Origin of the sequence: Rhodanobacter sp. DHG33 (genome assembly GCF_014843005.1) — a bacterium.
In the GTDB taxonomy this organism is placed as follows: Bacteria; Pseudomonadota; Gammaproteobacteria; order Xanthomonadales; family Rhodanobacteraceae; genus Rhodanobacter_A.
Genome location: NZ_JACYXM010000004.1, coordinates 512,120 through 569,281, shown reverse-complemented (window position 1 = coordinate 569,281; position 57,162 = coordinate 512,120). Strand labels below are relative to the sequence as shown.

50 protein-coding genes (2 of these 50 only partly in view) are annotated in these 57,162 nt (G+C 67.4%); 35 read left to right on the top strand and 15 right to left on the bottom strand.

Translation table 11 applies throughout. The features are described from left to right. Both IHE46_RS10455 and IHE46_RS10450 read left to right on the top strand, forming a co-directional pair. Positions 1 to 106: the end of a disulfide bond formation protein B gene (locus tag IHE46_RS10455; RefSeq protein ID WP_192164563.1), read on the top strand. 416 nt of this gene lie to the left of the window's left edge; only the last 106 of its 522 coding nucleotides appear in the window; its start codon lies off the left edge, out of view; it ends in the stop codon at positions 104 to 106. Next, complete coding sequence (locus tag IHE46_RS10450; protein ID WP_192164562.1) at positions 103 to 1,464, top strand: 3-deoxy-7-phosphoheptulonate synthase class II; 1,362 nt, start codon at positions 103 to 105, stop codon at positions 1,462 to 1,464. The genes IHE46_RS10455 and IHE46_RS10450 overlap by 4 nt, the downstream gene beginning before the upstream one ends. Before the next feature lie 21 nt (positions 1,465 to 1,485). On the opposite strand, the gene IHE46_RS10445 is transcribed toward IHE46_RS10450, so the two are convergent. Together IHE46_RS10445 and IHE46_RS10440 are read right to left on the bottom strand one after the other, a co-directional pair. Then, positions 1,486 to 1,764, bottom strand: coding sequence for a hypothetical protein (locus tag IHE46_RS10445; protein WP_192164561.1), 279 nt, complete (start codon positions 1,762 to 1,764; stop codon positions 1,486 to 1,488). Between the two features lie 19 nt (positions 1,765 to 1,783). Further along, positions 1,784 to 3,388 carry an amidase gene (locus IHE46_RS10440; RefSeq protein ID WP_192164560.1) on the bottom strand — a complete coding sequence of 535 codons (1,605 nt, stop codon included), beginning with the start codon at positions 3,386 to 3,388 and terminating at the stop codon, positions 1,784 to 1,786. Between the two features lie 96 nt (positions 3,389 to 3,484). Here IHE46_RS10440 and IHE46_RS10435 point away from each other — a divergent pair, with 96 nt between their 5' ends. Both IHE46_RS10435 and IHE46_RS10430 read left to right on the top strand, forming a co-directional pair. After that, positions 3,485 to 4,252 carry a c-type cytochrome gene (locus tag IHE46_RS10435; protein WP_192164559.1) on the top strand — a complete coding sequence of 256 codons (768 nt, stop codon included), beginning with the start codon at positions 3,485 to 3,487 and terminating at the stop codon, positions 4,250 to 4,252. Beyond that, complete coding sequence (locus tag IHE46_RS10430; RefSeq protein WP_225562943.1) at positions 4,249 to 5,541, top strand: cytochrome c; 1,293 nt, start codon at positions 4,249 to 4,251, stop codon at positions 5,539 to 5,541. Before IHE46_RS10435 ends, IHE46_RS10430 begins: the two co-directional genes overlap by 4 nt. Here IHE46_RS10430 and IHE46_RS10425 read toward each other — a convergent pair. The 8 genes from IHE46_RS10425 to IHE46_RS10390 form a co-directional block, all read right to left on the bottom strand. Continuing rightward, on the bottom strand, positions 5,538 to 6,869 hold the full coding sequence (locus tag IHE46_RS10425) for a glycoside hydrolase family 2 (RefSeq protein WP_192164558.1): 1,332 nt from the start codon (positions 6,867 to 6,869) through the stop codon (positions 5,538 to 5,540). The genes IHE46_RS10430 and IHE46_RS10425 overlap by 4 nt on opposite strands. A gap of 162 nt (positions 6,870 to 7,031) precedes the next feature. Continuing rightward, the gene (locus IHE46_RS10420; RefSeq protein WP_192164618.1) at positions 7,032 to 10,067 is read right to left on the bottom strand and encodes an efflux RND transporter permease subunit; all 3,036 of its coding nucleotides are present in this window, start codon (positions 10,065 to 10,067) and stop codon (positions 7,032 to 7,034) included. A gap of 29 nt (positions 10,068 to 10,096) precedes the next feature. Then, a complete protein-coding gene (locus IHE46_RS10415; protein ID WP_192164557.1) occupies positions 10,097 to 11,200 on the bottom strand; it encodes an efflux RND transporter periplasmic adaptor subunit in 1,104 nt (367 codons plus the stop codon). Then, positions 11,197 to 12,582, bottom strand: a complete 1,386-nt coding sequence (locus IHE46_RS10410) for a TolC family protein (RefSeq protein WP_192164556.1) — start codon at positions 12,580 to 12,582, stop codon at positions 11,197 to 11,199. The genes IHE46_RS10415 and IHE46_RS10410 overlap by 4 nt, the downstream gene beginning before the upstream one ends. 149 nt (positions 12,583 to 12,731) lie before the next feature. Beyond that, positions 12,732 to 13,256 carry a mismatch-specific DNA-glycosylase gene (locus IHE46_RS10405; protein WP_192164555.1) on the bottom strand — a complete coding sequence of 175 codons (525 nt, stop codon included), beginning with the start codon at positions 13,254 to 13,256 and terminating at the stop codon, positions 12,732 to 12,734. Continuing rightward, a complete protein-coding gene (locus IHE46_RS10400) occupies positions 13,240 to 13,938 on the bottom strand; it encodes an ATP-binding protein (protein WP_192164554.1) in 699 nt (232 codons plus the stop codon). Before IHE46_RS10400 ends, IHE46_RS10405 begins: the two co-directional genes overlap by 17 nt. Beyond that, positions 13,935 to 15,305 (bottom strand): HAMP domain-containing sensor histidine kinase, encoded by a 1,371-nt coding sequence (locus IHE46_RS10395; RefSeq protein ID WP_192164553.1) that lies wholly within the window; start codon positions 15,303 to 15,305, stop codon positions 13,935 to 13,937. Before IHE46_RS10395 ends, IHE46_RS10400 begins: the two co-directional genes overlap by 4 nt. Next, the gene (locus IHE46_RS10390) at positions 15,302 to 15,967 is read right to left on the bottom strand and encodes a response regulator transcription factor (RefSeq protein WP_192164552.1); all 666 of its coding nucleotides are present in this window, start codon (positions 15,965 to 15,967) and stop codon (positions 15,302 to 15,304) included. The genes IHE46_RS10395 and IHE46_RS10390 overlap by 4 nt, the downstream gene beginning before the upstream one ends. 147 nt (positions 15,968 to 16,114) lie before the next feature. On the opposite strand from IHE46_RS10390, the gene rng reads away from it, so the two are divergent. The 3 genes from rng to tldD all read left to right on the top strand — a co-directional run bounded on the left by rng (position 16,115) and on the right by tldD (position 23,062). After that, positions 16,115 to 17,593, top strand: a complete 1,479-nt coding sequence (rng, locus tag IHE46_RS10385) for a ribonuclease G (RefSeq protein WP_192164551.1) — start codon at positions 16,115 to 16,117, stop codon at positions 17,591 to 17,593. A 30-nt stretch (positions 17,594 to 17,623) separates the two neighbouring features. Beyond that, positions 17,624 to 21,556, top strand: a complete 3,933-nt coding sequence (locus tag IHE46_RS10380) for a YhdP family protein (RefSeq protein WP_225562942.1) — start codon at positions 17,624 to 17,626, stop codon at positions 21,554 to 21,556. A 66-nt stretch (positions 21,557 to 21,622) separates the two neighbouring features. Then, positions 21,623 to 23,062 (top strand): metalloprotease TldD, encoded by a 1,440-nt coding sequence (tldD, locus tag IHE46_RS10375; protein ID WP_192164549.1) that lies wholly within the window; start codon positions 21,623 to 21,625, stop codon positions 23,060 to 23,062. Positions 23,063 to 23,099: 37 nt separating this feature from the next. Here the strand turns inward: tldD and IHE46_RS10370 are convergent, their stop codons facing one another. Together IHE46_RS10370 and IHE46_RS10365 are read right to left on the bottom strand one after the other, a co-directional pair. After that, entirely contained in the window at positions 23,100 to 23,786 is a 687-nt protein-coding gene (locus tag IHE46_RS10370; RefSeq protein ID WP_192164548.1) for a type 1 glutamine amidotransferase domain-containing protein, read from the bottom strand. An 81-nt stretch (positions 23,787 to 23,867) separates the two neighbouring features. Beyond that, the gene (locus IHE46_RS10365; RefSeq protein WP_192164547.1) at positions 23,868 to 24,341 is read right to left on the bottom strand and encodes a thioredoxin family protein; all 474 of its coding nucleotides are present in this window, start codon (positions 24,339 to 24,341) and stop codon (positions 23,868 to 23,870) included. A 269-nt stretch (positions 24,342 to 24,610) separates the two neighbouring features. Between IHE46_RS10365 and ribE the strand changes: the two genes are divergently transcribed. Genes ribE through IHE46_RS10350 form a run of 3 tightly spaced genes read left to right on the top strand, consistent with a single transcriptional unit; the run spans position 24,611 to position 26,060 of the window. Then, complete coding sequence (gene ribE / locus IHE46_RS10360) at positions 24,611 to 25,072, top strand: 6,7-dimethyl-8-ribityllumazine synthase (RefSeq protein ID WP_192164546.1); 462 nt, start codon at positions 24,611 to 24,613, stop codon at positions 25,070 to 25,072. Further along, a complete protein-coding gene (gene nusB, locus IHE46_RS10355; protein ID WP_192164545.1) occupies positions 25,072 to 25,518 on the top strand; it encodes a transcription antitermination factor NusB in 447 nt (148 codons plus the stop codon). Before ribE ends, nusB begins: the two co-directional genes overlap by 1 nt. After that, entirely contained in the window at positions 25,515 to 26,060 is a 546-nt protein-coding gene (locus IHE46_RS10350) for a GNAT family N-acetyltransferase (RefSeq protein WP_225562941.1), read from the top strand. The genes nusB and IHE46_RS10350 overlap by 4 nt, the downstream gene beginning before the upstream one ends. Positions 26,061 to 26,069: 9 nt before the next feature. On the opposite strand, the gene IHE46_RS10345 is transcribed toward IHE46_RS10350, so the two are convergent. After that, positions 26,070 to 26,531, bottom strand: coding sequence for a nuclear transport factor 2 family protein (locus IHE46_RS10345; protein WP_192164544.1), 462 nt, complete (start codon positions 26,529 to 26,531; stop codon positions 26,070 to 26,072). Positions 26,532 to 26,666: 135 nt separating this feature from the next. Here IHE46_RS10345 and thiL point away from each other — a divergent pair, with 135 nt between their 5' ends. Together thiL and IHE46_RS10335 are read left to right on the top strand one after the other, a co-directional pair. Next, entirely contained in the window at positions 26,667 to 27,629 is a 963-nt protein-coding gene (gene thiL / locus IHE46_RS10340) for a thiamine-phosphate kinase (RefSeq protein ID WP_192164543.1), read from the top strand. Beyond that, entirely contained in the window at positions 27,626 to 28,135 is a 510-nt protein-coding gene (locus IHE46_RS10335) for a phosphatidylglycerophosphatase A (protein WP_192164542.1), read from the top strand. The genes thiL and IHE46_RS10335 overlap by 4 nt, the downstream gene beginning before the upstream one ends. A gap of 6 nt (positions 28,136 to 28,141) precedes the next feature. Here the strand turns inward: IHE46_RS10335 and IHE46_RS10330 are convergent, their stop codons facing one another. Then, positions 28,142 to 29,086 carry an NAD(P)H-binding protein gene (locus IHE46_RS10330; protein ID WP_192164541.1) on the bottom strand — a complete coding sequence of 315 codons (945 nt, stop codon included), beginning with the start codon at positions 29,084 to 29,086 and terminating at the stop codon, positions 28,142 to 28,144. Between the two features lie 90 nt (positions 29,087 to 29,176). Here IHE46_RS10330 and IHE46_RS10325 point away from each other — a divergent pair, with 90 nt between their 5' ends. Continuing rightward, positions 29,177 to 30,082: a LysR family transcriptional regulator gene (locus IHE46_RS10325; RefSeq protein WP_192164540.1), complete on the top strand. Its 906-nt coding sequence runs from the start codon at positions 29,177 to 29,179 to the stop codon at positions 30,080 to 30,082. Positions 30,083 to 30,089: 7 nt separating this feature from the next. Here IHE46_RS10325 and IHE46_RS10320 read toward each other — a convergent pair whose 3' ends face one another. Continuing rightward, positions 30,090 to 31,580 (bottom strand): alpha-L-fucosidase, encoded by a 1,491-nt coding sequence (locus tag IHE46_RS10320; protein WP_192164539.1) that lies wholly within the window; start codon positions 31,578 to 31,580, stop codon positions 30,090 to 30,092. 226 nt (positions 31,581 to 31,806) lie between these two features. Between IHE46_RS10320 and IHE46_RS10315 the strand changes: the two genes are divergently transcribed. The 22 genes from IHE46_RS10315 to IHE46_RS10210 all read left to right on the top strand — a co-directional run. Next, complete coding sequence (locus tag IHE46_RS10315) at positions 31,807 to 32,775, top strand: aldo/keto reductase (RefSeq protein WP_192164538.1); 969 nt, start codon at positions 31,807 to 31,809, stop codon at positions 32,773 to 32,775. A 118-nt stretch (positions 32,776 to 32,893) separates the two neighbouring features. Then, positions 32,894 to 33,796 (top strand): subclass B3 metallo-beta-lactamase, encoded by a 903-nt coding sequence (gene bla / locus IHE46_RS10310; protein WP_192164537.1) that lies wholly within the window; start codon positions 32,894 to 32,896, stop codon positions 33,794 to 33,796. 144 nt (positions 33,797 to 33,940) lie between these two features. Beyond that, positions 33,941 to 34,165: a hemin uptake protein HemP gene (locus IHE46_RS10305; protein ID WP_225562940.1), complete on the top strand. Its 225-nt coding sequence runs from the start codon at positions 33,941 to 33,943 to the stop codon at positions 34,163 to 34,165. An 85-nt stretch (positions 34,166 to 34,250) separates the two neighbouring features. Further along, a complete protein-coding gene (locus IHE46_RS10300; protein ID WP_192164536.1) occupies positions 34,251 to 34,811 on the top strand; it encodes a hypothetical protein in 561 nt (186 codons plus the stop codon). A gap of 170 nt (positions 34,812 to 34,981) precedes the next feature. Beyond that, positions 34,982 to 36,253: an efflux RND transporter periplasmic adaptor subunit gene (locus IHE46_RS10295; RefSeq protein WP_192164535.1), complete on the top strand. Its 1,272-nt coding sequence runs from the start codon at positions 34,982 to 34,984 to the stop codon at positions 36,251 to 36,253. Positions 36,254 to 36,408: 155 nt separating this feature from the next. Next, a complete protein-coding gene (locus IHE46_RS10290) occupies positions 36,409 to 37,134 on the top strand; it encodes an ABC transporter ATP-binding protein (RefSeq protein ID WP_192164534.1) in 726 nt (241 codons plus the stop codon). Positions 37,135 to 37,178: 44 nt separating this feature from the next. After that, entirely contained in the window at positions 37,179 to 38,522 is a 1,344-nt protein-coding gene (locus IHE46_RS10285; protein WP_192164533.1) for a TolC family outer membrane protein, read from the top strand. Positions 38,523 to 38,606: 84 nt separating this feature from the next. Further along, positions 38,607 to 39,920, top strand: a complete 1,314-nt coding sequence (locus IHE46_RS10280; protein WP_192164532.1) for an ABC transporter permease — start codon at positions 38,607 to 38,609, stop codon at positions 39,918 to 39,920. A gap of 10 nt (positions 39,921 to 39,930) precedes the next feature. Further along, a complete protein-coding gene (locus IHE46_RS10275) occupies positions 39,931 to 41,169 on the top strand; it encodes an FtsX-like permease family protein (RefSeq protein ID WP_192164531.1) in 1,239 nt (412 codons plus the stop codon). 156 nt (positions 41,170 to 41,325) lie between these two features. Further along, positions 41,326 to 42,651, top strand: coding sequence for an ABC transporter permease (locus IHE46_RS10270; RefSeq protein ID WP_192164530.1), 1,326 nt, complete (start codon positions 41,326 to 41,328; stop codon positions 42,649 to 42,651). 10 nt (positions 42,652 to 42,661) lie between these two features. After that, positions 42,662 to 43,915 (top strand): ABC transporter permease, encoded by a 1,254-nt coding sequence (locus IHE46_RS10265; RefSeq protein ID WP_192164529.1) that lies wholly within the window; start codon positions 42,662 to 42,664, stop codon positions 43,913 to 43,915. A 60-nt stretch (positions 43,916 to 43,975) separates the two neighbouring features. Continuing rightward, on the top strand, positions 43,976 to 45,280 hold the full coding sequence (locus IHE46_RS10260; protein WP_192164528.1) for an ABC transporter permease: 1,305 nt from the start codon (positions 43,976 to 43,978) through the stop codon (positions 45,278 to 45,280). Between the two features lie 13 nt (positions 45,281 to 45,293). Next, entirely contained in the window at positions 45,294 to 46,493 is a 1,200-nt protein-coding gene (locus IHE46_RS10255; RefSeq protein WP_192164527.1) for an FtsX-like permease family protein, read from the top strand. A gap of 47 nt (positions 46,494 to 46,540) precedes the next feature. Continuing rightward, positions 46,541 to 47,848 (top strand): ABC transporter permease, encoded by a 1,308-nt coding sequence (locus IHE46_RS10250; protein WP_192164526.1) that lies wholly within the window; start codon positions 46,541 to 46,543, stop codon positions 47,846 to 47,848. A 10-nt stretch (positions 47,849 to 47,858) separates the two neighbouring features. Further along, positions 47,859 to 49,091: an FtsX-like permease family protein gene (locus IHE46_RS10245; protein WP_192164615.1), complete on the top strand. Its 1,233-nt coding sequence runs from the start codon at positions 47,859 to 47,861 to the stop codon at positions 49,089 to 49,091. 51 nt (positions 49,092 to 49,142) lie between these two features. Next, positions 49,143 to 50,447 (top strand): ABC transporter permease, encoded by a 1,305-nt coding sequence (locus tag IHE46_RS10240; RefSeq protein WP_192164525.1) that lies wholly within the window; start codon positions 49,143 to 49,145, stop codon positions 50,445 to 50,447. A gap of 10 nt (positions 50,448 to 50,457) precedes the next feature. Continuing rightward, positions 50,458 to 51,663: an FtsX-like permease family protein gene (locus IHE46_RS10235; RefSeq protein ID WP_192164524.1), complete on the top strand. Its 1,206-nt coding sequence runs from the start codon at positions 50,458 to 50,460 to the stop codon at positions 51,661 to 51,663. 51 nt (positions 51,664 to 51,714) lie between these two features. Then, positions 51,715 to 53,022 (top strand): ABC transporter permease, encoded by a 1,308-nt coding sequence (locus IHE46_RS10230; RefSeq protein WP_192164523.1) that lies wholly within the window; start codon positions 51,715 to 51,717, stop codon positions 53,020 to 53,022. Positions 53,023 to 53,032: 10 nt separating this feature from the next. After that, entirely contained in the window at positions 53,033 to 54,262 is a 1,230-nt protein-coding gene (locus IHE46_RS10225) for an FtsX-like permease family protein (protein ID WP_192164522.1), read from the top strand. A gap of 52 nt (positions 54,263 to 54,314) precedes the next feature. After that, positions 54,315 to 55,631 carry an ABC transporter permease gene (locus IHE46_RS10220; protein WP_192164521.1) on the top strand — a complete coding sequence of 439 codons (1,317 nt, stop codon included), beginning with the start codon at positions 54,315 to 54,317 and terminating at the stop codon, positions 55,629 to 55,631. A gap of 10 nt (positions 55,632 to 55,641) precedes the next feature. Continuing rightward, a complete protein-coding gene (locus IHE46_RS10215) occupies positions 55,642 to 56,856 on the top strand; it encodes an FtsX-like permease family protein (RefSeq protein ID WP_192164520.1) in 1,215 nt (404 codons plus the stop codon). A 55-nt stretch (positions 56,857 to 56,911) separates the two neighbouring features. Further along, positions 56,912 to 57,162, top strand: the 5' portion of a protein-coding gene (locus tag IHE46_RS10210) for an alpha/beta hydrolase (RefSeq protein ID WP_192164519.1). The gene runs 910 nt beyond the window's last position; only the first 251 of its 1,161 coding nucleotides appear in the window; it begins with the start codon at positions 56,912 to 56,914; its stop codon lies beyond the right edge, outside the window.

Below are 57,162 nucleotides of genomic sequence, written 5' to 3'. Positions count from 1 at the left end.
CATCCTGGGCCTGTCGATGCCGTGGTGGTCGCTGATCTGGTTCGTGCTGCTCGCGGTGTGGTCGGTACTGGCCGGTGCGCGTGGCACGAAGGGGCGGGTGCGATGAGCGGCACGGTATCGAACATCAACTGGACGCCATCGTCCTGGCAGCAGCGCGAGGCGTTGCAACAGCCGCAGTACGAGGATGCCGCCGAACTGGCGCAGGCCACTTCGCAGCTCGCGCAGCAGCCGCCGCTGGTGACTTCCTGGGAAGTGCTGGCGCTGAAGCAGGCGCTGGCCGAGGCGCAGGAAGGCAAGCGCTTCCTGCTGCAGGGCGGCGATTGCGCGGAGAGCTTCGCCGACTGCAGCAGTCCGATCATCTCGAACCGGCTCAAGGTGCTGCTGCAGATGAGCCTGGTGCTGGTGCACGGGTTGAAGCAGCCGGTGCTGCGCGTGGGGCGCTTCGCGGGCCAATACGCCAAGCCGCGTTCGGCCGACACCGAGACGCGCGACGGCGTGACCTTGCCCAGTTTTCGCGGCGACGTGGTCAACGGCCCCGAATTCACCGCCGCGGCGCGTCGTCCCGACCCGCAGCGGCTGATCAGCGCGCATGCGCACTCCGCGCTGACGATGAACTTCGTGCGTGCGCTGATCGACGGCGGCTTCGCCGACCTGCACCATCCGGAATACTGGGACCTGGCCTGGGTCGAGCATTCGCCGCTGGCCGCCGAATACCGCCACATGGTGGCGGGCATCGGCGATTCGCTGCGCTTCATGGAGACCCTGGCCGGACCGATCGCCGGTTTCACCAAGGTGGATTTCTTCACCTCGCACGAGGCGCTGCTGCTGCATTACGAACAGGCCCTCACGCGGCAGGTGCCGCGGCACCCGGGCTGGTTCAACCTGTCCACGCATTTTCCGTGGATCGGCATGCGTACCGCGGCACTGGATGGCGCACACGTGGAGTACTTCCGCGGCATCCGCAACCCGATCGCGGTGAAGGTCGGCCCTTCGGTGACGCCGGATCAGCTGTTGCCGCTGGTGGATGCGCTGAACCCGCAGAACGAACCGGGCCGGCTCACGCTCATCCATCGCATGGGCCACGCGAAGATCGCCGAGGCATTGCCGCCGTTGTTGCAGGCGATGAAGCGCGAGGGCCGCCGCGTGCTGTGGGTGGCCGATCCCATGCACGGCAATACCGAGAGCACTTCGAACGGCTACAAGACGCGCCGTTTCGACAACATCCGCGGCGAACTCGACCAGGCCTTCGATATTCATGCAGCGGCCGGTACGCGTCTCGGCGGCGTGCACCTGGAGCTCACCGGCGAGGACGTCACCGAGTGCACCGGCGGTGCGCGCGGGCTTTCCGATGTCGACCTGCAGCGCGCCTACAAGTCGATGGTCGATCCGCGCCTCAACTACGAGCAGTCGCTGGAGCTCGCGATGCTGATCGTGCGCAAGTCGTCGGGTGGGCAGACGGACTGATCGTTGCGGGAGGCGGTGGATTCAGCCCACCGTCTCCAGCGCTTCCTTGCTTTCCCGGGCGTCGCCATCTTCGGGTGGCGGGAAGTGGTACCAGGCCTCGTGCGGCGAAACCTGCCTGCACGACAGACACTGCGTCATCGCCCAGTAATGCCCGCAGCCGGGGCAGCAACCGGCCGTCCAGAACGTGTTCCATAACGTGCCGCAGCCGGAGCCGGGTTCGCGCGACGTGCACTTCCAGCGGCTGTCGGGGCGCGGCTCCCATGCGCAGAGCGGGCAGTGGATGTGCGGCTGGCGTTCCATGTCGGCTATCCGCTACCCGTTATTTCGACGATGCCATCACCGGCTTGCCGTCCACCGTGTCCAGGAATTTCGGCGGCTGCCATGCATGCGTGTGCTGCTCGAAGCCGTAGGCGATCGAAATGAGCGTCGGTTCGCTCCACTTCGCGCCGAACAGCACGATGCCCACCGGCAATCCGTGCGCCCAGCCGGCGGGCAGCGTGATCGAGGGATAGCCGGCCACCGCGGCAGGCTGCGAGGGGCCGCCGATGTTGGGATCGCCGCTGACCACATGGTCGCCCAGCACGAGATCGGTGGTGAAGGCCGGCCCCCATGACGGCGCCAGCAGCGCATCGAGGTGCTGCGATTGCAGCGCCGCGTCGATGCCTTCGGGGCCGGAGAACCGCTTCGCCTTCGCGAGCGCGTCGCGGTAGGCCTGGTCAGTGAGCGGGCCGCGCGCCTGGGATTGTTCGAAGATCTCCTGCCCGAACCACGGCATCTCTTCGGCGGCATGCGCGTTGTCGAACGCGATCAGGTCGGCCAGCGTGTGCACCTTCAGCCCGGTACGCGTGGCGAGGTAGGCATTGATGTCGTGCTTGAAGTCGTACTGCATCACGGTGGACTCGGCGTCGCTGAGTTCGTTGATGTGCGGCACCTGCACCGGGTCGACGATGATCGCGCCCTGCGCCTTCATCGCGGCGATGGCGTCGTCGAGCACGCGGTCGGCGTTCGGCTCGATGCCGCCCAGCGCGCGCACCACGCCGATGCGCTTGCCGCGCAAGCCGTTCGGGTCGAGGAACTTCGTGTAGTCGGTGGCATGCTGACCGGCGTCGGCGGTGGCCGGGTCGCGCGGATCGCTGCCGGCGATCACCGAAAGCAGGGCGGCGGCATCGGCCACGTCGCGTGCTATCGGGCCGGCGGTGTCCTGGTTGGCGCTGATCGGTACGATGCCGGCGCGGCTCACCAGACCCAGCGTGGGCTTGATGCCGACCAGGTCGGTCATCGAGGAGGGGCAGATGATGGACCCGTCGGTCTCGGTGCCGATGGCCACCGTCGCCAGCCCGGCAGCCACCGCCGCGGCGGAGCCTGCGCTGGAGCCGCAGGGGTTGCGGTCCAGCGCGTAGGGGTTCCTGGTCTGGCCGCCCACGCCGCTCCAGCCGCTGGAGGCGTGGTTGGAGCGGTAGTCGGCCCACTCGCTGAGGTTGGTCTTGCCGAGGATCAGCGCGCCGGCCGCGCGCAGCTTGGCGGTCACGGTGGCGTCGTGCGGCGCCGGTGCGCCCGCCAGCGCCAGCGAGCCGGCGGTGGTCTGCTCGCGGTCGCCGGTATCGATGTTGTCCTTCAGCAGCACCGGGATGCCGTACAGCGGTCCGTGCTGCTTGGTGCGCTTCGCATCGAGCGCGGCCGCGATCTTCAACGCATCCGGATTGGTCTGCAGCACCGAACGCAGGGCGGGGCCGTTCCGGTCGATGCGCTGGATGCGCGCGAGGAAGTCCCGCGTCAGCGCCTTGCTGTCCAGGCTGCCGTCGTCCATCCGCTGCTGCAGCTGGGCGATGGAGGCGTAGTCGTCGTCGTGCTGCTGCGCAGCCAGCGGCATGCTGGCGAGCAGGGCGGCGGCGAGCAGCGAGCAGGCGAACGGTCGGCGCGTCATGACATCCCCCGAGGGTTGCGACAAGGTGTCGCGATGCGCGCAGCATACCCGGTCGCGCCGCCCGATCTGCCTATACTTCGGCGCATGAAGCCAGCCATGCCTCGTCTGACGCGTGCCCGCACCACATGCCTCGTGCGATGCCTGCTGGTGTTTGCTTTGCTGTCGATGTCCCCCGCCTTTGCCGACACCCCGGTCGCGGCATCGAGCGCCGCCGCGCCCGCGGTGCCCGACACTTTGCAGCAGCGCATGGCCGCCTGTGTCGCATGCCATGGTGCGCATGGCGAAGGTTCGCCCGGCAGCGGCTTTTTCCCTAGGCTTGCCGGAAAGCCGGCGGGCTACCTTGTCCGGCAGCTCGCGGATTTCCAGAGCGGCCTGCGCAAATACGCACCGATGGAATACACCGTGCGCGGCCTGAGCCCGGACTACCTGCGCGAGATCGCTGGGTACTTCGCGGCGCAGCAGGTGCCGTATGCGCGTTCGCCCTTGCCGGCATGGCCGGCGCAAACATTGGAGCGCGGCGAGCAGCTCGTCGCGCAGGGCGATGCCTCGCGCGGCATTCCTGCCTGCTCGCGTTGCCACGGCAGCCAGCTCACCGGCGTGCAGCCGGACATTCCCGGCCTGGTCGGCCTGCCTTACGACTACATCAGCGCCCAGCTCGGCGCATGGCGAACGCACACGCGCGCCACGGTGGCGCCGGATTGCATGGCCGAAGTGGCTGGGCGCCTGAGCGAGTCCGACATCACGGCCGTGGCGGCATGGCTGTCCAGCCATGAGCTGCCTGCCGACATGCACGCGCAACCCGCCGGCAGCGTGCAGCCGCCGCTGCACTGCGGCGTGCTGTCCGGCAACGGAGCGGGCACATGATGCGGTTGCGGCGCGTTTTGCCCGTCGCGATCCTGCTGGCGCTGGTGTTGCTGGCAGGATGGCTGCTGTGTCCGCAGGGGAAGGCGAGCGTGCCGCGTGGCGCCAGCACGGTGAGCGACGCCAGCCTGCGCGATCCGGCGCTGATCGCGCGCGGTGCGGCGCTGGCCGCAGCCGGCGATTGCGCTGCCTGCCACACCGAGCAGGGTGGTGTGCCTTATGCCGGCGGCCGTCTGTTGCCCACGCCGTTCGGCGCCATCGCCACTTCCAACCTCACGCCCGACCGCACCACCGGACTTGGCGACTGGAGCTTCGAGGATTTCTGGCAGGCGTTGCATGCCGGTATCGGGCGGCAGCGCGAGCCGCTGTATCCGGCGTTTCCCTACACCTCGTACACCAGGCTCATGCGCGACGATGCGCTGGCGATCTACGTCTACCTGCAATCGCTGCCACCGGTGCATCGCGCGAACGTGCCGAACGAGCTGGCGTTTCCGTACAGCGTGCGCCGCCTGCTGGTGGCATGGCGTGCGCTGTATTTCCGGGAGGGGACGTACCAACCCGATGCGAAACGGACGGCTACCTGGAATCGTGGCGCCTATCTCGTGCAGGGCCTGGCCCATTGCAACGAATGCCATGCACCACGCAATGCGCGGGGCGCGGTCGTGCCCGAGCGCTTCCTCGCCGGTGGCGAAATTCCCGCGCAGCACTGGTACGCACCCGATCTCGGCATGCAGGCGAATGGCGGTCTCGCGGGCTGGAGTGCGCAGGACCTCGTCGATCTGCTCAGGACCGGCCAATCCGCGCGCGGCGCTGCCTTCGGCCCGATGGCCGACGTGGTGCGCCAAAGCACGCAGCACATGAGCGATGCGGATCTGCGCGCCATGGCCGACTACCTGGGCACGCTGCCTGCGCGTCCCGTGCCGGCCGCAGCGCCCGATCTGCCGGATGCCGACCATCTGGTGCAGAAAGGCGCGGAGGTTTACCGGCAGCGGTGTTCGGATTGCCACGGTGCCGACGGCCGCGGCGTGTCCGGCGTCTATCCGCCGCTGGATGGCAACGCCTCCGTCGTGGAGCCCACCGGCATCAACGCCATCCGCGTGGTGTTGCTGGGCGGATTCGCCCCCAGTACGGCCGCCAATCCACGGCCTTACTCCATGCCGCCGTATGCGCAGCAACTCGACGACGCCGAGGTCGCCGCCGTGGTCAGCTACATCCGCCGCGCATGGAGCAACCATGCGGGTGCGGTGGGTCCGCAGGACGTCGGCAGATATCGGCACACGCCCGAGGATTAGGGAGTGGTCGCTGTGTCGCCGGCAGGCGTCTCTTCGTACAGGGTCCGTACGACCAGGAAAGCCATCAGCACGATGAGGATCGCGTAGACGTACTGCGTCCGTGCCACGCCGATGCCGAACGGAAACCAGATACCTGGCACGCCGAGCGTATCCACCAGTTCGGGGCCGAACAGCGCAGCCATGATCGAGGCCAGCACGGCGAGCGCGAGGATCCGCATCGGTCCGTTGCGCACGATGCGCGTGACGATCACGGCGAACAGCGCGATCGACCCGAGCCGGCTGCAGGTCGTCATGGCCGCCGAAGGGAGCAGGGCGCCAAGCAGGCCGATGACCATCAGCACCGCGGCGGCCACATCGACGCTTCGCCACGGACGCAGGCACCAGCGGTTCCAGGCCCATGCCCAGGCGGCCACGGTCGGCACCCACATCACCGATGCCAGCCACGTATAAGTGGCCAGATCCTCGATATCGGTCCACGCGACGATCGCGTTGCCGAGGCGCCTGGCTGCCGTCAGCGCGAGCGCGATGCTGGCCAGGACCAGGAAACTCCGGCGGTTGCTGCGAGACCGGTATCCGAGCGCCAGGGCGACGACGGCAAGCATCGCGAGCGGCTCGATCAGATCGACGATGTAGCCGGCGATGGTCCGCTCCCACTGCGCGCGGTGCAGTGCATCGCTGACCGGTCGCGGCGCCAGGATTGGTGCGGTGTGCATGCCGCCGCCGTCGGCGCTGACGCCGGAGCTGGCGAGCATGTAGGTGCGCACGGCGAGCACGCCGCGGGTACCGGCCGCATCGGCAGGAAGGGCGAACAGCAATGGCCGCGTGCCGACGAGGCGCGGCTTCGGGCCGAGCCGGCCCGAGCCGCCCAACAGTTGGCCGTTCCAGTACAACTCGTAGCCGTCGTCGACGAGAGTCGGCCCGAGGATGTCCCACGACGCACCTCCGGCCGGCACCGTCACCACCCGCCGGTACCACGCGTAGCCGTGATAGCCGGGATGGCCGTGCGCCATCCACCCGCCCACGTAGTCGGGCAGACCCACGTCGCCATCGTGACTGCCCGGCGACGCGGTCATGTCGAACGTCTCCCAACGGGTATCGTCCGTGCCGGCATCCGCCCAACGAGGATCGTCGCCTATGTGGAATCGCCAGGAGCCATCGAGCAGGGTGGCAGCGGCACGCAGCGCCGGCGGATCGGGACGCCCGCCGCTCGCCAGGTCGGCAACGACGGCGGCCAGGATGACCAGAGTCGTCAGGATGATGCCGATGAAGAGCCTGCGCCGTTTCGCGTCGATCGACGATGCAACCGGAGGTGACGGTCGGGACATCATGCAATGGCCTCATCAGGTTCGATCGGAAAGATTTTTTGCCCGGTGACGGATGCTTTCCTCAGACGAGCGGCAAGTGCTCCTGGTCCTGGTTTGGTCACCTTCCATGAACCTCGCGATGTGCGTATCAAGGACAGGCGGCTTCATGGATGAAACCATCCGCGCCTACGAGCGCCCCGCGTTCTTCGACGGCTTGCGCAGCACGGCGTAGATCACCGGCAGCACCAACAATACCAGCGGCACCTGCACCAGCATGCCGGCGATGATCGCCACCGCCAGCGGCTGCTGCATCTGCGAACCCTCGCCGAGTGCCAGCGCCAACGGCAGCAAGGTGAGGATGGCGGCGAGGGTGGACATCAGGATGGGTCGCATGCGGTGATGGCCGGCGTGGCGCAACGCCTCGTGCAGCGGCATGACCTGCTCCGCCTCGCGGAACTCGGTGAAGTAGAAGATCGCCAGCTCGGTGACGATGCCCACGATCATCGTCATGCCCATCATCGCCGAGATGTTGAGCTCGATGCCGGTGACCCACAGCCCAACGAATACCGCGGACAGCGCCAGCAGCGGCGCCACCATGATGGCCAGCGCCACGCGGAAACTCTCGTACAGAAACAGCAGCAGCGCGAACACCAGCGCGATCGCCGCGAGCATCACCAGGCGCAGGTCGTGGAAGGCGGTCTGCTGCTGCGCATAGAGGCCGCCCAGCTCGTGGTACATGCCCGGCGGCAGCAGGCCGGGCTTGGCCAGCACCTGTTTCACGTCCGCGGCGGTGGAGCCGAGGTCGCGGCCCACGATGCGTGCGGTCACGGCGATCATGCGCTTGAGGTTGTCGCGGTTGATCTCCGGCTGGCCCTGCACGGCGCGAAGGGTCGCAAGTTCGGACAGCGGCACCACGTGGCCGTCGGCGGCGCGTATCGGCAGAGCGGCAAGTTGCTCCACCTGCGCACGCGATGCAGGCGGCAGCCACACGCGCACGCCCATCATCTTCGGGCCCTGCGGCAATTGCGCGGCCACGTTGCCGGCCATCGCATCCGACACCTGCTGCGTCACCGTCACTGGGTCCAGGCCGAGCAGGCCGGCCTTCACCGGATCGACGCGCACGTCCAGTGCGTCGCCAGCGGGATTGATGCCGTTGTGCACCTCGGCGATGCCGTCGACCTTGCCGATCGCGGCGGCCACTTTCCTCGCGGTGTCGTCGAGCTGGGTCTCGTCGTCGCCGTAGAGCATGATCTCGATGGGCTGCGGCACTTCGGTAAGGTCGCCGATCAGGTCTTCCATCAGCTGCGCGACGTCGACGTCGAGGCCGGGCACCTTGGCCGCGATCTCTTCGCGGATCTGCTCCATCACGTCGGCGGTGGCGGGGCGCGAGCCGGTCTTCAGACGGACGAAGAAGTCGCCGGTGTTCGCTTCGGTAAGGCCGCCGCCGAGTTGCAGGCCGGTGCGCCGCGAGTAGGTGTCCACGTAGGGGTTGGCGCGGATGATCTTTTCGACCTGCTGCAGCAGGCGGTCCGTCTCGTCCAGCGAGGTGCCGGGCGGCGAGAGGTAGTCCAGCGTGAAGCCGCCCTCGTCCATCTGCGGCATGAAACCGCTGCCCACCTGCCGGTAGGCCAGCGCACCCGCCAGCAGCAGCGGGACCACGCCGATCAGCACCAGCACGGGACGCTGCAGCAAGCGTCCCAGCGTGCGTTCGTAACCCGCCAGCAGCCGCTGCGAGAAGCGGCCCGGCGGATGTTCCGCGGCGTGGCGCTCGTCGATCAGCCATTCGGCGAGCAAGGGCACCGCCACCCAGGTGAGCAGGTAGGAGATCACCAGCGCGCTCGCCATGGTCAGCGACAGCGCCTTGAAGAACGCGCCGGTGACACCGCCGAGGAAGGCCAGCGGCAGGAAGATCACCACCGTGGCCGCGCTGGAGCCGGTGAGCGGTCGCGTGAACTCCCATGCTGCGCCCGCGATGCGTTCGCGCACCGCCCCGCCGCCGTCGCGCAGCCGGCGCATGATGTGTTCCAGCATCACGATCACGTCGTCGATCAGCAGGCCCACCGCGGCCGCCATGCCGCCCAGCGTCATCATGTTGAAGCTCATGTGCAGCACGGTCAGCAGCAGCACGGTGATCGCCAGCGTGGCCGGCACCACGATCAGCGCGACCAGGATCACCCGCGCGTTGCGCAGGAACACGAACAGCACCAGCCCCGCCAGCACGATGCCGATCAGGATCGCGTCGCGCACGCTGCCGGCCGCGCCCAGCACCAGTTGGGTCTGGTCGTACCAGTTGGCGATGTGCAGGCCCTTCGGTGCCTGCCGCTGGTAGTCGGCCAGGCGTTGCTTCACGTCGTTGGCGATCTGCACGCTGTTGCCGTCGGGCTGCTGGAACACCTGCATCAGCACCGCGTCGTGGCCGTCGGCGGTGGTGCGCACCCATTGCGGCTCGTGGTCCATCACCACGGCGGCCACATCGGAAAGGCGCAGCACGCCATGCGCATCGGCACGCAGCACGATGTCGCCCAGGGCCTTGAGGGTGGACGGCTGGTTGTCGGCAAGGAGCAGGTAGAGCTTGTAGTGATCCTGCAGGCGCCCCATCGACTGGATGGTGGCGGCGTTGGTCACCGCATGCTCCACGTCGGTGAGCGCGAGGCCCTGCGCGCGCAGCTTGGCTGCATCCACGTCGACGTGGAACTCGGCCACGTCTCCGCCCTGCACGTCCACCTGCGCCACGCCGGCCACGCCGGAGAGCAGTGGGCGCAACTGGAACTCGGCGATGTCGTGCAGCTGCGCGGGCGTGAGCGTGTCGGAGCGCAGGCTGTAGGCCAGGATGGGGAACACGGTGGGATCGAGCCGGATCGCCTGCACGTCGACGCCGGTCGGCAGGTGCGGCATCACTTCGCCCATCGCGGCATCGACGTCGAGCAGGGCGCGGCCCATGTCGGCGCCCCAGTCGAAACCGATGTTGATCTCGGCGCTGCCGCGGCTGGTGGTGGAGCGCAGCTCGCGCACGCCGCGCACCTGGCGGATCGCTTCCTCGACCGGCCGCGTGACCGTCGCCACCATCTGGTCGGCGGGCTGGTCGCCGGCGTCCAGGGTCACGCGCACGCGCGGGAAGGACACATCGGGGAAGAGCGACACCGGCAGGTTGAATGCCCCGAGGATGCCGCCGATGGCGAGGATGAAGGCGAGGAACAGCAGCGAGCGGCGATGCCGGTGCATCCAGTCGGTGGTCGTCGACGGCGTGGCTATCACGGCTTGCTCTCGCTGTCGGCCTTGTCGTCCGCCTTGCTGTCGTCCGTGCGTACCGCCGAGCCGTCGTCCACTTCGTAGGCCCCTTGCACGATCACCGGCAGTTTGCCGTCGAGCTCACCGAGCACGCCCACGGTGTCGCCCTGCGGCTGGCGCAACTGCACGTTCACGCGGTGCGCCTTGCCGTGGTCGAGCTGGAACAGGTAATCGCCCTGCTCGTCGTTCAGCACGGCGGCGCGCGGCACGGCCCATGCGGTGTAGTCGTCGCTCTGGATCGTGGCATCGAGCGCGGTGCCGACCAGCAGCGCCGCTTGGCTGCCAACGGCGATCTCCGCCTGCACGGGCAGCAGGTGGGTCTGCGGATCGATCGCGCTGCCCACCATCGTGAGCTTGCCTGCGAAAGGCTTGGCGTCGCCGTACACGCCGTGCAATTGCACGGGCATACCGGTGTGGAGCTGCGTGCCGGTGTCGGGCTGCACGCCCAGTTCGGCGACCAGCGCATGGGCGGGTGCGAAACTCAGCAATGGTGCGTTGGCGGCGAAACGGTCGCCCAGCGCCACCGATACGGCGGCGACCACGCCGTCGTCCGGTGCGGTGACGGTTTCCTGCGCCGCACCGCCGCCCAGCGCCTGCTGTGCTTCGAGTGCCGATTGCGCATCGGACAGTGCCTTGCGTGCGGCGGCGACCTGCGACTGCGTGGCAAGGTGCTGCGCCGCCATTTGTTCGGTGCGCTGCAGTTCTCCGCTGGCCAACGTCAGCGCGCCCTGTGCTTGCTGGTAGGCGCTGCGCGCGGCCGGATCGGGTGCGATCGCCAGCAGCGCATCGCCGCGCTTCACCGTCTGCCCCGCACTCACCTCCAGCGCGACTACCTGCCCGCCATGCGCGAGGCTGACTGTGCGCGCATGGTGCGGATCGGCCGCCGCGACGCCCCAGGCTTCCACGCTGTCGTGGAAGCGCTGCTGCACCGGCGTCGCCGTGGTGACCAGCGCGACGCCCTTGGCGTCATCGGACGAGTCGTCGTCGCCCCCCTTGCCGCTGCAGGCAACCAGCAGCAGGGCCGTGGCGGCCAGCGCGGCACAGCGCGCGAACAGGGTTCGGTTCATGGTTTGGACGTCCGTTGCATGACGAAATCCGTACGGCCAAGCAGAGCTTCCAGCGCGATGGCCGTGGTGGAACGGGATTGCCGCAGCGCGATCAGGTCGGTGTCGGCCGCCAGTGCGTTGCTGCGTATCGAGAGATAGGTCGGCCAGTCGATCAGGCCTTGCTGCCATGCCAGCTGCGCGGCGTCGCGCGCGGCATCGAGCTGCTTCGCATGCGCGGCCTGTGTCTGTTGCCGCGCATCCAGCGTGCGCAGGTCGGCGGCAAGGCGCAGCATGTCGCCGCGCGTGGCGAGCAGGCGCGCTTCGTAGTCGTCCTTCAGCTGCTGGCGCGTGGCCGTTTCGATGGCGATGTTGCCGCGGTTGCGGTCGAACAGCGGCAGGCTGAGGTTGATGGTGTAGCCGCTGGACTTGATGCCGGTGTTGTCGCGCGCGTTATTGAGGCCCACGCTGATCGCGGGGAACTGCGCAAGGATGGCGCCGCGCAAAGTGGCTTCCTGCGCGCGATAGCCGGCCTGCAGCGCAAGCAGGTCGGGGCGGCGCCTGGGCAGGTCGGCCAGTGCCGCCTGCAGTTGCGCGTCGTCCGGGTCGGCGCGATACGGTTCGCCCACCAGGTCCAGCGGCGCGGTGGGCGCGAGGCCCAGCAGCTGGCGCAGATCGCTTTCCGCCTGGTGCAACGCCACCGCGTTGTCGGACGCCTGCTTGCGTGCGTCGGCCATCGCATTGAGTCCCGCGCTGGCGCCGTCGTAGCTGAGATTGCCGTTGCGCACGGCCGCCTGCACCGCCTGGTCCACCGGCGCCAGCGCCCGTTGCTCGGCGTCGAATTCGGTCTGCTGCGTGCGCAGGTTCTGCACCTGCTCAAACAGCAGCCGTGCCTGCGCGATGGTCTGCCACTCTGCCCACAGCAGGTCGAGGTTTACCTGTTTGGCCTGTGCATTCGCCGCGTGCTTGCGCGAGGAACGCAGCAGGATGGAGCTCACGTCCTCGGCAATGCCGAGGCTGTAGGCCCTGGTGACGCCACTTTCGCCGCTGTTGCCGTGCGGGAGGTCCTCGCCGAAGCTCAGCTGCGGATCGGGCAGCAGGCCCGCGGCGAAGGCCTGCGCACGGCTGATGCCCAGTCCATCGCGTTGCACCTTGAGGTCGGGATTGTTCGCCACCGCGAGCATGGCCACGTCGGTGACGTCGAGGCCGTTGGCGGGGTCGAAGCGGTGCGAGGTCCATGCCGGTACCGGCATCGTGCCGGCCGGTACGCTCAGCTGCGCGACGCTGGCGGCACCTGCGCCGTTGCCCAGCGGCAACGGGTGATACGTGGCGCAGCCGCACAGCAGCGCCGCCGTGGCGATCAGGGCGATGCGGAAGATGGGGCGCGGGCGTGCGGCGGAGATCATGGGGGAAAGCATGCCGGGAGGCGCTTAGGGCTTTCTTATTCGCGGGGTTTTATACCCTTGCGGGCTTTCGCAAGTCTCGAGCGGTTTCGTGTGCCTGCCGGCGTGCGGAGGCGGCTTGCCGCCTGCACCAGCGGCGCCTTGCGAGGGCATCACTCCACGTTGGGCAGAAAGAGGGAAACCAGATCGCCAAGCGCACGCCAAGGCCCGATATCCCAATGCCCCCGTGCCTGACCCGAAGGCGAAGGCAGCACGAACACGCGCGTGTCGCCGATGGATTCTTCCTGCAATCCGTAGGAAGCGGCGCGCCCCAATGCGGCACGCGCCGCGTTCTTGCTGGTGAAGGCGATCACTTTCGGCGCATAGCGCTGCATCTTCGCGCGCAACGCGGGCACGTCGAAGGCGCCGGGCGGAAGTTCGTCGTCGTTGCCGCTGTGGCGCTTGGCGAGGTCGGTGAGGCCGATGCCGAGCTGCGGCAGCAGGGGAAACTCCGCGGGGACCAGCAGGCGCGGGGTGATGCCGGCCTCGTGCAGGGCGCGCCAGAACAGGTTGCCCGGGTGCGCGTAGTAGGCGCGCTCCGCGGCGGAGCGTTTGCCGGCCGCGGTACCGCAGAACACCAGCGCCAGCCCGGGTTGCAGCACATCGGGCAGGATGGGGCGGTCAGCTTTGCGCGGCATCGTCGAGCAGGAAATCGGTGAACTGGAAGCGGCCGTCGCGCAGCACGGACTCGCCGCGCCTGAGCCTGACCGGCTGGCGGAACAGCGGGCCGCCCCAGCTCAGCGTGTGGAACTCGCCGCGCTCGCCGCAGGGATCGACGCCGGTGGGCAGCGCGTCGAGCAGGCTGGCGTCGTAGGCGCGGCCGCTGAACGCGGCGTCGAGTTGCTGCGTGTCCACGCAGCACAGCATGGCGCGATGGCCTTCGGCCACGAAGCGGCGCGACAGCGCGGCGGTGTCCTCGCCCCACAGCGGGAACACCGCGCGCCAGTTGTCGCGGCCGAGCTGGCGCACGCGGTAGTCGCGCACGTCTTCGAGGAATAGGTCGCCGAACGCGCAGTGGCGGATGCCGGGCCAGCGCATGCGCGCCTCGACCAGCGCCTGCGCATGTGCGGCTTCGTAGGCTTCGTTGCTGCCGGGCCAGTCCAGCAGCACTTCCACCAGGGGCAGGCCCAGCGCGGCCACCTGCGCCTGCAGCACGTCGTGCCGCACGCCGTGCATGGCGATGCGCTGGTAGTTGCGGTTGATCGTGGTGAGCAGGCCGACCACCTGCCAACGCGGGTCGGCGCGCAGGCGCTGCAGCGCCATCAGGCAATCCTTGCCGCCGCTCCAGGCGAGCAGGATGGGGATAGGCGTGTCGCTCATGGCGTCGTGGTTTCCCGGGTGACGGCGGCGTGCCAGTCCAGCGTGACATGCAGACGCTGCTGCGGATCGAGCCGGAAGTCCAGCGCCATGCCCAGCACCTGTGCGGCGGCGGCGGTGAGCGCGAGGCCCAGCCCGGCGTGTCCGGCGTGAGGCAGCTGCTTGCGCCAGAAGCGCTGGCCGAAGCTGGCGAGGTCGGCCTCGGCAAGGCCGGGCGCGGCGTTGTCGACGGCGAGGCCGCGCTCATCGAGCCTCAGCCGTACGGTGTCGCCTGCGGGAGCATAGGCGCAGGCATTGCCCAGCAGGTTGCCGACGATCACTTCCAGCAGGGCCGGGTCGGTGTGCAGCTCGGCGGGCGGCCTCCCTTCGCTCGCCAGCGCGATGCCGCGCGCGGCGACGGTGGCCTGCTGGCGTTGCAACTGGCGTTCCAGCCAGGGCCCCAGCGGCAGGAGCTGCCATTGCGGCTGTTCCAAACCCGATTGCAGGCGGGTGAGCAGGAGCAGGGCGGTGACGGTGGCTTCCAGCTCCGCGCCGATGCTGCCGATCTCGGTCAGCAGGTCGGGCAGGCTGCGGCCGCTGGGGTAGCGCACCTCCACCTCGGCCAGTGCGCGCAGCTCGGCGAGGCGCGTGCGCGTCTCGTGGGCCAGACCGCTGGCGAACTGGCGTTCGCGCGCCAGGCCGTCGTCCATGCGGGCCAGCACGTCGTTGAAGCGCGCCACCAGCGGGTCGAGCTCCTTCAGGCCGATGGGCGCCAGGCGCTGGCCGGGGGCATTCGGGCCGATGCCGCCCATGTGATTCACCAGCGCGCTCATCGGGCGCAGGCCGCGGCGCACCACCAGCGGCACGGCGATCAGCGCGATGGCGGCGGCGAGCAGCGGGCCCAGCGCGAGGATCCAGTCGAACGCCAGCATCAGTTCGTCGAGCGAGTGGCGGTCCTGCACGAACAGCAGGCGGCAGGTGGCCGGTGCCGGGCTGCCGGGGCGGGCGAAGCTCAGCCGTACCGTGTCCAGATGGTGTTGATGATGGCCGAGCCGGGCGTAGCGCGGCTTCGCGTCCACGTCGGCGGGCCAGCCGTCCGGCACGGCCGGTGGCGGCGGATTGCTGCGCTGTGGGGCGGCACCGTCGCAGCGCAGTTCGTACCAGGTGTCGTCGCCCACCGGGCCGGTGACGATGTGGCCGGCGGGCGTGGCCTGTTCCTGCGCGAGCACGGTGCCGAGTGCGCGGGCCTGGTCGAGCAGGTTGCTGTGGAAGCGGGTGGCGAGCTCGTGGTCGATGCGCCAGTCCATCAGCTTGGCGCCGCCGCCCAGCACCAGCAGGCAGACGATGGCCAGCAGCAGGGTGACGCGGGCCGAGAGCGAGGCGGGTTTCACGGGATCAGGTAGCCCGCGCCGCGCCGCGTTTCGATCAGACCGGGCAGCCCGGCGGCGTCCAGCTTGCGGCGCAGGCCGAAGACCAGCACTTCCACGCTGCGGTCCGAGACCTCGCTGTCGCTGCCGGCGGTACGGTCCAGGATCTCCTGGCGGCTGAAGGCGCGGCCGCGATGGCGCAGCAGCAGGCCGAGCACGGCGAACTCGCGCGGCGTCAGCGCCAGCGGGCGCCCCTTGACCGTGGTGCTGTGCGAACGCGGGTCCCAGTTCAGCGCGCCGTGGCTGAGCACGTCGGGCTGCGCCTGCTGCGGGCGCCGCGCCAGCGCGTGCAGTCGGGCCACCAGTTCGTCGAAGGCGAAGGGCTTGATCAGGTAATCGTCGGCGCCGGCGTTCAGGGCCTCGATGCGGTCGGGCACCTGGTCGCGGGCGGACAGCACCAGCACGCGCGGCCGCCGCCCGCCGGCCGGCAGGCTGCGCAGCACGCCGATGCCGTCCAGCCGCGGCAGCATCAGGTCCAGCACCACCAGGTCGTAGTCGTAGCCGGCCAGGAAGCCGCAGGCTTCCACGCCGTCGCTGGCGGCGTCCACGGTGAAACCGGCGCCCTGCAGGCCATGGTGCAGGGTCTGGCGCAGGCGTTCGGAGTCTTCCACCAGCAGCAATTTCATCCCGGGTCCATTGTCCAAGCCGAGTCGGGTCGCCCCATTGTCGCCGTTCGGGCTTAGCAAAACATTCGGTTTTTTGCACCGTGCGCCGCGCATCGACAGTGGTAGCGGGCAACCGCTATAAAGGCTTTCTATTCGGGGAGTTACGCAGTGAGCGAAGAGATCCTGATCAACGTGACCCCGCGCGAGACGCGGGTGGGCGTGGTCGAGAACGGCATGTTGCAGGAGGTGCACGTCGAGCGCGCCTCCAAGCGCGGCTACGTGGGCAACATCTACAAGGGCCGGGTACAGCGGGTGATGCCGGGCATGCAGGCGGCGTTCGTGGAGATCGGGCTGGATCGCGCGGCCTTCCTGCACGCTTCGGACATCGTGCGCCCCGCGCTGCCGGAGGGTGCCGAAGGCAATGGCCACGGCAACGGCCATACGCCGCCCATCAGCGAGCTGGTGCACGAGGGCCAGGAAGTCGTGGTGCAGGTGGTGAAGGACCCCATCGGCAGCAAGGGCGCTCGCCTGTCGGCGCACCTGTCGATCCCTTCGCGCTACCTGGTGCTGCTGCCGTATGCGCACACCATGGGCATTTCCGCGCGCATCGAGGACGAGGACGAACGCACGCGCCTGCGCGAGGTGATGGGCAGCCTCATTGGCGAGAACCCGCTGGGCTACATCGTGCGCACCAACGCGGAGGGGCAGAGCGCCGAATCGCTGGCCTTCGACGTGACCTACCTCGGCAAGGTGTGGCGCGTGGTGCAGGAGAACATCGCCAAGTCCCGCGTGGGCGAGCGCGTGTACGAAGAACTTTCGCTGCCGTTGCGCGGCCTGCGCGACATGCTCACCGACGACATCGAGAAGGTGCGCGTGGATTCGCGCGAAACCTTCGAGAAGGTGGTGAAGTTCGTGCACAAGTTCATGCCCAGCCTGGACGACCGGGTGGAGCACTACGACGGCGAGCGGCCGATCTTCGACCTGTACAGCGTGGAGGACGAGATCCAGCACGCGCTGAAGAAGGAAGTGCCGCTGAAGTCGGGCGGTTACCTGGTGGTGGACCAGACCGAGGCGATGACCACCATCGACGTGAACACCGGCGCCTACCTCGGCACGCGCAACCTGGAAGAAACCGTCTACCGCACCAACCTGGAGGCGGCGCAGGCGGCGGCGCGCCAGCTGAGACTGCGCAACCTCGGCGGCATCATCATCATCGACTTCATCGACATGGTCGACGAGGAGCACAAGCGCCAGGTGCTGCGCATGCTGGCCAAGGGCCTGGCGCGCGATCACGCCAAGACCACGGTGTATCCGATGTCGTCGCTGGGCCTGGTCGAGATGACCCGCAAGCGCACCACCGAAAGCCTCGAGCGCCAGCTCTGCGAGCCCTGTCCGGCCTGCAGCGGCCGCGGCACGCTGAAGACCGCCGAAACGGTGACCTACGAGATTTTCCGCGAGATCACCCGCGCGGTGCGCCAGTTCAACGCCGAGAAACTGCTGGTGATGGCCAGCCCCACCGTGGTCGGCCGCATCCTCGAAGAAGAGTCCGCCGCGGTGGCCGAACTGGAAGAGTTCATCTCCAAGAGCATACGCTTCCAGGCGGAGGAGCATTACTCGCAGGAACAGTTTGATGTGGTGTTGCTGTAACCCAGCCGCTGCGGCGGCTTCCCGGTGAACATGGCCTGGCGGCGTCGGCTGCACATCGGCGCGCGCGCGCTGGGCTGGATCGCGGGTGTCGCGGTGATCGCGCTGGCCGTGCTGATGGCGCTGGCGCAGCTGCTGGTGCCGCTGGTGGCGCGGCATCCCGAGTGGGTGGCGCGCGAGCTGTCCGCGAAGCTGGAGCGGCCGATCAGCTTCGCTTCGCTGCAAAGCAAATGGAGCGGCTCCGGCCCGCTGTTCGTGCTGCGCGACGTCACCGTGGGCGTGCCGCCAGGCGGCACGGGCACACCGATCCACATTCCCGAATCCGAGCTGCAGATCGACTTCGGCGGCTGGCTGCCCACGCGGCACCTGGTGAATCTGCGCACGCGCGGCCTGCAGCTGGATCTGAGCCGCGACAAGGACGGCAGCTGGCACGTCAACGGCCTGGGCGCCGGCGGCAGTTCGCAGCCGCCCAGCTTCGGCCGGCTTTCGGTGGAGCTGTGGCTGGACGACCTGCGGCTCGACATCGCCGATGAAGCCAGCAACAAACACTACAGCCTGATCGCCGATCACCTGCGACTGAGCCACCAGGGCAGCCGCATCCGCGTGGGCGCGCTGCTGCGGCGCGAGGGCGCGCCGGGCATCCTGCACGGCGCGGGCAGTTTCCGCGACGACGGCAGCAGCGGGCGGCTGTGGCTGTCCGGCCAGCAGCTCGATCTCGCCGCGATGTTCGACGGCATGGACCTTGGCGGCTACGCGGTGCGGGGCGGCAAGGGCAGCGTGGCCGCGTGGCTGGACTGGAAGCAGGGCAAGGTGGTGCGCAACGTCAGCCGTTTCGACCTCGACGGTGTGCGCATCGTCGGCGCCAACGGTGCCGTCGCGGTACCCGCGCTGCATGGCGAAGCCGGACTCAGGCGCAGCGCCGACGGCTACGAAGTGCGCTGGGCGGGCGACGACCAGAGCGCGCTGGCGGTGTGGCTGCACCGCCCCGGCACGCCCCAGTTCACCGTGCAGGCGGCCGCGCGCGACTTGCAGATCGCGCCGCTGCTGCCCTGGCTGGGCCTCGCGCCCAAGCTGCCGCCCGCGCTGGCGAACTGGCTGGGCGAAGGCCGTCCGCGCGGCAAATTCGACGACGTGTCGATGGCCTGGTCGCAGGCGGCGGGGCTGGACCGGTTGCAGGCCACGTTCGATGGGCTGGGCATCGACCCGGTCGGTGCGCTGCCCGGTGTGGACGGCATCGACGGCACGCTGCGCGGCGACGGCGAGGCGGTGTCGCTGGAGCTGCCCGCGCAGGCGACGACGGTGCGGGCCACGCACGTGTTCCGCGAACCCTTCGTGATGTCGAAGCTGGCCGGCACGCTGGCGTTCTGGCATGCGGACGACGACTGGCATGTCGGCGTCGATGCGCTGGATTTCGAGGGCCAGGGCTACGGCGGACAGGCGCGCGGCGAGATCCGCCTGCACGACGCCGGCGGGCCGCCGTTCCTCGACATCTACACCAGCGTGACGCACGCCGACGTCGTCGCGGCCAAGCTGTTCTGGCCGGTCAACGTGATGCCGCCGCCCGCGGTGGCGTGGCTGGATCGCGCACTGGTCGGCGGCAGCCTCGACCACGCCGAAGCGCTGGTACGCGGCGACCTCAAGGACTGGCCGTTCCGCCACAACGAAGGCCGTTTCGAGGCGCGCGCCGAGGTGAGCAACCTCGACTTCCGCTATGCGCCGAACTGGCCGGATGCCACCGGCGTCCACGCCATCGCCAGCTTCATCAACAACGGCATGCTGGTGCAGGCCGACGCGGGGTCGTCGCTGGGCGTGAAGACCGACAAGGTGGTGGCGCTGATCCCCGACTTCGCGAACGGCACGCTGGATCTCAACGTGGACGGCAACGGCGCCGGCGCCGACCTGCTCGGCTTCGTGGTGAAGAGTCCCATCGCCAGCCGGCAGGCGGACCAGCTCGCCAAACTGAAGCTGGGCGGCCACGGCAATTTCAGCTTCCATCTTTCGCTGCCGCTGGGCGCGCCGCAGGATTTCCTGCTCGCGGGCAACGCGCAGCTGAGCGACGTCGATGCGAGCAACGAGGACTGGAACCTCAAGCTCGACAAACTCAATGGGCCGGCCACCTTCGACGGCAAAGGCTTCCACGCCGGGCCGCTGGCCGGTGCCTTCCATGGCCAGCCGACCACGATGGACCTGGCGATCGCCGGCGCCACCGGCGATCCGAACACCGCCGTGGCGGTGAAGTTGAGCGGTACGTACAGCATCGCCGACCTGACGACGGGCTATCCCTCGCTGGACTGGCTCGACCCGCTGGGCAACGGGCGCAGCGCCTTCGCCATCGGCTTCAACCTCGCCACGCCAGCGGGCGGCGGCGCGCTGGCGCAGACCCTCACCCTCGATTCCACGCTGGTCGGCATGGCGCTGGACGTGCCGGTACCGCTGAAGAAGGACGCCGCGACTCCCTTGCCGATGCACCTGGAGCTGGCGCTGCCCTTGAGCGGCGGCGACCTCAAGGTGGCACTGGGCGAACGCGCGCGCGGCCACCTGCGCCTGGCCGACGGGGCGAAGCCGCTGGCCGGCACCCTGGCGTTCGGCATGCAGATGCCCAGCGAGATGCCCACGCAGGGCCTGCGCATACGCGGCCACGCGGGCAGGCTCGACGTCACCGGCTGGGTGCAGCAGGCCATCGCATTCACCGCGGGCAGCAACGGCGCCACGGGCAATACGGGCAGCAGCGGCCCCGTGCTGGAAAGCGTGGATGTGGGTACCGACCACGCGGAATGGTTCGGCCATCCATTGGGTGCGATGACCCTGCAGGCCACACCGGAGAGCGACAACCTGCAGGTGGACGTGAACGGTGCGGCGATGGCCGGCCGCTTCAGCGTGCCTACCGCCGAGCTGGACAAGCGCGGCGTCACTGCACGTCTCACGCACCTGTACTGGCCCAATCCGCCCGCACCCGTCGGCAAGGCGGCCGCCAACCAGCCCGTGGAAGATCCCGCCAACACCGGCATCAACCCCGCCTCATTGCCGCCGTTCCATCTGTGGGTGGGCGACCTGCGTTTCGGCGACGCCAAGCTGGGCGAAGCGCGGCTGGAAACCTGGCCCACCGCGCAAGGCATGCGCATCGACCAGTTGCGTGCGTTGTCGCCCAGCGTGCAGATCACCGGCAGCGGCGACTGGAACGGCACGCCCACCAATAGCCACACGCATATGCGCATCGGTTTTGCCGCCGACGACCTCGGCAAGATGCTCACCGCGTTCGGCTACAACGGCCTGGTCAACGGCGGCAAGACCAGCGACCAGTTGGACGCCAGCTGGCCCGGGCCGCCATCGGCCTTCAGCCTCGCCAACGCCACCGGCACGCTGGCCATCGACGTCAGCGACGGCCGCATTCCCGAGGTGGCGCCCGGCATGGGTCGCCTGTTCGGTTTGGTCGCGCTGGGCGAGCTGCCGCGCCGCCTGACGCTGGATTTCGGCGACGTGTTCGGCAAGGGCCTGGGCTTCGACTCGATCAAGGGCGATTTCCGGCTCGCGGACGGCAATGCCACCACCACCAACCTGGCCATCAAGGGGCCGGCCGTACAGATCAGCATCAGCGGTCGCACCGGGCTGCGCGCCAAGGATTTTGACCAGTACGTGCAGGCGGTCCCGCACATCGGCAACAGCCTGCCGGTAATCGGCGCCGTGGTGGGCGGCCCGGTGGGCGCCGCCGCCGGCCTGGCCGTGCAGGGCCTGCTGGGCAAGGGTCTCAACAAGCTGGTCAGCACGCGCTACCGGTACCATGTCACCGGAAGCTGGGACAAGCCGGTGATGACTCTGGTGGAGAAGAACGAAGTGCCGGCCGCTTCCGCCGCGGTCACCACGCCGCCGTTGCTGCCGGCCGCACCGTCGTCCAGCCCGGCCGTCACGATACCGTTGCGCGACGAGCTGCAGGCGTTGCCGGCGCCGTCCTCTTCGACGGGGCATTGATGCGGCTTTGATTTCGCGCGCGGTGCCCCCATTCTCTGCACTCTCACCGCCAATCGACGAAGACCCATGGATTCCCTGATCGCGCAGGCCCAGAGCCGGCTGCTCACCCCCGGCGGACTCGCCACCGGCGACCTCGAGCGCGTGTTCACGCAGCTGATGGGGCCGTCCATCGATGCCGCCGACCTGTATTTCCAGCACTCGCGCAGCGAGTCGTGGACGCTGGAAGAAGGCATCGTCAAGGACGGCAGCCACTCCATCGAGCAGGGCGTGGGCGTGCGCGCGATCTCCGGCGAGAAGACCGGCTTCGCCTATTCCGACGAAATCGTGCTGCCGCAACTGCTGGAAGCCTCCAAGGCCGCGCGCGCGATCGCGCAGGACGGCCGCGGTGCCGGCCGGCCGCTGGCGCTGGGCAACACGCGGGCCCTGTATCCCGCCATCGACCCGGTGGAAAGCCTGCCCAATCCGGACAAGATCGCCCTGCTGCGCGAGGTGGATGCCTACGCGCGTTCGCGCGATCCGCGCATTACCCAGGTCATCGTGAGCATGGCCGCCACGCTGGATACCGTGCTGATCGCCGCCTCCGACGGCACGCTGGCCGCCGACGTGCGCCCGCTGGTGCGCCTCAACGTGCAGGTGATCGCCGAGGCCAACGGACGCCGCGAGCAGGGCTATGCCGGCGGCGGCGGCCGTTACGGTTACCGCGAGCTGATCGAGAACGGCCGCGCGCTGGCCTTTGCCGACGAGGCCGTGCGGCAGGCGCTGGTGAACCTCGATTCCGTCGACGCGCCCGCCGGCCAGATGACTGTGGTGCTCGGCCCGGGCTGGCCCGGCGTGCTGCTGCACGAGGCGATCGGCCACGGGCTGGAAGGCGACTTCAACCGCAAGGGCAGCTCCGCCTTCGCCGGTCGCCTCGGTCAGCGCGTGGCCGCGCCAGGCGTCACCGTGGTGGACGACGGCACGCTGCCCGGCCGTCGCGGTTCGCTCAGCGTGGACGACGAAGGCACGTCGACCAACTGCACCGTGCTGATCGAGGACGGCATCCTCAAGGGCTACATGCAGGACAAGCTCAATGCGCGCCTGATGGGCATGGCGCCCACCGGCAACGGCCGCCGCGAATCCTTCAGCGCACTGCCGATGCCGCGCATGACCAACACCTACATGCGCGGCGGCAGCCACGATCCGGAGGAGATCATCCGCTCGGTGAAGAAGGGCCTGTACGCGCCGAACTTCGGCGGCGGCCAGGTCGACATCACCAACGGCAAGTTCGTGTTCTCCGCCAGCGAGGCCTACTTGATCGAAGACGGCAGGATCACCGCCCCCGTGAAGGGCGCCACCCTGATCGGCAGCGGTCCCGACGTGCTCACCCGCGTCTCCATGATCGGCAACGACATGAAGCTGGACGAAGGCGTGGGCGTGTGCGGCAAGGACGGCCAGAGCGTGCCGGTGGGCGTGGGGCAGCCCACGCTGAAGATCGATGCGATGACGGTGGGCGGCACCGCGGCATAGTCGTGCAGGCTGGCTGAAACGCCAGCCTGTACCAAGCTCAGAGCAACGCTGCGGCAACTCTCTCCGCCGTCGCCTTGGCCGATTGCGGATTCTGTCCGGTCACCAGTCGTCCATCGACGACAACCTTCGAGGCGAACGGCAGCAACGCCTTCTCGTAGAGCGCGCCGCGCTGCTTCACGGCCTGCTCGGCGTTGTAGGGCACCTTCCGGGCAACGCCAGCTAGCACTTCCTCGGCCCATGCAAAGCCGGTGATCTTGCGCCCGGCGACCAGCAGCGTGCCGTCCGACAGCTGCGTATTCAGCAGGCCGCAATAGCCGTGGCAGACAGACGATACGATGCCGCCGCGTTCGTAGATGTCGCGCGTGATCCGCTGCAGCCCTGCGCTGTCCGGGAAGTCCCACATGACGGCATGTCCGCCGGTGAAATAGACCGCATCGAACGCCGCGGGATCGATCTGGTCGGGCCGGTCCGTTTCCGACAGGAGGACCATGCGGGCGTCGTCGGCCAGCCATGCCTTCGCGGTGGCGTCGATGTTCGGCCATTTGAGGGAGCGCGGTTCCAGCGGCGAGACGCCGCCCTTCGGGCTCACGATCCGCTGCTCCCAGCCTTTATCGGCGAAGACCTGGTACGCGTGGGTCAGCTCCGACAGCCACAGGCCGGTCGGCTCGGACAGGTCGGCATAGTGGGCGACGTTGGTGACGACGTGAAGAATGCGCTTGGGCATGTCGAGAACCCTTGGCTTGATGCGCTTTCCAGGGTCACTTCATGGGTGCGGGATCGTCCGGCGCAAGGCCTCCGGCATGGCTCAGCGCGCCGACTGCACGCTTTGGATGGCCTTCTGAAAGAAATCGTAGACGCCATCCGCGCTCATGCTGCGGGCTTCGGAGAGTTCGCCGGCGCGGGTCGAGTACAACAGCTTGCCGTCGGGCGAGACGATCACGGCGGCGGGAATGCCCTTGGCGATTGGGTTGCCGAAGCGGTTCACCACGTCGAGGTTGCGGTCGAAATTGCCCACATCGATCTTGGCGATGTTGAAGTGCGCATCCATCAGCTGCGCATTGCGACCCGTGGCCAGGTCGTGGGCCAGGGCGCGGCAGTCCTCGCACCAGTTGGCGCCGAAGAAGAGGAGCACCGGCTTGTGGTTGGTCTGCGCTTCAGCCAGCACGTGGGCAACCTGGGCCTTGGCGTCGGCCTGCGGGTTGTACGGCGGCGTTTCCTTGGCGAGGGCGCCCGCGGCGACCAGCAGGCCAAGGGCGGCGATGGCGAGGAATCGTTTCATGGGCGGCACCGTATGCAGTGGCTGACAGGAGACGTGCCGCCGGGGCGATCGGCGGCCAGTGGCGAGATTGACACGGTTTGCCGGCTGCACGCTATGGCGCGTTTGCATTTGCTCATGCGCCCGGTGTTCGCCCCGTCCCAGGTCGGGCATGGCCTCTGTATTCCCGCAAAGATGCCGGTACCGGTGCGGGGCTTCGAGCACCGCCGCCCCCAAACCCGTAAAATACCCGCTTCGCATGGGCTCCCCGCCCGTCCAGGAATGTTTGCCACATGAAAACCATCGAAGGCGATTTCGCCACGCCCAAGGGCCGCTTTGCCATCGTCGCGGGCCGTTTCAACGGCTTCGTCGTGGAGCCGCTGGTGGCCGGCGCACGCGACGCGCTGGTGCGCCATGGCGTCAAGGACGACAGCATCGAACTGGTGCGCGTGCCGGGCGCCTGGGAGATCGCGCTGGCTGCGCACAAGTTGGCGACCTCGGGCAAATACGCTGCGGTGATCGCGCTGGGCGCGGTGATCCGCGGCTCCACGCCGCATTTCGACTACGTGGCCGGCGAATGCGCCAAGGGCCTGGCCAAGGCGGCGCTGGACTCGGGCGTGCCGGTGGCGTTCGGCGTGCTCACCACCGACAGCATCGAGCAGGCCATCGAGCGCTCCGGCACCAAGGCCGGCAACAAGGGCGCCGACGCGGCCATTGCCGCGCTGGAGATGGTCAACCTGTACGGCAAGCTGTGATGCACACGCGCCCCGAAGGCATCGACCTCGCTGCGCGTTCGCGCGCTCGTCGCCGCGCGCTGCAGGCGCTGTACGCGTGGCAGCTTTCCGGCAGCCACATGAACGCGGTGATCGAGCAGTTCCGCCACGAGCAGGACATGGAAGTGGCCGATCTCGACTACTTCGAGGATCTGCTGCACGGCGTGGAGCAGCACGTCGCCGAACTCGACGCCATGCTGCGCCCGTACCTCGACCGCGAAGTGGCGGAGGTGGATCCCATCGAGCGTGCCGCACTGCGCCTGGCCGCCTACGAGCTGAAGCACCGTCTCGACGTGCCGTACCGCGTGGTCATCAACGAGGCGATCGAAGTCACCAAGCGCTTCGGCGCCGACCATGGCCACAGCTACGTCAACGGCGTGCTGGACAAGCTGGCCGGCGAGCTGCGCGCGCCCGAGAAGCGGGGATGATGGACGCCGGCGTTCGCGCGGAAGAGCGGGTGCCGGTGCTGGAGACCCCGCGTCTGCGCCTGCGTGCGCACCGCGCCGACGATCTGGACGCGTTCGCGGCGATCTGGTCCGACCCCGTGGTCACCCGCTACCTTGGCCGTGCGGCCTCGTCATCGCGGCAGGACTCGTGGATGCGCATGCTGCGTTATCCCGGCATGTGGGCGCTGCTCGGCTACGGCTTCTGGGCCATCGAGGAGAAAGCCAGCGGCCGCTGCATCGGCGATGTAGGCTTCGCCGATTTCAAGCGGGACATCCAGCCGTCGCTGGAAGGCATGCTCGAAACGGGCTGGGTGCTGTCCGCGGACGCGCACGGCAAGGGCTACGCCAGTGAGGCGCTTGCCGCGGTGCTCGCCTGGGGCGAGACGCATTTCCCCGATCGCACCATGGCATGCATCATCGAGCCGGAAAACGCGGCTTCGATTCGCGTTGCGGTCAAGGCCGGTTTTCGCGAATGGCAGCGCACGGCGTATCACGAAGATCCCATCCTCGTGTTCAAACGCTGAGCGGGTCGCTTATTTCGCCGCGCAGTCCCGGCTGTTGTCGGCCACGCCCGAGATCAGCCAACGGCCGTCCACGCGGGCGAGATTGAATACGTCCGTGCCGCAATGGTGCGGTTTGCCGTCGAGCAGGAAGACATAGGGCGCCCATACCACGGCGATGTTGTCATCCACGTGCACGAGCGGATCGTGGATGCGCTCCTCGATCTGCGCCTTGCCCGGTTTCACGTGGCCGATGAAGTCGCCCAGCGCGAGTTGGTCCGGTTTGCCGTCGCGCATCAGCGTGGCCATGCCCGCGGGCAGCACCTGGGCGCGCATGCCCGCCTGGTCGTAGTGCGACATCGCGGTGAAAAAGGCCTGGATCGGCGCCAGCACGGCCCCATCGCCCTCCACGGACGGCGATGCTGCAGCCAGCACCGGTGCAGCGGCGAGGAGGGCGAGCGAAAGCATGACGGGACGGAAACGAACGCTGTGCATGGCGGCAAGCTCCGGCAGGAAAACGTCGCCCAGCCTCGCACGCCCATGGTTTCGGCGCATGCGCCGCAGGTCACGGGCTTGCGTCGCACGCGTGCGGATGCTCTGCTCTGGGCCCGTCCCTGCCGCAGATCCGCCATGGAATTCCGCCTGATCGACCGTATCCGAGAGCGCACCGCGCAACCGCGCGACGACGTGCGCCTCGGCATCGGCGACGATGCCGCCGTGCTGGCCGTGCCGGCGGGGCAGGAATTGGTGGCGGCCATCGACACCATGGTCGAAGGCGTGCATTTCCCCGTGGGCACTGCGCCTGCCGACATCGGCTGGAAGGCGCTGGCGGTGAACCTGTCCGACCTCGCCGCGATGGGAGCCGCGCCTGCGTGGGCGTTGCTGGCGCTGAGCTTGCCGCGACCCGACGTGGATTTCATCGACGGTCTCGCCGAGGGTTTCGCGCAATTGGCGGGGCAGTACCGGGTGGCTCTGGTGGGCGGCGACACCACGCGCGGTGTGCTCTCGCTCAGCGTGGCCGTGCATGGTTTCGTGCCGCCGGGGCAGGCCTTGACCCGTGCCGGTGCGCAGGCGGGCGATGCGGTGCTGGTTACCGGATCGCTGGGCGATGCGGCGGCCGGCCTGCATTGCCTGCAGTCGCAGACGGACATCCAGGCGGCCACGCGCGATGCGCTCGTGGGCCGGCTGAACCGGCCGATGCCGCGCGTGGCGGCCGGGTTGGCGCTGCGTGGCCGCGCCAGCGCCTGCCTCGACGTTTCCGATGGCCTGCTCGCCGACCTCGGCCACATTTGTTCGGCCAGTGGTGTGGGGGTGGAGATCGATGCGGCTTTGCTGCCGTATTCGCCCGCGTTGCGTGCTGCGTTCGATGAAACCGCAGCGCGTGGTTTCGCGTTGACCGGCGGCGACGATTACGAACTGTGCTTCACCGTGCCCTCCGCACGGTTGGATGAAGTACGGGACGAACTCGCGCGGCTTGGCTGCGCCGCCACATGCATCGGCCGCGTCGTGGCGGGCGCAGGTGTGCGCGTGCGCGGCACGGATGGCGCATGGCTGGAACCGGCGCGACAAGGCTGGGATCATTTCGCGCCATGAGCGCATCCGCCGAACGCAAGACACTGACACCCTCGCAGCGCCGCGCGTTGCTGGCCACGCCCGCGGGTTGGATCGCCTGCGGCCTGGGTTCGGGCCTCGCGCCGGTGGCGCAAGGCACCTTCGGCTCGCTGGCCGCGATCCTGCCGTGGCTGCTGCTGCGCGAACTGTCGTTGCCGCTCAACCTGCTGGTCATCGTGCTGGGCTTTGCACTGGGTGTGTGGGCCTGCGACGTGGCCGGCCGCGCACTGCAGGTGGACGATCACCGCGCCCTGGTATGGGACGAGTTCGTCGGTCAATGGATCGCGCTGCTGCCCGCGCTCGCGGCGCCGTGGTGGGCCGTGGTCGCGGGCTTCGCGTTGTTTCGCCTGTTCGATGTGTGGAAGCCATGGCCGATCCGCGTGTTCGACCGGCGCCTCAAGGGCGGCTTGGGCGTGATGGTGGACGACGTGATCGCGGGAGTGTTCGCTGCAGTGGTGCTGGCGATCGTGCTGCGCATCCTGCGCTGAAGCGTCCTACTCCACGCAACCAAGGCCATGCAGAGTGGTTTCGACGGCTTGCTGCAGCGGGGTGTGCGGTTCGTCGCCCAGCCATGCCCGCAGGCGACGATTGTCCAGCTGCAGCGGCACGCGCCACAGGTAGCGCATCTCGCGCAGTTCGCGCAGCATCACCACGAAGGGCGCGGCGAGCCGCGTCAGCCACCAAGGAAAGGCGCGCAGCGGCAGCGCGCTGTTGCCGGTGGCGCCGCGCATGGCGGCGAGCAGGTCGGCCTCATCGACGAGGTGGCCGGCGAAGTGGAAGCGTGCGAAGCGTTCGAGCTCGCCCTCGCGCTCCAGCAGCCGCGCGACCGTCTCGCCCACATCGGGCAGGTAGGCCCAGGCATGGGGCAAGCCGCGGCGTCCCGGATACAGCAAGCTGCGTACGCGACGACCGGGTTTGACCATGGCCGCAAACCAGTTGTTGCCCGCGTGCGGTCCGAAGAAGTCGCCGCAGCGCAGGACCAGACTGCGCACGTCGGCAGCCTCGGCCAGGCGCCATTCCATCGCTACGCGGATCGCGCCCTTGCGGGTCAGCGGTTGCTGGGGATCGTCCTCGGCCAGGGTGGGAAAGGCATCGGGGCCGTAGTTGTAGACCGTGCCCGGCAGCACGAGGCGCGCGCCGTTGGCGCGGGCCGCGGCAACGCTGTTGTCCAGCATCGGCAGTACCAGCCGGTCCCAGTCGCGGTAGCCCGGCGGATTCACCGCGTGGACGATCACACTCACGCCGGCGGCGGCCCGCGCCACGTCGTCGGCGTTCATGGCATCGCCATCGCGCCAGTCGATAGACGGGAGCAGGCCGGGGCGTGCGGCATCGCGCACCAGCGCACGCACCGTCCAGCCGCGTCGCAGCAGGGCCGCGGCGATCTCGCCGCCTGCACCGCCGGTGGCGCCGAGGATCAGGGCTGTCTTCGATGTGTTCATGGCCGTTCTCCAGAATGGGTGGAGCCAGCTTGGCGCGAGATAAGGTGTTTGAAAATTGCCTAGCATTGAACATCTGATATAAATAAATGCATGGATAACGACGAGCCGGCCTGGGACCTTTATCGATCCTTCCTCGCCGTGGCGAGCGAAGGCAGCCTGTCCGCCGCGGCGCGCACGCTGGACATGACCCAGCCCAGCCTTGGGCGGCATGTACGGCAACTGGAGGCGTCGCTGGGCGTGGCCTTGTTCACGCGTTCGCCGCAGGGGTTGGCGCTGACCGATGTGGGTGCCGAGCTGGTCGAGCATGCGCGAGGCATGGCCGCCGCATCCGCCGCGCTGCGGCGCGCGGCTTCAGGGAGCAAGCAGGAAGTGCGCGGCGTGGTGCGCATCACTTGCAGCGAGGTGATCGGCGGCGAGGTGTTGCCGGCGATGCTGGCCGACTTGCGCCGGCAGCAGCCGGGCATCGCGGTCGAACTTTCGCTGTCCGATGCGGCCGAGGACCTGCTGCGTAAGGATGCCGACATCGCCGTACGCATGCTGCGACCGAGCCAGGCAGCGCTGGTGGCTCGCCGCGTGGGCGCCATCGGCATCGGGATGTACGCGCACCGACGCTACCTCAAGGCGCACGGCACGCCGCGCGCGCTGGCCGATCTGCATGGGCATGCGCTGATCGGTTTCGATCGCGAGACGCCTGCCTTGCGTGCTATGCGCAGCCGCGTGCTGGGTGCGGAGGTGTTCGCACGCAACCACTTCACGCTGCGCACCGACAGCGCCCTGGCACAGCTGGCCGCGCTGCGTGCCGGCTACGGCATTGGCGCGTGCCAGCATGCGCTGGCGCGGCGCGAGCGGTCACTGGTGCGCGTGCTCCCTGCGTTCGCGCTGGATCTGGACACCTGGCTGGTGATGCACGAAGACCTGCGCGCGAACCGCCGCGTGCGGCTGGTCTACGACTATCTGTTCGAGGCGCTGGCGGCCTATGCCGCCGAGGGCGCCTGAGGCGGGATCACTTCTCGTTGTGCCCCGGCCCATAGCGGCGATCGGGTCCGCGATAAGCGGCGATGCTGGCGAGCCTCGGAGTGTCGTAGCCGAATTCCAGCGTGAGCCGCAGCCTGCTGGTGCGCACCGGGTCCATGCGGACGAGCTTCTTGTGGCCGATGGTGGTGCCCCAGGTGAGCGGTTGCCACGCGCCGTCGTTCCACGTTTCGACGCGGTAGTTGGCGATGTTCTGGCCGAAGGCGATGGCTTCGCCGAGCTCCAGCGTGTCGAACTCGATGGCCTGCGGCAGCTCGATTTCCAGCCACGCATTGCGCGCACTGCGCGCGGCGCTCCAATACGCGTCCGGGTTGGCGTCGAGCACGCTGGAGGCCGGGTGCGCGATGTCGCTGCTGCTGGCCTGCACGCTGGCGCCCTGCAGCAGGTTGGTGGCGAACAGTCCGGTGCGCTTGGCGGTGAAGCCTTGCAGCGCGGCGATGTCGCTGTCCTCGAACAGGCCGTCGCGGTTCGGCGGCACGTTGAGCAGCAGTTTGCTGTTGCGCCCCACCGAGCTGAAGTACAGCTCCATCAGCTCGTCGGGCGAGCGCACCTTGTCGTTTTCCTCGGGATGCCAGAACCAGCCGGGGCGGATCGATACGTCCGATTCGCCAGGGCGCCATGCGCTGCCGTGCGGGTCGCCATGGCCCAGCAGGTCGCCGATCCACGGGCGGTCGTAGCCGGGGTAGGGCGCGCTGGCGGGGTTGATGCTTGACCAGCAGGTTTCGCCGGCTACGCCCTTCTCGTCGCCGATCCAGCGCACGTCCGGGCCGGCGTCGGAGAACATCACGGCATCGGGTTGCAGCTTGCGCACGGTGGCGTGGATGCGCGGCCAGTCGTAGGCCTGCTTGCGGCCGTTCGGGCCTTCGCCGTTGGCGCCGTCGAACCACACTTCCACGATCTTGCCGTAATGCGTGAGCAGCTCGGTGAGCTGGGCGATGTAGTAGTCGTTGTAGGCCTCGCCGCTGCCATAGACCTTGGCGTTGCGGTCCCATGGCGACAGGTACAGGCCGGCGCCCAGACCTTCGGCGCGGCAGGCGTCGGTGAATTCGCGCACCACGTCGCCGTGGCCGTTTTTCCACGGACTGCTTTTCACCGAGTGCTGCGTGGTGGCGGTGGGCCATAGGCAGAAGCCGTCGTGGTGCTTGGCGGTGAGGATCATGCTGCGGAAGCCGGCCTGCTTCGCCGTGCGCGCCCATTGCCGCGCATCCAGCTTGCGCGGATTGAAGATGTCGGGCGACTCGGTGCCGTCGCCCCATTCCTTGCCGGTGAAGGTATTCACCGTGAGGTGCACGAACATGGCCAGTTCGTCGCGCTGCCAATGCAATTGCTGCGGCGTGGGACGCGGGCGCGCCGCGTTGCCGGCGGGTGCGAGGGCGGTGTCGGCACGACTGGTGCGCGACATGCCGAGCGCACTCAGGGAAGCAACGGCCGAGCCGGCGAGCAGGAAACGGCGACGATCCATGGAACTAGCCTCCGCAGGCGGGCGCCCGAGATGTCAGGAGGATCACTATATTCAAATATGATGCAAGTGTTCAAATATGATTCGTAGGCATGAGTGCATGACGCGCCTGCAAGGGCCTCATCCGTGCATCGTGGAAGGCGCAAGGCTTGCATCGGCCCGGCATGCCGCCGCAGCATTCGCAGGATAGTCACGCGCCGATCGCCAGCGCCTGCTGATGGAGTTCCCCATGCAATACCGCCGCCTCGGCCGTTCCGGTCTGCCGCTTTCCGTCCTTTCGTTCGGCGCCTGGACCACGTTCGGCAAGAGCGTGGGGCGCTCGCTGGCGCGCGAGATGCTGGCGATGGCATGGGATCGCGGAGTCAACTTCTTCGACAACGCGGAAACCTACGGCAACGGCGCGGCGGAGTCGCTGATGGGCGACGTGCTGGCCGACCTGCGTTTCCCACGCGACAGCTGGTGCGTGTCGAGCAAGGTGTTCTTCGGCGCCCAGGACCATCCCAGGCCCACGCAGCGCGGCCTGTCGCGCAAGCACGTAATCGAGGCCTGCCACCAGGCGCTGCAGCGCCTGCGTGTGGACTACCTCGATCTCTACTTCTGCCATCGCCCCGACCCCGACACGCCGGTCGAGGAGACCGTGGCGGCGATGGACATGCTGGTGCGCCAGGGCAAGGTGCTGTACTGGGGCACCAGCGAGTGGCCGGCGCAGGCCATCGCCGAGGCGCATCGCGCGGCAAAGGAAAACCATCTCACTGCACCCGTGATGGAACAGCCCGAATACAACCTGCTGCACCGCGAGCGCGTCGAGGTGGAGTACGCGCCGCTGTATCGCGACTACGGCATGGGCACTACGATCTGGTCGCCGCTGGCCTCGGGCCTGCTGAGCGGGAAGTACGACCACGGTGTGCCGGCGGATTCGCGCCTGGCGCAGCCGGACTATGCGTGGTTGCGCGACCAGGTGCTAGGCGAAGACGGCGAGCGCGTGGCAAAGGTGCGCCGCCTACGCCCGCTAGCGGACGAACTCGGTTGCAGCACCGCGCAACTCGCCATCGCGTGGTGTGCGGCCAACCCGCATGTCTCCACCGTGATGCTGGGCGCGAGCCGGCTGGATCAGCTGGAGCACAACCTTGCCGCACTGGATGTGTTGCCGAAGCTAGACGAAGCGATGCGTCAGCGTGTCTTGCAGGCGGTGGCGTGAGTCCGCCGATGGGCGTGTTTCCGCATGGCCCGCGTTGTGTCCGCGCATCGCCACATCACGCCCCACGGATGCCCGCATGCCCGGGTAGCTTGGCTAGACCCCATAAGGAACCCTTTGCATGAAGTCGCCGCTACGCACGACGCTGCTCACCATCTTCGCGATGCTGCCCCTTTACGGCGCGCTCGCCGAGACGCCTGCATGGACGCAGCCGCAGCAACCCTTTCGCATCTATGGCAATACGTACTACGTGGGCACGCGCGGGCTCAGTTCGATCATGATCGCGTCGTCGCAGGGGCTCGTGCTGATCGACGGTACGCTGCCGCAGAACGCGGCGCAGGTCGAGGCGAACATCATGGCGTTGGGTTTCGACATCGCTGACGTGAAGTGGATTATCAACTCGCATGCGCACTTCGACCATGCCGGCGCCATCGCCCAGCTCGCCCGAGACAGCGGCGCACGCGTGGCGGCGAGCAGCGCTGGCGCCAAGGCGTTGATGCTTGGCGGCAAGGATCCAGATGATCCGCAATATGGCGAGGCGCCTGCATTCGCGCCCATCGCCAAGGTCACGCCGGTGCCCGATCACGGCGTGGTGCGGCTGGGCGACGTGACGGTCACGGCGCACTACACGCCGGGCCATACGCCGGGCGCGACGACGTGGACCTGGCGATCCTGCCAAGCGGGACTCTGCATGAATATCGTGTACGCCGACAGTCTCGGCGCCTTCGCCGCGGACGGCTATCGCTTTAGCGATCCGGAGCATCCGCAGCGTCTGGAAAACTATCGGCGCAGCATAGCCACGATAGCATCGTTGCCTTGCGACATCCTGCTGTCGCCGCATCCGGACCAGGCGGCTCACTTCCTCGAACGCGTAGCGCAGCGTGATGCGGGCGCCAAGCCCGATCCCGTCATCGACGGCCATGCCTGTCGCACCTATGCCGAGGAGGGGCGAGTGAAACTGGAGACGCGCCTGGCCAAGGAAAAGGGCATGGAGACGGGTGGCGGAGCTCACGCAACGCCATGAGACATCGGCTGGGCGAAGCAATGCGTCAGCGCATCGAGTGGGTGGCTGGATAGGGAGGGGGCAAGCAACGGCTGTCGTGATGGTTGACGTCTTAATGAGAATCATTATCATCAACTCTGCCTAAACTTCATTGCGGAGTCGTCCATGTCGATTGCCACCACCCTGGGCCTGCCAATGGTCACCAGCCGCCTGGCCCATCCGTTGCCGCGCCTTTCGCTGCGCCTCGGCGCGACCGAGCCCAAGCCCGCCGTGCGTCGCGTCAGCAGCCAGTCGCTGCTGGATGGCGAACGCGAATTGGTGATAGAGCATCAAGGCAACGAGTACCACTTGCGCCTCACGCGCAACGACAAGCTGATCCTCACGAAGTGATTCCATCCGGGCGCTGCCCGGGACAAACCTCGCCAGCACGGCGCGTCATCGCGCCAACGCCAGCCAGCCCCTGACGGAGAGCGCGATGTTCGGCTGGCTGGCTACCCATCTTGCCCATGTATGTCCGCGCGCCGCTGGCATCGCGGTGGAGCGCCGTTGGTTGCGTATAACGCCGAGACGGCTTGCCCGCTGTCTCCCCGCAGTTGGATGCGTGCTGTATTTGCCGTGTGCGACACAGGCATCGAGGAGCGGCATTGAGCCTGGCTTGCTCGTCATGCGCCGCGAACTCGCGCCATTGCTCCAAGTGTGCTGGCTGGTCGCGGCCAGTGCGATAGGCAGCGATGGTCCGCACGAATGGCTGGAATGCCGCGCCAGCGACGGAAGCCTCCGTGCACGTCTGCATCTGTTGCCCGACAGCGATTACCTCGGCTGGGATGCCATGTTGGCGGCGGGGGCGCCGGTATCCATCGTGGGCCGTCACTCGATGGACGATGCAAATATCGAAGCAGCGCATTTGCTGGATTTCCGCTGTAGCGCCATGGCCGGGCTCGGCGTGCTGGATGCCGTGCCGGCGTTGCGCGTTTCCGCCCTGGGCGGCGAGATCGCGCAAAACATCGCTCGGGCCGAGGGCCTGATGCTGGCTTGACCGGCGCGGTGCCTTGTCCGCTGTCCGCCCGGTGTCCGCGGACACCAAAGTCGCGGCAAGGCGTCGTGGCAAATAACTGAAAAACAGTGTGTTTTTTCAATTATTGCGCTTGGCACGCGGATTGCTGAATACGGATCGGGGCCGCACTGTCCGCGGCAAGGGAACACACGATGATCCGCGATACTTCCGCTCAAGACCGCATCGTCGAGGTCAAGCCCAACCGCAAGCGCCGCCTGCTGTTCATCGGGGGTGGCGTGGCCTTGCTGGTGGTGCTGGCGCTCGCCATGCCGGGCATCCTTCGCCTGTTCTCCGCCGATGCCTCGGTGAGCGCATCGCGGCTGGCCTTCGCCACCGTCGAGCGCGGGCCGTTCGTGCGCGACATCGCCGCTGAAGGCAAGGTCGTGGCGGCGAACAGCCCGACGCTCTACGCCACCTACAACGGCGCCGTGAAGCTGCTCGTGCACGCCGGCGATGTGGTGAAGAAGGGCCAGGTGCTGGCCATCGTGGACAGCCCCGAGCTGCGCAACAAGCTGGCGCAGGAGCAGTCCAAGGCCGATGGCATGCAGGCGGACTACCTGCAGGCGCAGGTGGATGCGCGCACCAAACGCGGCGACCTGCAGAAGGCCTACGACAACGCACAGATCGACGCCAAGAGCGCGGCGACTAATCTCGACCGCGAGCAGAAGGCGTTCGCCGCCGGCGCCGCTACCGGCGTCGAGGTGGATCAGTCGAAGGATGCGCTGGAGAAGGCCAACATCGCGTTGTCGCATGCCAAGTCCGATCTCGGCATGAACAACGACAGCCTCAACTTCAACATCCAGTCGAAGAAGCTGGCGCACGACAACCAGATGCTGGTGGTGCAGGACCTGCAGCGCCAAGTGGACGACCTCAACGTGAAGTCGCCGGTGGACGGTCAGGTCGGCCAGCTGTTCGTCGCACCGGTGGCCACGGTGGCGAAGGACGCGCAGCTGCTGAGCGTGATCGACCTCACCGCCCTGGAAGTGGAAGTGCAGGTGCCCGAGAGCTTCGCCCGCGACCTTGCCATCGGCATGGGCGGCGAGATCAGCGGCAACGGCACCACCTGGAAGGGCCTGGTCAGCGCGATCTCGCCCGAAGTGGTCAACGGCGAAGTGGCCGCACGCGTGCGCTTCGAAGGCAGCACGCCGAAGGAGCTGCGCCAGAACCAGCGCCTGTCCGTGCGCATCCTGCTCGACAAGCGCGACAGCGTGCTCACCGTGCAGCGTGGCTCCTTCATCGACGAATCCGGCGGCAGCTACGCCTATGTGGTCACGGACGGCATCGCCACCAAGACCCCGATCCGCGTCGGCGAAAGCAGCATCGACAAGGTGGAGATCCTGCAGGGCCTGAAGGAAGGCGACCGCATCGTGATCTCCGGCACCGACAGCTTCAAGGGCGCACAGCGCGTCGCGATTAGCAGGTAAAGGTTTTTCCCTCTCCTTCGGGAGAGGGTACCCGCAGGGCGGGTGAGGGTCCGGGCAGAGCGAAACGTTTCGCCTTGATCGAACCCTCAACCTCCACCCTCTCCCGATGGAGAGGGGCTTCAAAGAACCATCACCACCACCGAGGAACGTGAACCATGCTGAAGATGACCCACCTGTCCAAGGTCTACCGCACCGAAGTGGTGGAGACCTACGCGCTGCGCGATTTCAACATCGACGTGAAGGAAGGCGAATTCGTCGCCGTCACCGGGCCGTCCGGCTCGGGCAAGACCACCTTCCTCACCATCGCCGGCCTGCTGGAAACCTTCACCGGCGGCGAGTACCACCTCGACGGCATCGAAGTGAGCCAGCTCAACGACAACGCGCGCTCGAAGATCCGCAACGAGAAGATCGGCTTCATCTTCCAGGCGTTCAACCTGATCCCCGACCTCAACGTGTTCGACAACGTGGAAGTGCCGCTGCGCTACCGCGGCATGAAGGCGCCGGAACGCAAGCAGCGCATCATGGACGCTCTCGAGCGCGTGGGCCTGGCTTCGCGCTACAAGCACTATCCCGCTGAACTCTCCGGTGGCCAACAGCAGCGCGTGGCCATTGCGCGTGCGCTCGCCGGCTCGCCGCGCCTGCTGCTCGCCGACGAACCCACCGGCAACCTCGACACGCAGATGGCCCGCGGCGTGATGGAGCTGCTGGAGGAGATCCACCGCGACGGCGCCACTATCGTGATGGTGACCCACGATCCCGAGCTGGCCGCACGCGCGCAGCGCAACGTGCACATCATCGACGGCCAGGTGGTGGATCTTTCCGAAGACCCGCGCTTCCACGCCAGCGTGTCCGCTGCGCGCGCCAACGCGAACCAGGCCTGAGTGCGCATGGCTGCCCACCCGTCCATCAACCGCGAGTTCCGTCCATGCGCCTGAAGCTGTTGCCCGCACTGCTACTGCTCGCCGCTGCCCCGTTCGCGGGGCATTGCGAGGACTTGATGGATGCCTACCGGCAAGCCGTTGCCAACGATCCGGTGCTGGCCACCGCCGATGCGCAACGGCTTCTGGTGGCGGAAGGCGTGCCGGTGGCGCGCGCGGCGCTGCTGCCGCAGTTGTCCGCCGGGCTGCAGATGGACCAGATCCACGGCGGCGGCAGCCAGACCACCAGCAGCAACGGCAACATCGTGGAAACGGGCGGTTCTGGCCACACGCGCGATCGCGATCTCACGGGCAACCTCAGCCAGTCGATCATCGACCTGTCCGCCATCGCCAACCTGCGTGCGGCCAGCGCGGCCAGCGATTCGCAGGAGCAGACCTACCAGGCCGCGTTGCAGAACCTCTACGTGCGCGTGGCTACGGCTTATTTCAACGTGCTGCAGGCACAGGACATGCTGGACATCGACCGTGCTTACGAGGACGGCTATAAGACGGAATTCGAACAGACTTCCGCCCGCTTCAAGAGCGGCCTGTCGATGGAGGCTGACGTCAACCAGTCGAAGTCGTACTACCTGTACATCAAGGGTATGCGGATCAGCGCGGAGGACAACCTCAAGGACGCGCGCCGCGCATTGGAACAGATCACCGGCAAACCGACCGGTGAGCTGAAGAAGTTGCGCGACGACATGCCCATGCAGGCGCCGCAGCCGAACAACGAGCAGACCTGGGTGGACGCGGCGATGAAGACCAACCCCACCGTGCTCGCCGCGCGCTACGCCGTGACCAGCGATGAGCGCAAGGTGTCGGCGGCGCGCGCCGGTCACCTGCCCACGCTCACCGCGGGGGTGGGTTACAACAAGTTCGGCCAGTGGTCGAACGCGATGCCGGGTACGTCCGCCTACGGACCGGCCACCACCACGGTAGGCCTCACGCTCAACATTCCGCTGTTCAGTGGCGGCCTGGTCCATGCGCAGGTCAAACAGGCGCTTTATCAGCGCGACGCCGACCTCGGCACGCTGGAAAGCCAGCGTCGCCAAGCCGCGCGCGATGTCGCCAACTATTTCAACCTGGTCAACGACGGCATCGATCAGGTGGGCAGTGCGCGCGATGCGGTGGACGCCGCGCAGAAGTCGCTGACCTCGATGCGCGCGGGCTATTCCATCGGCACGCAGACCCTGACCAGCGTGGTTTTCGCGATCCAGAACCTGGCCGAGACGCAGAGCCAATACGCCGCGGCCAAGTACCAGTTCGTCCTCGACAAGCTGCTGCTCAAACAGGCCGCAGGAACCATCGATGTGCACGACATGGAAGCGGTGAACGGGTTGCTGCAGTAACGCCAAGCCTCTCCTTCCAGGCGAGAGCAGGCAAGACAACGGTCCTCTCCCATGCGAGAGGCGGATCAACCACAGAGTGCTGGCATGTTCGCCTACTACTTCCAACTCGGCTTGCGCAGCCTGCGCCGCAATCCCGCGCTTACCGCGTTGATGGTGATGGCGATCGGTTTCGGCGTGGCCGCGTCGATGACCACCTACTCGGTGTTCCGCGCCGTGTCGGGCAATCCGATTCCGGACAAGTCAGCACAGTTGTTTGTGCCGAAGGTGGACAACTGGGGGCCGCAGCAGAATCTGAAAGACAACGAACCGCCGGATGCACTCGATTACGTGGACGCGATGGCGCTGCTGCGGGCGCACGCGGCGAAGCGCCAGACCATGCTGTACCAGGTCATGATGTCGGTCATGCCGGGTGGCGACCGCGAGCTGCCGTTGAACGCGAACGGCTATGCCGTGGGCAGCGACTTCTTCGCCATGTTCGAAGTGCCGTTCCGCTATGGCGGCGGCTGGAGCGCGCAGGACGACGATGCGCGCGCCGCCGACGTGGTCATCAGCGGCGAGCTCAACCGCAAGGTGTTCGCCGGCGAGAACAGCGTGGGGCGCACGATCAATCTTGGCGGCCACGATTATCGCGTCATCGGCGTCACCAGTCATTGGAATCCGCAACCGCGCTTCTACGACTTGTTCGACAACAACTACTTCGCCGGTGAGCCGGATATCTACATGCCGTTCACTCGTGCGATGGACCTGAAGATGTATCCCGTTGGCCGCAACAGTTGCCGCGGCAAGCTCAGCTACACCACCTGGGAAGGCTTCACGCAGAGCAATTGCGTGTGGATCTCCCCCTGGGTCGAGCTGGACAGCCCCGCCGAGGTCGCGAGCTACCGCAACTTTCTCACCAACTATGCCGCCGAGCAGCAGCAAGCCGGCCGCTTCAACTGGGCGCCCAATGTGCGCCTGCGCGATGTGGTGCAGTGGCTGGACTACTACCAGGTGGTGCCGCCGGAAAGCAGCATCTCGCTGATGGTGGCGCTGGGTTTCTTCCTGATCTGTCTGGTTAACACCATCGGCCTGCTGCTGGCGAAGTTCATGCGCCGCGCCGGGGAGATCGGTGTGCGTCGGGCCCTGGGCGCCACGCGCAGCGAAATCTACGCCCAGTACCTGATCGAGGCCGGCACAGTAGGCCTTGCCGGCGGCGTGCTGGGTCTGTTGCTCACCGCCCTGGGCGTGTCCGGCGTGGGCATCCTGTTCCAGCCGGAGATCGCCAGGCTGGCGCAGGTCGATTTCTCGCTGATGGGACTGACTCTCATCGTCGCCATCGCCGCCACCGTGCTGGCGGCGTTCTATCCGGCATGGCGTGCGGCGCACGTGCAGCCGGCCTGGCAATTGAAGGCGGGCTGAGGAGAGCGCCATGAACATACAGATCAGGCCCATCCTCGTTGCGCTGCGCCGGCACAAGGCGGGCACGCTGCTGATCGCGTTGCAGATCGCGTTGACGCTGGCCATCGTGTGCAACGCGCTGTTCATCATCCGCCAGCGCCTGGCCAACCTGTCCGAACCCAGCGGCGTGGACGAATCCAGCGTCTTCGTGATCCGCAACCAGTGGGCAGCCGACTGGCCGACAGCGCAAGTCGATACACAGGTGAAAGCCGACATGCTCGCACTGCGGCAACTGCCTGCCGTGCGCGATGCGACTCCGGCCAGCGGCTATCCGCTGAAAGGCGGTGGCTGGGACAACTACATCAGCATGACGCCTGACCAGACCAAGCCGACCACGGATGCGGCGGTGTATACCGGCGACGAACATTTTATCGACACACTGGGCGCGAAGTTGATCGTGGGTCGCAATTTCCGCCCTGAAGAAGTGATGGTGATGGGTACCCAGCAAGCGATCACGCCGCCCGTGGTGATCGTGACCAAGGCGCTGGCCGACAAGCTGTTCCCCGGTGGCAATGCACTGGGCAAGAGCTTCTACGCGATGGGCACCACGCCGAGCACGATCATCGGAATTGTCGACCCCTTGCAGCGGCAGGGCGTGGATCGATGGGCCAACGCCTATGCCGGGCAGGCGTTGATCTGGCCGATACGGGCGGCTTTTTCGGGCGGTCTCTTCTACGTCGTGCGCGCCAAGCCCGGCCAGCTTGCCGAAGCCATGCGCGAAGCGCCCAAGGCGCTGATCGCGCAGAGCCACATGCGCATCATCGACCCGAAAGACGGCGTTCTGGATTACGCCACCATCCGTCACATGGTCTACGACAGCGACCGCGGCATGGCCATCCTGATGGGCATCATCTGCGTGGTGCTGCTGGCGATCACCGCCGCGGGCATCGTGGGCCTCACCAGCTTCTGGGTGGGCCAGCGCCGCAGGCAGATCGGTGTGCGGCGTGCGTTGGGCGCCAAGAAGCGCGACATCCTCGCTTATTTCCTCACCGAAAATTTCCTCATCAGCACGGCAGGCGTGGCGCTGGGCGCCGTGCTTGCGATCGCCTTCAACCTCTGGACGAAAACCCGCTTCGAGATGAGCCAGATGTCGATGACCTACGTGGGCGTCGGGGTGATCGTGCTGTTGTTGCTGGGGCAGGGCGCCGTGCTGGCGCCGGCGCTGCGCGCTTCGCGCGTGTCGCCGGTGGAGGCCACGCGCTCCGTGTGACGTTTTGTTCTCCGTCCTGCATGGAGGCGTGGATCGGGTTGGGGGTCTGGCTTTACGGATGCGAGGACCCTCTCCCGATCTCTCTGCCGGCAGGGCGGGGGAAAGCAAACATCTTCCTTTGTCCAACAAAGGGAGACAACCAAGGAGAGACGAAAGATGTTCGCCTACTACCTAGACCTCGCCCTGCGCAGCCTAAAGCGCAGTCCCGGCCTCACCCTGCTGATGGTGCTCGCCATTGGCTTCGGCGTGGCTGCCTCGATGACCACATGGTCGGTGTTCCGCGCCGTGTCGGGCGATCCGATCCCGTGGAAGTCGTCCAGACTGTTCGTGCCCCAGCTCGACATCTGGGGGCCGGACAGCCGTAAGAAGGGTGGCTACACCGACATTTCCGACGCGTTCGACTACACCGACGCGGTGGCGCTGATGCGCGACCATCGCGGCAAGCTGCAGTCGGCGATGTACCAGGTATCGCCGTCGGTGGTGCCGGCGGATGCCGCCAAGCATCCGATCAACGTCACCGGCCACGCCGTGTTCAGCGAGTTCTTCCCGATGGTGGAGGCGCCGTTCAAGTACGGCAGCGGCTGGAGCGCGCAGGACGACACCAACCGTTCCCACGTGGTGGTGCTCAGCGACAAGCTCAACCAGAAGCTGTTCGGCGACATAAACAGCGTGGGCAAGAGCGTCAACATCGAGGGCAAGGATTACCGGGTGGCCGGCGTGCTCGACCGCTGGAACCCGCAGCCGCGCTACTACGACGTGGTGAACACCGGCGGTTTCGTCGGCGATGGCGCCGAGGACGTGTTCCTGCCGTTCAATACCGCCATCGACGTGGGCATGCCCAACGATGGCAACACCAACTGCAACGAGATCCCCAAGGGCTCCGGCTTCGTCGGCCTGCAGCAGTCGTCATGCGTGTGGATCTCCTACATGGTGGAGTTGGACAGCTCCGCCGATGTCGACAGCTACAAGAATTACCTCGATGGCTACATGCGCCAGCAGCAACAGGCTGGCCGCTTCAACTGGCCGCCCAAATACGAGTTGCGCGACCTGCCCGCGTGGCTGAACTCCCAACACGTGGTGCCGGACGACACCAAGGTATCGCTGCTGGTGGCGCTGGGGCTGCTGATCGTCTGCCTGGTCAACACGGCGGGTCTGCTGCTGGCGAAGTTCCTGCGTCGAAGCGGCGAGATCGGTGTGCGTCGTGCATTGGGCGCGCCGCGCGGCGCGGTGTACGCGCAGTTCCTCACCGAGGCGGGCATGGTCGGCGCGGCGGGAGGCGTGCTCGGTCTGCTACTGACCGGCGCGGGCGTGGCCTGCGTGGGATGGGTGCTGCCGAAGGACATCGCCGCGCTGGCGAAGTTGGACGTGTCGCTGTTGGCCATGACCCTGCTGGTGGCGGTGATCGCCACCGTGCTGGCCGGTCTGTATCCCACCTGGCGGGCCTCGCGCGTGCAACCCGCGTGGCAGCTGAAGAGCAATTGAGGAGAGCGCCATGAAACTGCATCCCATGATCGCGGCGCTGCGCAGGCACAAGGCGGGCGTGGTATTGATCGCACTGCAGATCGCGCTGACGCTGGCGATCGTCTGCAACGCGGTCTTCATCATCGGGCAGCGCGTCCAGCGCGTGAACCGCCCCACCGGCCTCGACGAGCAGAACCTGTACCTCGTTACCCAGCAATGGGTGGGTGCGCCCACCGGCGACGATGCGGACAGCATCCAGAAAATGGACGCCATGCAGCGCGAGGATCTCGCCGCGCTGCGTGCGATGCCGGACGTGGCTTCGGTGACGCCGACGAACTCGCTGCCGCTGCTAAACCAGAGCTCAAATGGCGCGATGTCGCTCGCGGCGGACGCCAAGCTGCTCGACGGGAATGCGCGGACCACCTACTACTTCGGCGATGAGAATTTCGTGCGCACGCTGGGCCTGCACCTGGTCGCCGGACGCGACTTCAATGCGGGCGACGTCACCAACAAGGGTTTCCGCAACACCAGCGAGCCCGCGGTGGTGATCGTGACCAAGGCGCTGGCCGACAAGCTCTTCCCGAAGGGCGATGCGGTGGGCAAGATCGTCTACCTCGACGGCAGCGGCACGCCTACCACCATCATCGGCGTGGTCGAACGCCTGCAGGTGCCGTCGACGGGCAGCTGGGCCGGCACCTTCGCCTGGAACGCGACGATCGAGCCGGTGCGCCTCAACGGCAATTTCTCGAGCTATGCCGTGCGTGCCAAACCGGGTCGCTTGCTGGCGGCGATGAAGACCACCACGCCCTTGCTGTACAAGGTCAATCCTCTGCGTGTGCTCGATGATGACAGCGTCAAATCGTTCGCCGACATACGCAGCGATGCCTATCGCGCCGATGTCGGCATGGCCGCGCTGATGGGCGTGATCTGCCTGATCCTGCTCGGCGTCACCGCGGCGGGCATCGTGGGCCTCACCAGCTTCTGGGTCGGTCAGCGGCATCGCCAGATCGGTGTGCGCCGCGCACTGGGCGCGCGCAAGGTGGACATCCTGCACTACTTCCAGATGGAGAACCTGCTGATCGCCGGTATCGGCGCAGTGGTCGGCGTGGCATTGGCCATCGGCCTCAACCTGCTGCTGATGCAGCACTACGAGATGGACCGCATGCCCGTGCTCTACGTACTGGCCGGCGTGGTGGTGGTGCTGCTGCTGGGCCAGGGCGCGGTGTTCAGCCCCGCGCGCCGCGCCTCCAACGTGCCGCCGGTGGTGGCGACGCGGGCGGCCTGAGTTTTCGCTGTGCTCCCCTCTCCCGCGGGTGGGAGAGGGGCAACTGGGGAGATATGCAGCGTGTTCGGTTATTACCTCGATCTGGCATGGCGCAGCCTGAAGCGCACACCGATCCTCACGTCGTTGATGGTGCTGGCCATCGGACTGGGCATCGGTGCGTGCATCACCACGCTGACGGTGCTGCACCTGCTGTCGGGTGATCCGATACCGGGCAAGAGCGCGCAGCTGTTCTATCCGCAGGTCATGCCGGACACCCGCTCGAAGACCGAACCGGAAATCGGCTTTACCTATACCGACGCCACCAACCTGCTGCGCGAGCATCGCGCCGACCGGCAGGCCATCGTGGTGAGCAACAACATCAAGGTGTTCGGGCCGCAGGCCGGCGCGCGGCCGATGTCGCTATCCACCGTTGCCACCACCACCGATTTCTTCCCGATGTTCGATGTGCCGTTCCGTTACGGCGCGGGATGGACGCCGACCGAGGACGGCAACCGCGCCCGCGTGGCGGTGATTTCGCAGGAGCTCAACGACAAGCTGTTCGGCGGCGGCAACAGCATCGGCCGCAACATCCGCCTGGACAAGTGGGATTTCCGCATCGTCGGCGTGCTACAGCATTGGCAGCCGCAGCCGCGCTACTACGACCTCTACGGCCATGGCGCCTTCGCGTCGGGCGACAGCGTGTTCATCCCGTTCTCGACCTCGCGCGATCTCGCCGACCTCGGCATCGAAGGCAATGCGCTGGACTGCTGGGAGCAGCTCACCGATCAGGTGCATCTGGAAAACCAACCCTGCCTGTGGCTGCAGTACTGGGTGGAACTGGACACGCCCGCCAAGGTGTCGGCGTATCGCGACTATCTCGTGAGCTATTCCGAGCAGCAGAAGGCGCTGGGCCGTTTCCAGTTCAATGGCAAGCCGCTCACCGGACTGCATGACTTGATGGATTGGCTGGGTTACCTCCAGGTGGTGCCCAGCGACGTACGCCTGCAGACCTGGGTGGCGTTCGGCTTTTTGCTGGTATGCCTGATCAATACGGTGGGTTTGTTGCTGGCGAAGTTTCTGCGACGTTCGGGAGAGATCGGCGTGCGTCGCGCATTGGGTGCCTCGCGCCGCGCAGTGTTCGCCCAGATGCTGACCGAAGCGGCGCTGGTCGGCGTGGCCGGCGGCATGCTCGGCCTCCTGCTGGCTCTCACGGGATTGTGGGCCGTGCGGCGTTCCCCCACGGATTATGCCGCGCTGGCGCATCTCGACCTGCGCATGTTCCTGGTCACCTTCGCGCTGTCCATCGCCGCCAGCCTGGTGGCCGGGCTGCTGCCCGCGTGGCGCGCCTGCCAGATCCCGCCCGCCCTGCAACTCAAGAGCCATTGAGGCGCCAGTCACCATGGAATTGCTGCCCATCCTTTCCTCGCTGCGCCGGCACAAGCTGGCAGCCGGCCTGTTGATGCTGGAGATCGCCGTGGCCTGCGCGATCCTGTGCAACGCGGTGTTCATGATCCGCCAGCGGTTGAGCGAGATGCAGGTGCACACCGGTCTCGCCGAAAGCGAGCTGGTGTGGCTGAAGACCGATGGCGTGTCCGGCGCCGATGCGACTCCGGTGACCGAAAGCAACCTGGCCGCGCTGCGCGGCATTCCCGGCGTGAAGTCGGCGGTGGTGGTGGCTTCGCTGCCGCTGTCGAACGACGACATGAATTTCAATCCGTCCATGGATGCCGACGGCAAGCACCGGGGGCCGAACATGGAATTGATGGTCGGCTCGCCGGGCTACCTGCACGCGCTGGGGATCAAGCTGGTGGAGGGGCACGATTTCAGTGCCGACGACTACGCCGGCGTGGATACGTGGTTGCCGCACTCGCCCTCGATGATCGTCACGCGGGCCGTGGCCGAGCGTCTGTGGCCGGGCCAGTCCGCGTTGGGGCAAGCGTTCTGGATCGGTACGAAGCGCTATCAGGTGATCGGCGTGGTCGACCACATGGTGCGCGGCGAATTGCGCGGCAACGCTTCCGAGTACACGGCGCTTTTCGCGGCCAGGCCGAGCGCCGAGCTGTCGTCGCTGTATGTGTTGCGTGCCGATCCGTCGGCGCTCGATCGCGTGCTGCGCGATGCGGCCGCGAAACTGGCAGCGCTCAATCCGCAGATGCTGATCAACGACAAGGGCACCTATCCCGGCCTGCGCGGAAACTACTTCGCCAGCGATCGCGCGATGGCCTGGCTGCTGGCGACGGTATGTACCGCGCTGCTGATCGTCACCGCGCTGGGCATCGGCGGCCTCGCCAGTTTCTGGGTGGCGCAGCGGCGCAGGCAGATCGGCATTCGCCGCGCCATCGGTGCCACGCGGGGCGACATCCTGCGCTACTTCCAGACCGAGAACTTCCTGATCGTCAGCGGCGGCATCGGGCTCGGCATGGTGTTGGCGTACACGATCAACCTGGCGCTGATGTCGCATTACGAGTTGCCGCGCCTGCCGCTTGCCTATTTTCCCGTGGGCGCGTTGGCGTTGTGGTTGCTCGGGCAACTGGCTGTTCTTGGCCCTGCGCTGCGCGCATCGCATGTGCCGCCGGTAGTGGCTACACGCAGCGTGTGAATCTTTCCCTCTCCGCGGGCGGAAGAGGGCGACGGAGGAGATGTACGGTGTTCGGCTACTACTTCGACCTGGCACTGCGCAGCCTCAAGCGCAACAAGGCGCTCACCGCGCTGATGGTGCTGGCGATCGCGCTGGGCATCGGTGCGTCGATGACGACGCTCACCGTGCTGCACGTGCTGTCCGGCGACCCGCTGCCGGGTCGCAGCGGGTCGCTGTACTACCCGCAGATCGATCCGCGCGAGAGCCAGGGCTACCTGCCGGGCAAGACGGATCCGATGGACCAGATGACCTGGATCGACGGCATGAACCTGCTGCAGGCGAAGCGCGCGGACCAACAGGCGCTGATGACCGGCGGCAGCGTGGCGGTGCAACCGGACAACAGCACGCTCGACCCGTTCTACCAGACTGCGCGCTACACCACGTCCGGCTTCTTTCCGATGTTCGGCGTGCCGTTCGAGTACGGCCACGGCTGGGGCGACGCGGAGGACGATGCGCATGCGCGGGTCGCCGTCATCAGCAGCCAGTTCAACGACAAGGTCTTCGGCGGCGGCGACAGCACCGGCAAGACGCTGCGGCTGGACGGCGAGGCCTTCCGCGTCGTCGGGGTGATCGGCGACTGGAACCCCAACCCGCACTTCTACGATCTCAACCGCAAGAGCTACAACGAGAATGAAGGCGTGTTCGTGCCGCTGTCCACTTCGCAGGATCTGGGCATGATCCATGACGGCAGCGTCAATTGTTGGGGCAACGGCGGCGGCGGAAATACGCCCGATCACAACTCGCCCTGCGTGTGGCTGCAGTTCTGGGTGCAGCTGGACAGCCCGTCCAAGGCTGCTGCCTACAAGGAATTCCTCGTCAACTACTCCGCGCAGCAGAAGGCGCTGGGTCGTTTCGGCCGGCCGCCGAACGTGCAGCTGCGCAACGTGATGCAGTGGCTGGACTACAACATGGTGGTGCCCGACGACGTGCGTCTGCAGACCGGGCTGGCCTTCGGCTTCCTGCTGGTGTGCCTGGTGAACACCGTGGGCCTGATGCTGGCGAAGTTCCTGCGCCGCGCCGGCGAGCTTGGCGTGCGTCGTGCGCTGGGCGCCTCGCGTAGTGCGTTGTTCGCGCAACTGCTGGTGGAGTCCGGCGTGGTCGGATTGGTCGGCGGCATGGGCGGGCTGCTGCTCGCGCTCATCGGCCTGTGGCTGGTGCGGCGGCAACCGGCGGAATACGCGCCGCTGGCGCATCTCGATCCCGTGATGCTGCTAATCACCTTCCTGCTGGCGTTGGGCGCGAGTCTCCTGGCCGGCCTGTTGCCTGCATGGCGCGCCTGCCAGGTGACGCCGGCCCTGCAATTGAAGAGCAACTGAGGACGCCATGATCGAATTGCGGCCCATCTTCTCCACTCTGCGGCGGCACAAGACCACGGCGTGGCTGCTGGTCCTGGAAATCGCCCTGACCTGCGCCATCGTCTGCAACGCGGTGTTCCTGATCGGCCAACGCCTGCAACGCATGGATCTTCCCAGCGGCGTCGCCGAGCACGAGTTGGTGCAGATCCAATTGGGCCGCATCGGCAAGAGCACGGAGGCCATGGCGCAGTCGCAGACCGATCTGGCCGCATTGCGGCTGATTCCCGGCGTGAAGCAGGTGGCGGTGATCAACCAGCTGCCCTTCAGTGACGGCGGGGCGTCGAACAGCGGCATCCGGCTAAGCCCGCAACAGCAGCAGGACACGCTAGAAGCCACCACGTACTACGGCGAAGGCGCGCTATCCACGCTGGGAGTTCGGCTGCTGGAAGGGCGCGACTTCCAGCATGGCGAATATGCCGATTTCGGCACCATCATCGCCGACCTGCACAACGGCGACCTGAAGAACCTGCCTTCGACCATCATCGTCACCCAGGCGCTGGCCCAGCGATTGTGGCCCGGTCAGGAAGCGCTAGGCCAGACGATCTACGTCGGCAAGGGCCTGCCGTTCCGAGTCATTGGCGTAGTGGCCGACTTGGGGCGGCCGAACGACCTGAACCAGGGGCCGGAGTACAGCACCGTGTGGCCCATACGCATGACGGTGGCCGACGGTTCCAGTTACGTCATCCGCACGGCGCCGCAGGATCGCGCAACCGTGCTTCAGTCCGCCGTGGCCAAGCTCAAGCAACTCGATCCCAATCGCGTTGTGCTGGTGAAGCGCACTTACGACGACGCGCGCCACGAGTTCTTCGCCAACGACCGCGCGATGGCCGGCATCCTGGTCGGCGTGATCGCGGCGCTGCTCACGGTGACCGCGCTGGGCATCGTGGGCCTGGCCAGCTTCTGGGTGGGGCAGCGCCGGCGCACCATCGGCGTGCGCCGTGCACTGGGCGCGACGCGGGGCGACATCCTGCGCTATTTCCAGGCCGAGAACTTCCTGCTCGCCAGCTTCGGCATCGCGTTCGGCATGGTGCTGGCCTACGGCATCAACCTGTTCCTGATGGTGCATTACGAATTGCCGCGGCTGCCCGGCATCTATTTTCCGGTAGGTGCCGCGGTGCTGTGGGTCATCGGCCAGCTTGCCGTGCTCGGCCCGGCGATGCGGGCCGCGAACGTGCCGCCGGTGGTGGCGACGCGGTCGGCTTGAACTTTCCCTTTTGCCCGTCGGGAGAGAGGAAATCGGTGATGGAGGCGTGTGATGTTCGGCTACTACCTTGACCTGGCATTGCGCAGCCTTGCGCGCAACAAGGTGCTCACCACCTTGATGGTGGTGGCGCTTGCGCTGGGCATCGGTGCGACGATCACCACGCTGGCCGTGCTGCGGCTGCTGTCCGGCGATCCGCTGCCGCAGAAGAGCGCGCAACTGTTTTACCCGCAGATGGACCCCTATCCCGCAAATCAGCCTTTCTCGCGCAGCGGCAAGATGCCGTGGCTGCTGAGCTACGTCGACGCGATGAACCTGCTGCGCGCGCGCAGGGCGCAGCGGCAGGCTGCGGTGGCGCTGTCGCAGGTGAAGGTGATGCCGCAGACGGCGGATGGCAACCCGTTCTATGCGGACGGCGTGATGACGACGGCGGATTTCTTTCCGATGTTCGATGCGCCGTTCCAGTACGGCGCGGGTTGGAGCGCGGGCGACGACGACGCTCGCGCGCAGGTCGCGGTGATCGCCGGTTTCCTCAACGACCAGCTGTTCGGCGGTGCCGACAGCGTGGGCCACATGATCCGCATCGAGGGCCACGATTTCCGCATCGTCGGCGTGCTCCGGCCTTGGGCGCCGCAGCCGCGCTTCTACGCGCTGCATCTGGGAGGGCACAGTTACGGCAAGGGCCAGGGAGTGTTCGTGCCCCTGCAGAGCGCGCGTGCCGACGGCATCACGCCCAGCGCGATGATGTCCTACGGCCCCGGTTCCGGCATGGACCACCTGGAGACTTCGCCTGCGATCTGGCTGGGCGTGTGGTTGGAGCTGCCCGATGCCGCTGCGGTTTCAACCTACCGGCGGTTCCTCGCCAACTATGCGCAGCAGCAAGTGGCGCTGGGGCGCTTCCAGAAATCGCGTACGGCGATGCCCGCGCTGATGGAATGGCTGCGCGGCGAGCATGTGGTACCGGACGATGCCCGCCTGCAGGCCGGCCTGGCGTTTGGCTTCCTGTTGATCTGCGTGGTGAACACCGTGGGCCTGCTGCTGGCGAAATGTCTGCGCCGCTCGCGCGAGATCGGCGTGCGCCGTGCGTTGGGTGCTTCGCGCGCGGCCATCTTCGTCCAGTTCATGGTCGAGGCCGCCATCGTGGGCATGGTCGGTGGCGTGCTGGGGCTGGTCTTTGCCGAGTTGGGGCTGTGGGGCATCCGCCACCAGCCGGCGCAGTATGCCGGCCTCGCGCACCTGGATCTGTCGATGTTCCTGTTCACCTTCGTGGTGGCGTTGGCGGCCAGCCTGATCGCCGGCCTGCTGCCCGCGTGGCGCGCCTGCGCGGTGGCGCCGGCCCCGCAACTCAAGGCGGCTTGAGGAGTCGCGTATGGAAATCCGTCCGATACTCGCCAGCCTGCGCAAGCACCGCATCCCGGCCATGCTGATCGTGCTGGAAATCGCGCTGGCCTGCGCCGTGCTGTGCAATGCGGTGTTCATGATCGGCCAGCGCCTGGACGACATCGGCTGGCCGAACGCGATCGACGAGCAAGGCATCTCGGTGGTCAGCGTGAACGGCGCCGACCCCAAGCTCGCCGCCAGCGACATCCCGCGCGACCTCGCCGCCTTGCGCGGCATCGCCGGGGTAACCGCGGCGGCCGCCGCGACCAGCATGCCGCTGGACCGGAATCCCGCGTTGTCGAGTTTCACGACGACGCCGGACGGCAAGACCACGGTGAACACTTCGATCTATTTCCTAGGCAGCGGCGGCGAACAGGCGTTGGGCCTGCGCCTGCTGGAAGGCCGTTTCTTCAACGCCGACGAATATGCGGACAGCGGCTTCAAGGATTTCAATTCCACCGGCCACGTCATGCTGGTCACGCAGCGCGATGCGCAGCGGTTGTGGCCGGGGCAGGACGCGTTGGGCAAGACGCTGTACACCAACGGCAATAGTTGGACGGTGGTCGGCGTGATCGCCGACGTGCTGGCGCAGGACCCGAACTTCAGCGGGCCGGGCGGCCGCTATTCCAGCGTGTTCTTCCCGCTGCATCCGGACGGGGTGATGGGCGACTACGTGCTGCGCAGCGCGCCGCAGGATCGCGCGCGCGTCCTGCGCGAGGCGCGGCGAGCGCTGGGCCGGCTGGAAGTCGGTGCGGTGGTGGATGGCGCGACCTATGCCGGCATGCGCGGCGACTATTTCGCCGATGCCCGCAGCATGGTGTGGATGCTGCTGCTGGTGTGCGTGGTGATGCTGGCGGTGACCGCGTTCGGCATCGTCGGGCTCACCAGTTTCTGGGTGGGCCAGCGGCGTCGGCAGATCGGCATCCGCCGCGCGGTGGGGGCTACCCGCAGTCACATCCTGCAGTACTTCCAGACCGAGAACTTCCTGCTCGGCACGGCCGGTGTGGTGCTGGGCATGGTGCTGGCCTTCGGCATCAACCTGTACCTGATGCAGAGCTACGAGATCGCGCGCATGCCCTGGTACTACCTGCCGGTCAGTGCGGTCGCCATGTGGGTGCTGGGCCAGCTCTCCGTGCTGGCTCCGGCGTTGCGTGCCTCGAACGTGCCGCCCGTGGTGGCGACGCGAAGCGTGTGAATCGATTTGCCTCCGCATGCGGAGGCTGGGATGCAGTGAGGAGAAACGCACATGTTCGGCTATTACATGGACCTGGCCCTGCGCAGCCTGAAGCGCCACAAGGTACTCACCACGTTGATGGTGCTGTCGCTGGCGCTCGGCATCGGCGCCTGCATCACCACCACCACCGTGCTGCGACTGCTTTCGGGCGATCCGCTGCCGCAGAAGAGCAGTCAGCTGTTCTATGCGCAGGTCGACCCCAACGCCAAGGAAGGCTATATCGCCGGCCAGACCGAGCCGCCGTCGACGATGACCTACGTCGATGCGATGTTCCTGCTGCACGCGCACCGCGCGAAGCGGCAGGCGGCGGTGGCGCTGACCTCGGGCAAGATCGCGCCGCAGCGGGCCAACGAGCGGCCCTTCTACAGCGACGGAGTGCAGACGACGGCGGATTTCTTCGGCCTGTTCGGTGCGCCGTTCGAGTACGGCAGCGGCTGGACGGCGGCGGACGACGAGGGCGGCTCCCAGGTGATCGTGATCGCGAGCTTCCTCAACCAGAAGCTGTTCGGCGGCGCCAACAGCGTGGGCAAGACGATACGCATGAACGACCACGACTTCCGCATCGTCGGCGTGCTCAAGCCGTGGTCGCCGCAGCCGCGCTTCTATGCGCTGGACCTGGGCGGCCATGACTACGGCGGCGACGGCGATGCGATGTTCCTGCCGCTGAAGACTGCGATGGACCTGAAGATGGGGCCGCAGGACATCGAGTGCTACGACTCGGTCACCGATGTGAACAACCTCGCGGCCGCGCCGTGCATGTGGCTGGGCGTGTGGGTGGAGCTGCCGGACCAGGCCGCCGTAGCCGACTACCGCACGTTTCTCGCCAACTATGCGCGGCAGCAGGTGGCGCAGGGCCGCTTCAGCCGCGACGAGACCGCGCTGCTGGATCTGATGGGCTGGCTGCGCGACCAGCAGGTGGTGCCCGACGACGTGCGGCTGCAGGCCGGCCTGGCGTACGGCTTCCTGCTGATCTGCGTACTGAACACGGTGGGCCTGCTGCTGGCCAAGTGCCTGCGCCGCTCGCGCGAGATCGGCGTGCGCCGCGCGCTGGGCGCTACGCGCGGCGCGATCTTCGGCCAGTTCATGGTCGAGGCCGGCATCGTCGGCCTGGTCGGCGGCCTGCTCGGCCTCGGTTTCGCCGAGCTGGGCCTGTTTGGGATACGCCACCAGCCTGCCGAATACGCCAGTCTCGCGCACCTGGATCTGTCGATGTTCGTGTTCACCTTCGTGGTGGCGCTGGTGGCCAGCCTGATCGCCGGGCTGCTGCCCGCATGGCGCGCCTGCGCGGTGGCGCCGGCACCGCAACTCAAGGCCAGCTGAGGAGATACCCATGGAAATCCGTCCGATACTCGCCAGCCTGCGCAAGCACCGCATCCCGACCGTGCTCATCGTGCTGGAGATCGCGCTGACGTGCGCCGTGCTGTGCAATGCCGTGTTCATGATCGGCCAGCGCGTGAGCGCCATCCGCCTGCCCAATGCCATCGACGAGCACAGCCTGAGTACGGTCGGGCTGAGCGGCACCGACGAGAAAACCGCCGGCAGCGATATTCCGCGCAACCTCGCGGCGCTGCGCGGCATTCCCGGCGTGCAGGCGGCAGGGGCGGTCAGCACTTTGCCGCTCAGCCACAACAACTGGGGATGGAGCTTCGGCACCTCGCCGGATGTGTCGGTCTTCAACAAGAAGACGGTCAATTTCTCGCTGTTCTTCCTCGGCGAAGGTGCCGACAAGGCGTTGGGCCTGCGCCTGCTGGAAGGGCGCTTCTTCAACGCCGACGACTACGCGGACAGCTCGTTCGGCAGCGCGCCGCTGCCGGAGACGCACGTGACCCTGGTGACGCACAGCATCGCGGAGCGCATGTGGCCCGGGCAGTCGGCGCTGGGCAAGACCTACTACACCACGTCGCATTACTACACCGTGGTCGGCGTGATCGCCGACGTGCTGCGGCCGAACATCGACGGTCAGGGCGAAGCGAGCAACTACTTCAGCGCGTTCTATCCGATGAGTGCGGAGGGTTCCAAGGGCAATCTTCGGCGCTATGTGCTGCGCAGCGCCCCGGGCGACCGCGACCGCGTGATGCGCGCGGCGGAACAGAAGCTCATCGAGCTGAATCCCAACGGCGTGACCAAGAGCGCGATCTACTCGGACATGCGCGACCAGTACTTCGCCGACATGCGCAGCATGGCGTGGATGCTGGTGCTGGTCTGCGTCGTGATGCTCGCGGTAACCGCGTTCGGCATCGTCGGCCTCACCAGCTTCTGGGTGGGGCAGCGGCGCCAGCAGATCGGCATCCGTCGCGCGGTGGGCGCCAGTCGCGGCCACATCATGCAGTACTTTCAGACCGAGAACTTCCTGCTCAGCGGCGCCGGCGTGGTACTCGGCGTGGCGATGGCCTACGGCATCAACCTGTACCTGATGCAGCACTACGAAATCACGCGGATGCCTTGGTACTACCTGCCGGTCAGCGCGGTCGCGCTGTGGGGGCTGGGCCAGCTGGCCGTGCTCGGCCCCGCGCTGCGCGCCGCGAACGTGCCGCCGGTGGTGGCGACGCGGAGCGCGTGAGTTCCCCTTCTTCCGCCAGCGGGCGAAGGGAATGCAATGAGGAGAGACGGAAATGTTCGGCTATTACCTAGACCTGGCCTTGCGCAGCCTCAAGCGCAACAAGGTGCTCACCGTGCTGATGGTGCTGGCCATCGCCGTGGGTATCGGCGCGTCCATGACCACGCTGACGGTGATGCACCTGCTCTCGGGCGATCCGCTGCCGGGGCGCAGCCAGCACCTGTTCTATCCGCAGGTGGACCCTTCGTCCAGCCCGTCGCAGAAGCAGCCGTTCGATGTGATGGACTACCGTTCGGCGGTCGATCTGTGGAGCGCACATCGCGCCGACCGCCAAGCGCTTGTCGCGCACGCCACGCTGAAACTGCGTTCGCCGGAGACGAACCAGCCGCCGCTGATGGCGAAGACGCTGGCGACCACCAGCGATTTCTTTCCGATGTTCAACGTGCCGTTCCAGTACGGCAGCGGCTGGAGCGCCGACGACGATGCGCGGAATACGCGCGTGGTGGTGATTTCCGACGATCTCAACCGCAAGCTGTTCGGCGGCGCCAACAGCGTGGGCCGCACGTTGCAGCTCAAGGACAGCGACGTGCGCATCGTGGGCGTGCTGGCGCCGTGGCGACCGTCGCCGGTGTTCTACGACGTGGCCGGCGGCCGCTTCTCGAACGGCGACACCGCCAATTTCTATGGCAAGCCGGAAGACGTGTACCTGCCGTTCGGCGCCGGGCAGGACATCAACCCCAACAGCTTCGAGATGTTCACCTGCTGGGGGGATGACGACGGCAAGCACCAGCAGACCTCGCCCTGCGTGTGGGTGGCGCTCTGGGTGGAGCTGGACAGCGCGACCAAAGCCAGCGACTACACCAGCTTTCTCGCCAGTTACGTCGCGCAGCAGAAATCGCTCGGCCGTTTCGTGCATGCCGACGACTCGCGCCTGATGGGCCTGATGCAGTGGCTGGATTTCAACCGCGTGGTGCCCAGCGACGTGCGCCTGCAGATGTGGCTGGCGTTCGCCTTCCTCGCCATCTGCCTGTTCAACACGGTGGGTCTGTTGCTGGCGAAGTTCCTTCGCCGTGCCGGCGAAATCGGCGTGCGGCGGGCGCTGGGCGCAACGCGCAGCGCGGTGTTTGCGCAATGCCTGGTCGAGGCCGGGCTGATCGGCGTGCTCGGCGGCATCGGCGGCTGGCTGCTCACCATGCTGGGCCTGTGGCTGATCCGTCGGCAGCCGGTGGAGTACGCCGACCTTGCCCACCTGGACGTCGCGATGTTCCTGTCCACCTTCGCGCTGGCGGTAGTGGTGAGCCTGCTCGCGGGCGCATTGCCGGCGCTGCGGGCCAGTCGCATCGCGCCGGCATTGCAATTGAAGACGCTGTGAGGGCGACGACATGCAGACCAAACTGATCCTCGCCGCACTGCGCAAGCATCGCCTGGCCACCCTGCTGATCGCGATGGAAATCGCGTTGGCTTGCGCGGTGCTGTGCAATGCCTGCTTCATGATCGCCAATCGCCTGCAGCTGACCCGGGTGAACAGCGGCGTGGACGAGAAGGCGCTGGCCGTGCTCACGCTGGGCGGCTTCGACCAGGCACAGCCCGGCGACCTCAATGCCCGCGTGACCGCCGGGCTGCGCGCGATTCCCGGCATGCAATCGGTGAGCGTGATAAACGCCGTTCCGTTCAATGAGCAAGGTACCAACGGCGGCGTCACGCTGGACCAGGCGGGCAAGCGCTTCGGCGGCGTGGTGACTTTCTACACCGGCGGCCCCGGCAGTTTCGAGGCGCTGGGCCTGAAGCTGGTGGCGGGACGCGCACCGCAGACCGACGACTTCCAGTCGATGGCCACGTTCGTGCCCAGCGACGCGCAGGTGGTGGTGAGCCGCACGCTGGCCGAGCACCTGTGGCCTGGTGAGGATCCGCTGGGCAAGGAGTTCTGGTGCGGCGGCTTCCACTTCCGCGTGATGGGCGTGGTGGCGCACATGGCGCGGCCTGCCGCGGGCGAGGGCGGCACAGGCACGATCGAGTGGTCGGTGTTCGTACCGACGCTGCCCGGGCACAACCTGGCCGGCACCTATCTGTTGCGCGCCGATCCGGCGGATCTGCCGCACGTGCTGCGCGATGCCGAGACGGCGATCGCGCAGATCGCTCCGGACGTGGTGCTCGACCACGAGGGTAGCCGCACGGTCAGCGACCTGCGCGAGCGCTATTTCCGCAACGATCGCGTGATGGCCGGCATGCTGCTGGGCGTGATCGCCGCGCTGCTGGGCGTCACCGCGCTGGGCATCGTGGGCCTGGCCAGCTTCTGGGTGGCGCAGCGGCGCAAGCAGATCGGCATACGTCGTGCGATCGGGGCGACGCGCGGCGACATCCTGCGTTATTTCCAGGCCGAGAACTTCCTGATCGTCACCTTCGGCATCGCCTTCGGCATGTTGCTGGCCTACCTGCTCAACGCCGTGCTCATGAAGTTCTACGAGCTGCCGCACCTGCCGCTGTACTACCTGCCGATAGGCGCGCTCTCGCTATGGGTGCTGGGCCAGCTGGCGGTGCTCGGCCCGGCATTGCGCGCGGCGGCGGTGTCCCCGGTGGTGGCGACGCGATCCGTGTGATTTTCAGAGGTGCGCGGGAACCCGCCGCCAATCGTTGACCTTGATGGAGTGATGCATGAAGAAGATTCGGCGGGCAATCGGCGCCCTGTTGGCTGCGGCCACGTTCGCGACGGCAGGCGTCGTAGGCGCGGTCCCGGCGCAGCAGGATGCCGCGCACTGGATGACGCGTGACCAGGTCACCGGCGTCATCGCCGCCAACCAGAAGATCGTTTCGCCGAACGGCATCCAGGAACAGCTCAAGGGACGCATCGGCGGCGTCGACCAGTGGCTGACGATACGCGGCCGCGATCTCCGCAATCCCATCCT

Coding starts and splice junctions, on each gene's coding strand:
- IHE46_RS10450 (WP_192164562.1), top strand. CDS start 103: ATGAGCGGCACGGTATCGAACATCAACTGGACGCCATCGTCCTGGCAG.
- IHE46_RS10445 (WP_192164561.1), bottom strand. CDS start 1,764: ATGGAACGCCAGCCGCACATCCACTGCCCGCTCTGCGCATGGGAGCCG.
- IHE46_RS10440 (WP_192164560.1), bottom strand. CDS start 3,388: ATGACGCGCCGACCGTTCGCCTGCTCGCTGCTCGCCGCCGCCCTGCTC.
- IHE46_RS10435 (WP_192164559.1), top strand. CDS start 3,485: ATGCCTCGTCTGACGCGTGCCCGCACCACATGCCTCGTGCGATGCCTG.
- IHE46_RS10430 (WP_225562943.1), top strand. CDS start 4,249: ATGATGCGGTTGCGGCGCGTTTTGCCCGTCGCGATCCTGCTGGCGCTG.
- IHE46_RS10425 (WP_192164558.1), bottom strand. CDS start 6,869: ATGATGTCCCGACCGTCACCTCCGGTTGCATCGTCGATCGACGCGAAA.
- IHE46_RS10420 (WP_192164618.1), bottom strand. CDS start 10,067: ATGCACCGGCATCGCCGCTCGCTGCTGTTCCTCGCCTTCATCCTCGCC.
- IHE46_RS10415 (WP_192164557.1), bottom strand. CDS start 11,200: ATGAACCGAACCCTGTTCGCGCGCTGTGCCGCGCTGGCCGCCACGGCC.
- IHE46_RS10410 (WP_192164556.1), bottom strand. CDS start 12,582: ATGATCTCCGCCGCACGCCCGCGCCCCATCTTCCGCATCGCCCTGATC.
- IHE46_RS10405 (WP_192164555.1), bottom strand. CDS start 13,256: ATGCCGCGCAAAGCTGACCGCCCCATCCTGCCCGATGTGCTGCAACCC.
- IHE46_RS10400 (WP_192164554.1), bottom strand. CDS start 13,938: ATGAGCGACACGCCTATCCCCATCCTGCTCGCCTGGAGCGGCGGCAAG.
- IHE46_RS10390 (WP_192164552.1), bottom strand. CDS start 15,967: ATGAAATTGCTGCTGGTGGAAGACTCCGAACGCCTGCGCCAGACCCTG.
- IHE46_RS10380 (WP_225562942.1), top strand. CDS start 17,624: ATGGCCTGGCGGCGTCGGCTGCACATCGGCGCGCGCGCGCTGGGCTGG.
- tldD (WP_192164549.1), top strand. CDS start 21,623: ATGGATTCCCTGATCGCGCAGGCCCAGAGCCGGCTGCTCACCCCCGGC.
- IHE46_RS10370 (WP_192164548.1), bottom strand. CDS start 23,786: ATGCCCAAGCGCATTCTTCACGTCGTCACCAACGTCGCCCACTATGCC.
- IHE46_RS10365 (WP_192164547.1), bottom strand. CDS start 24,341: ATGAAACGATTCCTCGCCATCGCCGCCCTTGGCCTGCTGGTCGCCGCG.
- ribE (WP_192164546.1), top strand. CDS start 24,611: ATGAAAACCATCGAAGGCGATTTCGCCACGCCCAAGGGCCGCTTTGCC.
- nusB (WP_192164545.1), top strand. CDS start 25,072: ATGCACACGCGCCCCGAAGGCATCGACCTCGCTGCGCGTTCGCGCGCT.
- IHE46_RS10350 (WP_225562941.1), top strand. CDS start 25,515: ATGATGGACGCCGGCGTTCGCGCGGAAGAGCGGGTGCCGGTGCTGGAG.
- IHE46_RS10345 (WP_192164544.1), bottom strand. CDS start 26,531: ATGCACAGCGTTCGTTTCCGTCCCGTCATGCTTTCGCTCGCCCTCCTC.
- thiL (WP_192164543.1), top strand. CDS start 26,667: ATGGAATTCCGCCTGATCGACCGTATCCGAGAGCGCACCGCGCAACCG.
- IHE46_RS10335 (WP_192164542.1), top strand. CDS start 27,626: ATGAGCGCATCCGCCGAACGCAAGACACTGACACCCTCGCAGCGCCGC.
- IHE46_RS10330 (WP_192164541.1), bottom strand. CDS start 29,086: ATGAACACATCGAAGACAGCCCTGATCCTCGGCGCCACCGGCGGTGCA.
- IHE46_RS10325 (WP_192164540.1), top strand. CDS start 29,177: ATGGATAACGACGAGCCGGCCTGGGACCTTTATCGATCCTTCCTCGCC.
- IHE46_RS10320 (WP_192164539.1), bottom strand. CDS start 31,580: ATGGATCGTCGCCGTTTCCTGCTCGCCGGCTCGGCCGTTGCTTCCCTG.
- IHE46_RS10315 (WP_192164538.1), top strand. CDS start 31,807: ATGCAATACCGCCGCCTCGGCCGTTCCGGTCTGCCGCTTTCCGTCCTT.
- bla (WP_192164537.1), top strand. CDS start 32,894: ATGAAGTCGCCGCTACGCACGACGCTGCTCACCATCTTCGCGATGCTG.
- IHE46_RS10305 (WP_225562940.1), top strand. CDS start 33,941: ATGTCGATTGCCACCACCCTGGGCCTGCCAATGGTCACCAGCCGCCTG.
- IHE46_RS10300 (WP_192164536.1), top strand. CDS start 34,251: ATGTTCGGCTGGCTGGCTACCCATCTTGCCCATGTATGTCCGCGCGCC.
- IHE46_RS10295 (WP_192164535.1), top strand. CDS start 34,982: ATGATCCGCGATACTTCCGCTCAAGACCGCATCGTCGAGGTCAAGCCC.
- IHE46_RS10290 (WP_192164534.1), top strand. CDS start 36,409: ATGCTGAAGATGACCCACCTGTCCAAGGTCTACCGCACCGAAGTGGTG.
- IHE46_RS10285 (WP_192164533.1), top strand. CDS start 37,179: ATGCGCCTGAAGCTGTTGCCCGCACTGCTACTGCTCGCCGCTGCCCCG.
- IHE46_RS10280 (WP_192164532.1), top strand. CDS start 38,607: ATGTTCGCCTACTACTTCCAACTCGGCTTGCGCAGCCTGCGCCGCAAT.
- IHE46_RS10275 (WP_192164531.1), top strand. CDS start 39,931: ATGAACATACAGATCAGGCCCATCCTCGTTGCGCTGCGCCGGCACAAG.
- IHE46_RS10270 (WP_192164530.1), top strand. CDS start 41,326: ATGTTCGCCTACTACCTAGACCTCGCCCTGCGCAGCCTAAAGCGCAGT.
- IHE46_RS10265 (WP_192164529.1), top strand. CDS start 42,662: ATGAAACTGCATCCCATGATCGCGGCGCTGCGCAGGCACAAGGCGGGC.
- IHE46_RS10255 (WP_192164527.1), top strand. CDS start 45,294: ATGGAATTGCTGCCCATCCTTTCCTCGCTGCGCCGGCACAAGCTGGCA.
- IHE46_RS10240 (WP_192164525.1), top strand. CDS start 49,143: ATGTTCGGCTACTACCTTGACCTGGCATTGCGCAGCCTTGCGCGCAAC.
- IHE46_RS10235 (WP_192164524.1), top strand. CDS start 50,458: ATGGAAATCCGTCCGATACTCGCCAGCCTGCGCAAGCACCGCATCCCG.
- IHE46_RS10230 (WP_192164523.1), top strand. CDS start 51,715: ATGTTCGGCTATTACATGGACCTGGCCCTGCGCAGCCTGAAGCGCCAC.
- IHE46_RS10225 (WP_192164522.1), top strand. CDS start 53,033: ATGGAAATCCGTCCGATACTCGCCAGCCTGCGCAAGCACCGCATCCCG.
- IHE46_RS10220 (WP_192164521.1), top strand. CDS start 54,315: ATGTTCGGCTATTACCTAGACCTGGCCTTGCGCAGCCTCAAGCGCAAC.
- IHE46_RS10215 (WP_192164520.1), top strand. CDS start 55,642: ATGCAGACCAAACTGATCCTCGCCGCACTGCGCAAGCATCGCCTGGCC.